Raw genomic sequence first — 57,671 nt, forward strand, 5'->3', positions numbered from 1 at the left:
AAACCTTTCGCACGATAAAGCAGGGTCTCATCGCGCATCCATGCGCTCACTTCCTCATGCTGCGAAACTTTGTTTCGGTCATTCGTCACCCTTACGCAAAAAGAGGACTCTCACTTCGTTCTGCACCTATCTTGCGCAAAAATAGCGCACTCACTTTGTTCGCTGTCGCTAGCCTTTTGCACTTAATTCACCCCTGAAGCTGAGTCCCATCGCGCATCCATGCGCTCATCTCAATGAACTGCGAAGCATTTCTTCGGTTTCATTTCGTCCATGTGAAAGTTGGGTGAAGGCGGTAGTTAGGAAAGTAAGTGGTTTCACTTCCCCAACAACAGAACGTTAGGCTTTTGATTAGCGACGCGAAAGAGCAGAGGTTATAGTATGAGGTGTTACTGCAAGGGTTAATTATATCCTTTTTTAAAAGCCAATCATTCACTATGTTAGGGTTTTAACCGCTTGGGAGATGCCTTCGAGTGTGAGTGGGTACATCCGTTTTTCCATCAATCTGTCAATTTGTTCTATCGACTGGTAATAATGCCAATACTCTTTCGGCTGTGGATTTAGCCAAGCAACTTTGTCAAAGTGCTCGGTAAGGCGTTGCAACCATGCGCTACCCGGCTCTTGATTCCAATGTTCAACACTACCACTAGGGTAGGTAATTTCATAAGGCCCCATGGTTGCATCACCGACAAATATTAATCGATAATCTTTACCAAATTTATTGATGAGTTGATAGGTATCGAGCATAGAATCGTTTAATCGTTCATTGTCTTGCCAGACATGCTCATACACACAATTATGAAAATAGTAGAACTCTAAGTGTTTAAACTCTGAATGGGCAGCACTGAAAAGCTGTTCGCAAATTTGGATATGGTCGTCCATTGAACCACCGATATCAAATAACATCAGTACACTGATGGCGTTATGTCGCTGCGGTGCCATTTTAACGTCTAGCAACCCCCCCTGTTTAGCAGTCGCTTCAATGGTGTTGTTTAAATCAAGTTCTTCGCTTTCATGACTGCGAGCAAATTTCCTCAGCTGCTTGATAGCTAGCTTCATATTTCGGCTGCTAAGGTCAGCATCTTTGTCTAGATTCTTATATTGCCTCTTATCCCATACTTTCACAGCCTTTCGATGGCGGCTCTCATGCTGACCTATTCGAACCCCTTCCGGGTTGTAACCATATGCGCCAAAGGGCGATGTGCCGCCTGTGCCTATCCATTTATTACCACCAGCATGCCTTTTTTGTTGTTCCTCCAGGCGCCTTTTTAGCGTCTCCATGAGTTTATCTAGGCCCCCTAAGGCTTTGAGCTTAGCCTTTTCAGCTTCACTAAGGTGCTTCTCGAATTCTTTTCTCAACCAGTCTGAAGGTAAAGCTTGTTGTTGCAGAGCGTTTGCTAAGTCAATTTGTTCAACGCCCTGGAAATAGTCGGCAAACGCTCGGTCAAACTTATCAAATAAAGTCTCATCTTTGACAAATATCACTTTGCTGAGCGTATAAAAGTCTTCGAGGCTGCCAAAGCAAAGTCCCTTTTCTAGCGCCGTTAGACAATCTAGCAATTCTCTTAGGCTTGCTTTGATCCCATGTCGCCTTAAAGTAAACAGAAACTCAATGAGCATTATCTTTTACTCATAAAAGCGAGTTTTTCTATCAGAGTGACATCTTGCTCATTTTTTAATAACGCGCCAAACAGTGGCATAAGGCCACCTTGATGGGATTTGTCGTGCAATGTTTTTGTGTCAATTTCTTCAGCAAGTAATAACTTTAACCAATCTAATAATTCACTGGTACTAGGCTTCTTCTTCAGGCCGCGAGTGTCTCGTAAATTAAAAAACACTTCTAGAGCTTCTGTGAGTAACTGTGATTTTATGTTTGGAAAATGAACATCGACAATTGCTTTCATCTCCAATGGAGAAGGGAAATCTATATAGTGGAAAAAGCATCTACGCAAAAATGCATCAGGTAATTCCTTCTCATTGTTTGAGGTGATGATGACAATGGGCCTAATATCGGCTTTGACTTGTTGTTGTGTTTCATAAACATGAAACTCCATTTTATCCAGTTCAAGTAACAAATCGTTTGGAAACTCGATATCGGCTTTATCTATTTCGTCGATCAATAAAACCGGGCGCTTATCCGCACAAAATGCCTGCCACAACTTGCCTTTAATGATGTAGTTGTTTACGTCATGAACTCGCTCATCACCTAGCTGGCTATCTCGCAATCGAGAAACTGCATCATATTCATAGAGTCCTTGCTGGGCTTTGGTCGTAGACTTTATGTGCCATTGAATTAATTCGGTATCCAAACTTTGTGCAAGCTCTTCTGCTAACAGCGTTTTTCCTGTTCCGGGCTCCCCCTTTATTAGCAATGGTTTTTCTAAGAGAATGGCAGCATTAACCGCCTGTTGCAGTGCTTTTGTTGCTATATATTTATCGGTGCCTTTGAACATTTTTTATTGTGGTCTGATGTGATAATGCTACCAGTTTGCCACATTTTTAATTTTACTATCAAATATCATTCTTCTCGTAGATATTGAAATCTAGGTTGGGTTTTACCATCAACAATGACTTCTTCGACAAACATGTTGAGCGGTCTTGCCCAATGTCCAAAGTCTCCGTATAGGGTTTGATATATAACAAGTGCTTCTTCGCTTTCACTGTGGGTTGCTACAAATAGCACCCTATATTCTTTTCCTTTGTAATGACGGTAGATCCCTTTTTTAAGTTCGTTAGGCATTGTTGTGTCCTCATGTGACTGGGTATAATTGATTTATTCAAAAACGAGTCAGTATGCTCGTTTATCTATGAGATAAGGTTTTAATACATGAATTATATTGCGCTAAGCGATTTCAAGAAAGCATGGGTTTTTCGCCACAAAGATTTGCCTATTGCAGAGTCTGACTTGGATCAGATTAAACCTATGACAGCCCAACGCGCAGCAGTACTATGGAGCACCATGGTTAGTCGAGAGCAAGATCATCCAGACTTTTTTACGCCAAATGATTGGGCTGGAAAAGAAGATAACTGGGAAGAAGTAGTTGATTGGGAGCAAGCGTGGGAAGAGGGTGTCGAGCAGTTACCTGAACCAATCTGTGAGTATCTTAATTGGGAGGACAATACCACTGTCTATTTTTGCCTCTCGCGTGACCACGTAATAGAAACTCAATTTGGTGTCTTCAAACGTTGTTGGCAAAATTTTATGTTTTTAGTGGATGGTAGCCTTTTATTGGGTAAAAAGCGCGATGCAGCAGTACAGTTTTTAGAGTCTGGTGAGGCTAAGTTGGGTCAACGCCCTAAAGGAAATTAGCGCTGAAATTGCTTTGTAATTTTGTCAGATTGGCTGTATTTAGTTGCCATGGCGTGTTATAAAATCTTCTCTAAGGAGGAGCTTTGGAAGAATACCAATCAAGCAGGCAGCAAACAACGATCTGGCAAGATGAAGCTTCTAGGCTTATCTTTGCAGAGCTTGTTAATGTATTTTACACCAGAGAAATAAACAACTTGGTGAGCGAGCCGGATCCCGAGCGCTTGAAGCGTATCTTAAAAAGCTTGCCTTTTTATGTTGAAAGAGCCGCTACGCATATTGTACTCGGTGAAGTGCCACTCGAGTTAGACAGCCATAACGGGTGCTGGGTTGCTGCCCAAAAAAGGAAACCTTTGCAAGATCCTGCGGTCATACACAAATATTACCATACAAGTGCAACCGTTGGCCTGGTCGTTCCCATTTTGCTAGAAGAACAGCATGAGTCGGGTATATATATTGATATGATCGATCAAGTGAAGTCACAAAAAGTACATTGCAATGAGTTTGGTTGGTTTGACTTCTCTGGGTTAAGTCAAGACTCCGAGCGCTCTATGCTTTTGAAGCCAAATAAAGCTTTAATGACAGCTGCCTGTTGTGGACACCGTTGGCATTATCATAAAATAACAACACCAAGATTGCTTGGGTTAAGGGAAATGCTTTTAGCAAGTAGTATTAACTGGCCCAATGTGACGAAAAAGAAAATAGTGTCAGGTTTATAATCGCATTTAGGCGACATGACTACACAGTCCATACTCTAGGATATTGAATTATGCGTTTATTCCAACTTGCGCTGTTTTGTCTGTGTGTCTACATTCAATACAAACTCTGGTTTGGTCATAATGGCTTGCAAGATTATCGGCGACTAACTGAAACCGTTAGCAAGCACCAAGAAATGAATGCAGAACTGCTCAAAAGAAATAAATTACTAAAGGCAGATATTGAAGATCTAAAGCTAGGTTTAGAAGGCGTCGAAGAGCGAGCCAGACATGAACTTGGTATGATCAAACCTAACGAAACCTTCATTCGTGTATTACCAAAGAAACAAAATGAATAAATCTATTTCAATCGCAGCAGTGGTTCCGGCGGCTGGTGTTGGTGCAAGAATGGGGCTGAACCACCCCAAACAGTACTTAAAAATTAATGATAAAACGATACTTGAGCACACGCTTGAAAAGCTTGCAGGTGTGAAACAAATTGATCATACATTTGTGGCAATAAGCAAAGACGATGCTTACTTCCCTGAGCTAGACATTGAACATTTAGGGTTGTCTCGTGTTGATGGGGGGAAGGAGCGTGCTGACTCGGTATTGAATGCACTCAAAGCCATGTCCGCCAATCCACCTAAGTGGGTTCTTGTACACGATGCTGCAAGACCCCTTGTTGAACCCAAAGATATCGAGAAATTAATAGCACATTGTTTATCTGCAGGAGAAGGTGGAATTCTTGCGAGTAAAGTAAAAGATACCATAAAAAGAGGTGGGCAATATAGTGAAGAGACGGTACCTCGTGATCAGCTTTGGCAAGCGTTGACACCACAACTTTTTATCTTTGAAGAACTTTTACATGCGCTAGATACCGCTTTGAAATCAGGCGCCATAATCACCGATGAGGCCTCAGCTATAGAGCTTCAAGGTAAGCCGGTGAGGTTGGTGGAGGGGCGCTCTGATAATATTAAAATTACTACACCAGAAGATCATGCTTTGGCATGCTTTCTGATGAGCCAGCAACAGAAGAGTAGTTAATATGTTTAGAATTGGTCATGGTTTTGACGTACATAAATTTGGCGGTCAAGGGCCTTTGGTAATTTGTGGCGAAAAAATAGAGTATCAGCAAGGTTTTATCGCTCATTCGGACGGTGATGTAGCAGTACATGCTCTGTGCGATGCATTATTAGGCGCTTTGGCTCTGGGAGATATTGGTAAGCATTTTCCCGACACGGACAATGAATTTGAGAATATTGATAGCCGTATTTTGTTACGTCGCGTTATGACTCAGGTTAACGAGCTAGGCTACCGAGTTGGTAATCTTGATGTAACGATAGTGGCACAAGCCCCTAAAATGCGTCCTCATATTGATGCTATGCGCGCGAATTTAGCAGCAGATTGTGAAGTCGAGCTTGGCCAAGTCAATGTGAAAGCGACAACCACTGAAAAGCTTGGCTTTGAGGGACGTAAAGAAGGGATCTCTAGCCACGCCGTTGTTTTACTGTTCAAGGTGTAGTGTGTGATTGAAGCAATCTCTTCTTTAAACTATCTATATGGTAAGCCACTTTCTGACGGTGACTTTAAGCGCTCCCCTGAAGACTTTGTCGTCGATGAAGTCTTAGATATCGACTTTACCGGTGAAGGTGAGCACGTTTGTTTGCAGATTATTAAACGTGGTGAAAACACCGCATTTGTTGCAAAAAAAATTGCCCAGTTGGCTGGGGTTTCTCCAAGGGATGTTAGTTATGCGGGCTTAAAGGACCGCCATGGAGTGTGTACTCAATGGTTTAGTGTGCCAGTACCAATTAAAACGCAAGTGGAGTTTTCTAAGCTGAACAGCGACTCTATTGTGGTAATTAAACAAATTAGACACAACCGCAAGCTTAGAACTGGATGCCATCGAGGTAACCGCTTTATTATCACTTTGCGCAATGTGACTGAGCCTTTAGATGTTTTGTCACGTATTAACGCTGTGCGTCAAGGAGTTCCTAACTACTTCGCTGAGCAGCGGTTTGGGCATGATGGTCATAACCTTGTCATGGCACAGCGGATGTTTGATGGTGAGTTTATTCGCGATAAAAAGTTGCGAGGTATCATTATTTCGGCAGCTCGCTCTCATCTGTTTAATCAAATAGTATCTAGGCGAGTAAAAGAACATGGGCTAGCAAAAACTTGGCACAGAGAAGTATTTCTACTGGCAGGGAGCAATGCCTTTTTTGAAGATGATTTAAACGATGATATTGTCGAGCGCTTAAATCGAGAAGATATCTTGCTATCAGCACCATTGGTTGGCAAAGGAGAAAAGGGGCTCACCAATGTTGAGCGAGAGTGGTTGAGAGAGTTTGACAGTTGGCATCAAGGGTTAGCTGGTTTAGGATTGAAAAATGAGCGGCGTAGCTTACGCGTTATCCCTAAAGAACTAAAGTTAGAATCAATGCAGGATAATGTGATTAAGTTAACTTTTGAATTACCAAAGGGCTGTTATGCGACTTCTGTACTCAGAGAGCTAATTAATCACAAAGACGTGAGTTTGGCGGATAAACACAATACCGGAGATGTGGACGAGTGAAAATCTTATTGAGTAATGATGATGGTGTGAATGCAAAGGGAATTGAAGTTTTATACAGAGCTTTAAGTGAATTTGCTGAAGTAACTGTGGTTGCTCCAGATCGAAATTGCAGCGGCGCAAGTAACTCTTTGACGCTTCTAAACCCGCTGCGAACAACTGAATTAGACAATGGTTTTATATCAATCAATGGAACGCCTACAGATTGTGTACATCTGGGTGTTAATCAATTAATGGACTGTGCGCCTGATTTAGTTGTTGCTGGTATTAATAATGGTGCGAACCTTGGAGATGATACCTTATATTCAGGCACTGTTGCTGCGGCGACTGAGGGGCGCCATTTAGGGTTACCAGCTATTGCAGTATCCCTTTGCTCAAAAAAAGAAGCGCATTACGAAACGGCTGCTGCGGTTACTGTCAAAATTATCAAAGCTCTTGGTAGCCATCCGTTACCGAAAGACCAAATCATTAATATTAATGTGCCAGATATTCCGCTGCCTGAATTAAAAGGTATGAAGGTTACGCGGCTTGGGGCGCGTCATAAAGCAGATACAATGACAAAGCAAAGAGACCCCTGGAATCGAGATATATTTTGGTATGGCTCTCTTGGCTCCGAGAGTGACGCCGGTGAAGGAACTGACTTTTTTGCTGTTAACCAAGGTTATGCATCAATCACTCCATTGACAGTAGATATGACGGCGCACGATAGCATTGATAGCCTAGCTACATGGCTTTCTGAGCAGGAGTAAAGCGCATTGCTCAATAATTATCAACGCAGTGCAGATAAGCTCGCTGCAAACTTAAAAGCAGCAGGAATACAGGATGAGTCTGTATTGCAAAGTATTGCTCAAATACCACGCCACTTGTTTGTAGACGATATATTGCAACATAAGTCCTATGAGAATACGGCTTTACCAATTGGTCAAGGACAAACTATTTCTCAGCCTTACATTGTCGCTAAAATGACAGAAGTGTTAAGGGAGTTGGGCGTTACGAGCAATGTCCTAGAAGTTGGTACTGGTTCAGGGTATCAAACTGCGGTGCTTGCCAAGCTATTTGACAATGTGTTCAGCATAGAGCGAATTAAAACGTTGCAGTGGCAAGCCAAAAGGCGTCTACATCAATTGGATCTGTATAATGTCTCCATGAAGCACGGGGACGGTTGGCAAGGCTGGCAATCAAAAGCGCCATTTGATGGTATTATTGTAACTGCAGCTGCGTCAGTTGTTCCTGAAGCATTGCTTGCTCAACTGGCTGATGGTGGTGCCATGGTGATCCCGCTTGGTGTAGAAGAGCAAACGCTTACCTTGTTTGTGAACCATCAAGGTACTATCACTCAAAAGGCCTTAGCACCGGTGCGGTTTGTCCCTTTAGTGGCTGGGCCAATTACTTAAAATAAATGAAGAAAAATATTATTAACCCTGATAAATTTGACTTTTCTTAGTTATTTATAAAGCTAGTAACAAACTCGACTATGGATTTTGGTGGTGTAAGGGTGAGACAAATAAACAGCATTACGATAGGCTTACTCTGTCTTACTTTAGGTGCTTGTACCTCGGTTCATAAACCTGCTCCGGTAGTTAACTTGAGCAAAGGTAAGACAACTTCGTCAAAAAAAATTCATATTAAAAATAATCGCTATAAGGTCAAAAAGGGTGACACATTGTTTGCCATTGCATTCAGTGCAAGTAAAGATGTGCGCACAGTTGCCAAAATCAATAATATTAAGCCTCCCTATACGATTTATCCAGGTCAGACAATATTATTGACCTATCCTAAAAAAGCAAATAAATCGAACAAAGTTTCATCATCTAAAATCAAAAACAATACAAATAATAAACCTTTAAATAACAAGTTGTCGAAAAAAGAGCTTGATCCCCCTTCGCAACGAGAGTATGTTCAAAAGCAAGCCAATAAAAAAACCAATGACACCAGTACTTTGTTGAATAAAAAGGTACGTTGGAATTGGCCCGCAGTAGGTAAAGTTACAAGACGCTTTTCTATAAAAGAAAATGGCTACAAGGGAATACAGATCACTAACAAAACAGGGACATCGATAAAAGCTGCGGCAAACGGCATTGTTGTTTATGCAGGGAGTGCATTAAGAGGCTATGGCAATTTAATCATTTTAAAGCATACAGATGATTATCTTAGCGCATATGCCCACAATTCCAAATTGCTAGTAAGAGAGCAGCAGCAGGTTAAAGTGGGGCAGAAGATTGCCGAAATGGGGAATTCGGACTCGAGCTCGGTTGCGTTGCGTTTTGAAGTAAGATATCGAGGAAAGTCAGTAGACCCAATGAGGTATCTGCCCAGAAAATAGCGTATCGACGTATTGATGGAACACTATCACTTATTCGCTTGGGAGGATGCTTATGGCTCAAACAGCAAAACAGAAAAGTAAAGTGAACCCGGAATTAGACGATAAATTTAGCGGTGTTGATTCTGAGGACGGTCCTAATGAGGAGCTTCTTGAAGATATTGATAACGAAGAAGAGCTCTTTGCGAAAGACGATTCAGTAAAAAATTTAGACGCAACTCAGTTATACCTCGGCGAGATTGGTTTCTCTCCTTTACTTAGTGCAGAAGAAGAAGTTTATTTTGCGCGTAAAGCCCTACAGGGGTGTGAAGCTTCACGTAAGAGGATGATTGAAAGTAACTTGCGTTTAGTTGTTAAAATTGCACGCCGTTACAACAATCGTGGGCTCGCACTGCTCGATCTTATCGAAGAAGGTAACTTAGGTTTGATAAGGGCAGTTGAAAAATTTGACCCTGAACGAGGTTTTAGATTCTCGACTTATGCAACGTGGTGGATTCGACAAACCATCGAGCGGGCGATAATGAATCAAACTAGAACAATTCGTTTACCCATACATGTTGTGAAAGAGCTAAACGTATATCTCAGAACTGCAAGAGAACTTACGCAAAAGCTTGATCATGAACCTACAGCCGAAGAAATTGCAGAGTGTCTCGACAAACCTGTTGAAGATGTCAGCAAGATGCTTCGTCTTAATGAAAAAATCACTTCTGTTGACACGCCTATCGGTGGTGACAACGATAAAGCTCTTCTCGATATCATTGCAGATGAACGCGGTTATGAGCCTGAAAGTGAAGTACAAAATAAAGATATTAATCGCCACATAGTTGATTGGTTAGGGGAACTTAATCCTAAGCAGAGAGAAGTACTCGCACGTAGGTTTGGTTTACTCGGCTACGAGCCTTCCACGCTAGAAGATGTCGGTCGAGAGATTGGTTTGACACGCGAGCGTGTGCGACAAATTCAAGTTGAAGCGTTGCGCCGCCTTAAAGATATTTTACAACATGAAGGCTTAAGTACTGACAGCTTATTTGAGCAACTATAGTTATCAGACTTAAAATTTATATATTCATAATAAAGTGCTTTATCAAGCACTGAGAGCACTTTTTCCCTAGGTGTAGAAAGCTTTATCTAGGGGAAAAGTTGATTCATCCCTCAACTATTTGTAATTCCCTCTCTCTAGACTTTAAACAACTAGGTACCCTAAATTTCTGCGCCAAACTTTAAGACTTCTGGAATACAAATAAAAAACCACGGCCAATGACCGTGGTTTATAGTGTTTAGTTTCTAGATTCGATTAAAGAGATTCAATCTTCGCTTTTTGCTCAAGTAGCTTAGCTTTCGCATCACTGAACTCAGCTAATTTTTCTTTCTCTTTTTCTAGTACGGCAGCTGGAGCGTTGTTCACAAACTTCTCGTTCGCTAACTTTTTCTCAACCTGCGCTAATCCCTTTTCGGCTTTTTCTAGCTGCTTGGCGATACGCGCAAGTTCCGCATCAACATCGATGAGGCCCGCCATAGGGATCATGATCTCTAAGTCACCAATAAAGGCTGTTGCAGACGCCGGTGCATCATCTTTATTTGCTAGAACCGTGAACTCTTCAAGCTTAGCCAAAGAGCTCAAGAAAGCTTTGTTGTCATCCAGTCTTCGTTGGTCTTGTTCGCTTACGTTGGCTAGTAATACACCCAGTGGTTTATTCGGACTGATATCCATTTCACCACGAATGTTACGTATAGCTAGAATGAATTGTTTTACCCATTCTAAATCGGCCATAGCTTGCTCATCGACAAATGAAGCATCGAACTGAGGGAAAGCTTGCAACATAATAGTATTTGCTTCAATCCCTGCAAGTGGTGCTACACGTTTCCAAATGGTTTCAGTGATGTATGGCATCAGCGGGTGCATTAGACGAAGCAAGCCTTCCAATACTGTGATCAGTGTATGACGTGTACCACGTTGCTGTATCTCGTCACCTTTGAATAATACTGGTTTGGTTAATTCTAGGTACCAGTCACAGAATTGATTCCATGTAAATTCGTAAATCGTATTCGCTGCTAAGTCAAAGCGGTAATTATCCAAGTGCTCTGTGAATGTATTTACTGTGTTTTGGAATTGGCCCAAGATCCAGCGGTCTGCAAGCGAGTACTGTTTAGGAGCATCATTGAAGCCACAATCTTGGTCTTCTGTATTCATAAGTACATAACGGCTTGCGTTCCATAGCTTATTACAGAAGTTACGGTAACCTTCAAGTCGGTTCATATCCCAATTGATATCTCGACCTGTAGACGCCATAGCTGCAAGTGTAAACCTTAATGCATCAGTACCGTGGGCTTCAATACCATCAGCGAATGTCTTACGCGTGTTTTTCTCAATTTTCTTAGCCAATTGAGGCTGCATCATGTTACCGGTGCGTTTTGTCACAAGGCTTTCTAGATCAATACCATCAATCATATCAAGCGGATCTAGTACGTTACCCTTAGACTTAGACATCTTATCGCCATTTTCATCGCGGATAAGGCCAGTCACATAGACCGTTTTGAATGGTACCTGTGGAGTGCCATCGTCATTTTTAACGAAGTGCATGGTCATCATGATCATGCGGGCAACCCAGAAGAAGATGATGTCAAACCCGGTAACAAGTACGTCAGATGGGTGGAAAACTTTTAAGTCTTCTGTGTTTTCAGGCCAACCTTGTGTTGAGAATGTCCACAGTGCAGAAGAAAACCAAGTATCCAATACATCGTCGTCTTGTGTAAGTGAAACGTCATCACTTAAGTTATTGTCTTTACGTACTTCAGCTTCGTCACGACCCACATATACATTGCCTTCAGCGTCATACCAAGCCGGGATACGGTGTCCCCACCAAAGTTGGCGTGAAATACACCAATCTTGAATGTCGCGCATCCAAGAGAAATACATGTTTTCGTACTGCTTTGGTACAAATTGAATGTCACCGTCTTCAACAGCCTTGATAGCCGGCTCAGCCAGAGGTGCAACTCTTACATACCATTGATCTGTTAAAAGCGGTTCGATTACAACACCTGAACGGTCACCATAAGGTACAGTTAAACTATGGTCATCGATTTTCTCTAGAAGACCCGCTTGTTCAAACTCTTCAATGATTAGTTTGCGTGCATCAAAGCGATCTAAGCCGTGGAAGCGCTCTGGAATTGGTGCATCTAAAGATAGCTCTTTACCGTCAAAGGTGTAACTTTCACCTTGTGCCAGCACAGCGGCATCTTTATTGAATACATTGATCATAGGTAGCTGGTGGCGCTTACCTACTTCGTTATCGTTAAAGTCATGAGCAGGCGTAATTTTTACACAGCCAGTGCCCTTTTCCATGTCTGCATGTTCATCAGCAACGATCGGAATACGGCGGTTAACGATAGGCAGTAAAATCTCTTTGCCGATCAGATCTTGGTAGCGCTCATCATCTGGGTTAACTGCAACACCAGTGTCACCAAGCATGGTTTCCGGGCGCGTGGTCGCCACAATGATGTAATCTTTACCATCTTTTGTTTTTACGCCATCAGCTAGAGGATAGCGCAAGTTCCACATATGGCCTTGCTTATCTTTGTTTTCTACTTCCAGATCTGAGATAGCTGTGTGAAGCTTTGGATCCCAGTTTACCAGGCGCTTACCTCGATAAATTAAATCTTCTTTGTACAGGCGAACAAATACTTCTTTTACGGCTTCAGATAAGCCTTCGTCCATTGTGAAGCGTTCACGATCCCAATCTACAGATGCACCTAGACGGCGCAATTGTTTAGTGATTGTGCCACCAGACTCATTTTTCCATTGCCAAATACGGTCGATAAAATCATCACGGCCTAAGTCATGCCTTGTTTTACCTTCTTCAGCAGCAAGTTTACGCTCAACAACCATTTGTGTTGCAATACCCGCATGGTCAGTACCGACTTGCCATAAAGTATTTTTACCTTTCATACGCTGGTAGCGCGTTAGCGTATCCATGATGGTATCTTGGAACGCGTGGCCCATGTGCAGGCTACCTGTGACGTTTGGTGGCGGTATCATGATTGAGTAAGCGTCGCCTTGTCCAGAAGGCTTAAAGTAGCCATTTTCTTCCCAGTCTTGATATAGTGACTGTTCAATATCTTGTGGATTATAGGTTTTATCCATTACACAGAACCTTTAAAAATACTTTAATTATCAATTTCTTTTGTTGAAATATTAGCGCCTATAGCGCGAAGTTGTTTGAACCTTTCCCGTGCAGCCTGTTTGGCGTGTGACTCCACTGGAACAAAGTCATAAACCTGCTCAAATCGTCGGACAAAATCCGGGATATGTGTGGCGAGGTTGATCAGTGTCGTGCGCCTTCCTACTGGTGGCATTTGTCCAATTTCCACAGGTGCTCCACCTTTTGGGCCCTCACCTTGTAAATTGTGCGGTACGAAGCTTTCTGCATCGAACTGCCACAAATATTCGTCAATGGCATGGGCATCTTCAACGTTGTCTACGTAAATAAACACGCGTTGCCCAGCACGGTACAGTTTAGCAGCACTGCGTGCCGCAAGATCAAAATGAGCCGAGACTTGCTGATTGGGCTCATGGTCATGCTTTAACACAAAAAAGCGTGCATTGATTGACATGGCATGTGACTTATATTCAGTCTTGAATTGTCGGCTCTACGTGTTTTGCTTTGCCTTAATTCAGCGTTCAAAATAAAGCCGCATTCTGACACAGAATACGGCTATCATCAATCTAGAGTCGCACTTGAGCTAAGTTAATTAGCACTTGGACTCAATATTGCTCTTTTTTATTAATCTTGCATACCTTCAGTGATATTTGCACGGTTTAGCAAATACTGCATCAGCATTGGCACTGGCCTACCTGTTGCGCCTTTATTTGCACCGCTTCGCCAGGCTGTTCCAGCAACATCAATGTGTGCCCAATTGTACTTTTTAGTAAATTTCGATAGGAAGCAGGCCGCAGTAATAGTTCCAGCAGCTTTACCACCGAGATTAGTGAAGTCAGCAAAAGGACTCTTTAATTGCTCTTGGTAGTCATCCCATAATGGCAACTGCCATGCTCGATCACCACTTTGTTCAGAAGCTTTAAGTAAGTCGTGTGCTAGAGGGTTGTGGTTAGACAGCAAGCCTGAGGCATGGTGGCCCAATGCAACGATACATGCCCCCGTTAAAGTTGCCACATCTACAACCGTATCTGGTTCAAAGGCTTCTACGTATGTAAGAGCATCACATAGTACCAAACGACCTTCTGCATCTGTGTTTAATACCTCAACAGTTTGGCCTGACATAGTCGTTAAAATATCACCTGGGCGGTATGCGCGACTACTTGGCATATTTTCACATCCAGCCAAAACTCCAATCACATTAAGTGGCAATTGCATTTGTACAACCGCACGCATCAAGCCTAAAACACCCGCTGCGCCACCCATATCATATTTCATTTCGTCCATGCCTTCGCCTGGTTTTAATGAAATACCACCTGAATCGAAAGTGAGGCCTTTACCAACGAAAACAATAGGGGCTTGTTTATCAGATGCGCCATTATAATGGATCACTGACATAACAGATTCATTCTCGCTACCTCGGCCAACAGCCAAGTATGAATGCATACCAAGCTCTTCCATTTCTTTTTCGCCAACTAGGTTTACGGTGACGTTATCAAATTCTTTAGTTAGTAGCTCTGCTTGCTCACCTAAGTAACGAGGGTTACAAATATTAGGTGGCATATTCGCGACGTCTTTACAGAGTTTTGCACCAGCAGCGATAGCGAGGCCATGCTCAATGGCACTTTCGCCAATTGTCAGTTCTCTGCGAGTTGGTACATTGAAGACGATTTTACGTAGTGGGCGTCTCGCTTCACTTTTTTTGCTCTTCAACTGGTTAAACGTATACAAGCAGTCTTGCGTTGTTTCTACAGCTTGACGAACTTTCCAGTAAGTGTCTCTGCCTTTTACGTGTTGCTCTGTTAAAAAGCAAACGGCTTCCATAGAGCCTGTTTCATTAAGTGTATTAATGGTTTTTGAAATGATTTGCTTGTATTGCTTGTCATCAAGCTCTCTTTCTTTACCACAGCCAACCAATAAAACACGTTCACTTAAAACGTTTGGCACATGATGAAGTAATAAAACTTGTCCTGGTTTACCTTCTAGGTCACCACGACGTAATAAATTGGAAATATAGCCTTCGCTTATTTTATCCAGCTGCTCACCAACCGGCGATAAACGACGTGGCTCATACACCCCAACAACAATACACGCGCTGCGTTGCTTCTCTGGACTACCACTTTTAACGCTGAATTCCATTACGACTCCTGAGTCTAAGTTATGCCATTTTCAACTTTAAATGCCAAATTACATCAAGTTAACTAAGTTACTTTAGTGCACCCGCACTAGTAGGATATTTGATTTTGATGGCATATAATAAAGTGACTAAAATAACCAGTTTACTCAAAATTTCCTACTATTCCAGTGAAATGAGACGTTTTATAGGGGCGAACATTGCTAATTTTTCGATATTTAACTGCTGAAGTTTTAAAATCGCAGGTCGCCGTTTTCCTTACCTTGATGACAATTTTTCTCTCGCAAAAATTTGTTAAAATACTAGCAGAGGCTTCGGGCGGCGGAATTCCAGGAAAACTTGTATTGTCCTTTTTGGCGCTGAACCTGCCAAAGCTGGCTGTATATATACTGCCGTTAAGTGTTTTTTTGGGCATAATTTTGGCGTATAGCCGGATCTATGCTGACAGTGAAATGACCGTGTTGAAAGCGTGTGGTGTGAGTGAGTGGTATGTGGTTAGAGTCACACTTGCTTCTAGCTTGGCGATGGCCTTGTTTGCGGCTTTTATCAGTTTATATGCAGCTCCTTGGGCTGGTGAAAAGCAAAATCAGTTACGTGAACAAGCAAATGCTGAGTCCGGTTTAACTCAGTTACGAGCTGGTCGCTTCCAACAAACTGGCAATGAAAAGGCGGTGGTATTTATCCATAATACCAGTGACCAAGGCACTGTACTTAATAAAGTGTTCGTTGCTCAATTACCTGAAAAAGAATCCAATCATGCGGCACGTATTGTTTATGCTCAGCAGGGCGAAGTAGTGGATGGTGACTCTGGAGAGCAGCAGCTTGTTCTCAAAGACGGCAAACGATACGAAACCGACGGTTTTAGCCAAGCTTTAAATAAGACCGAATTTGGTAGCTATCAGGTACAAATTCAAGAACAAGAGATTGAGCGCAGGCGAAGAGAGCTTGAAGACTTGCCTTCATCTCGTTTACTAGAGCTGGATACACCAGAAGCAGCCGCACAGTTGCAGCTACGTATTGCAACGCCGATTTCAATTATTTTACTAACGTTGTTGGCTGTACCATTAAGTGTTGTAAACCCTAGACAGGGCAAATTCGCAAAACTTGTTCCGGCAATTGGTATATATCTAGGCTATTTTATTCTTTTGAATGCAGGTAAATACCTCGTAGCGGAGAGTAAAATACCTCCTTCTATTGGTTTGTGGTGGATCCATTTAAGCGTGCTGTTTATTGGTGCTTACCTAATTGTAAAAGGCCGCCCTTTTGGTGTTTGGCTCAGGTCGATTCTGAAAAGAAGGGAGGTCACGGCATGATGAAAACACTTGATTGGTATTTAGGGCGAAGCATTTTACAAACCACAAGCTTTGCACTGTTAGTATTTGTTGGTATCAATACACTAATTAAATTTATTGAACAGCTTCGCTCTGTAGGGCGCGGAACTTATGAAGTAACTGATGCCCTACTATTCACTCTGTACAGTGTCCCAAGTGACATTGTGGTATTTTTTCCAATGGCTGCTTTAATTGGCGGACTGACAGGGTTGGGGGCATTGGCATCGAGCAGTGAGTTGGTTGTAATGCAAGCTGCTGGTATGTCTCGACTGCAGATCATCGGCTCTGTAATGAAAACGGCGATAGTGCTGGCGATTTCCATGATGGCTTTAGGTGAGTGGGGTGCACCAGAAGCAGAGCGCACTGCTAAACAGCTTCGAAATCAGGCAATTTACGGCGGAGATGTTTATGATGCGCAGAAAGGGGTCTGGGCAAAGGATGGCAATAACTTCATCAATATTGCAAATGTGGAAAAATCTGGCGAGTTAACTGATGTCAATATCTACCACTTTGATGATGATTTAAGCCTACAACATATAACCCGAGCTCAGTCAGCTATTCCTTCTAATGAAGGATGGCAATTAAAAGCAGTGGAAGAAGTACAAATTTCAGATCAGCAAGTCAGTACTTTGTACGCGCAGTCTCGCGTATATGAGTCACAGTTGACGATAGATAGGCTCGGTGTTGCATCTTATGAACCGGAGTCTATGTCTTTCAGTGGGTTGCTTTCATATTTAAATTACCTTGAGCAGAATGAGCAAGACACCAGTAATTATGAGTTGGCGCTTTGGCGAAAGGTGATGCAGCCGATCACGATAGCGGTGATGTTGTTGGTTGCTTTATCATTTATATTTGGGCCACTGCGCTCGGTGAGTATGGGGGCTAGAATTATTATGGGTGTAGTAACGGGGTTGATATTCCACCTCAGTAATGAAGTATTTGGTCCAATTGTAATGGTTTATCAGATACCACCATTTGTTGGAGCCATTATGCCAAGCATCATTTTTACAATGCTGGCAATGTACTTCTTACAACGCAGACAATAAAAAAGGCGCCTAGGCGCCTTTTTTATTGTGACAATATATTAGTCGTCTAGGCTATCGTAGACCTTTTTATTTTCTTCTTTACTTAGCAAGACGACCTCGGTTTTGCATATCAAATCTTGTAATGCTCGCTTATTTTTTCTATCAAGAATGACTGTAAGGTTCCCCAGTCCGAGCAGGGCGGTTAAACTTCTTGCAACAGCTTGTGGCCAGTTGAGTAACTTTCCATCGTTACGCTGCACTTTTAAACGCCATGCTCTCATACCGATTGTTTGACCGCTCTTAGTCCAAAAGTAGGCGAAGAATACGACCGATACAGTGATAAGGAGTAATGAGCGTAAAAAGTATAGTGCGGGAGTCGCTTGGATCAATGCTGTAACATCTTCATGTCCATTAAGTGAAAACCAACCAATTGATATCATGCCTTGAACCAAGGCCAGATAAACTATGGTCGTTAACATTGCAAAAGCGATCACTACAAGGGCATCATAAATTAATGATGCGAGTCTGCGTATAAATCCTGCACGAGGAAAAGGTGTCATAGGGGAACTCAATAAAAACTATATGGCCAATATTTTACACAATATCTCTGAGTTTCTTTATTAAAGCATATATATTTTATGATTTTGGTCAAATACCCAACACTTAAACACTTTTATCAAAAAAACTGCTTGCGAGCCTGTCACATATTTGTATAATGCAGGGCATAGAGACGAGGGCAAATAAAAAAAGCCTAAGCTCAAAGTGGTTTTTCTTTATCTTCTCTAAGCTAGAAGATTAAAGAAAAATGATGCCAGTGTGATGGAATTGGTAGACATGACGGATTCAAAATCCGTTGCCTTCGGGCGTGGCGGTTCAAGTCCGCCCACTGGTACCACTTTTTATAGCCTCAGAATTATTTCTGAGGCTTTTTTATTTCTACTATCTCCTACTAAACAAATACTTAGTTTTTCTATTACTTCCAGATATCTAATTGGCTTCCTGACTAAAACTCTATGTCGGTATTTGCTTTTATAGCTATAAGTTGGTTTATAGTTTAACTTCTTGTTTTTGAATACTGATTAAATAATCTTTTTCTTTTGGAGACAAATTTAAGCCTTCAAGAGTTTCAATATCTATCTTTACTGGTTCATTGTATTTCATCATGTAAATAATAGAGTCTGCGAGTCTGACCTTATGGCGTGTGGATATAAATATAAATGTTGTATAGATTACTGAGAGCACAATCAGTAGTAATAACACAATTATAGTCACTAAGATTTCCATCACTTTCCCCATCAATATTTCGCCATATGATGATGGCAAGTGTAACTATAAAATTGTTCATAAAACATACACAATGCATAACTTTCACTATGCATATGTCTATATTAGAGTTTGCCTCGATATTTCCCGTATTCTTTTGTCCCAATTATTTACGCTAGATTGATAATTCTCTACTAAACTTGACTAGGGGCGAGAGACAATTTGGGTTATTTTTGTGCAATTAAAACAATCACTTTTATTTTTTAAAACGGCTGCCGTCGGTTCTGCTTTAGTTATCATGATAGTCAGCTGGGTTATGTATGTTCAATTGCAGCAAACTCGGGAGCTAAACGACCGTCTTTTTACGTTACAGACACAAATACAGCGTTTGCTAGATCAGGAAGAGCGCTTTCTTATTGAACGTCAGCGGGAGAGCTTAAAGTCAATTGAAGAGCATCGGTTTGCGTATAAAGACAGCTTTAGCCAGTTGTTAAACATGTTGGTTTCGCAACAAAGGAACCTTGATCTGCTATTCAAGCTGGACGAAGAGGTAAAACGCTTTACCCTTAAGTATGAACAGCTCGCATCAATGCAGGCGCTGTTGGGCTACGATAAAAGTGAAGGAGTATACGGTAATTTTCGTCGCCAAGCTCATGCACTTCAGGATATTGCTAAAATAGCCAATCATCCAGATCTAGAGATTTTGATCCTAGAGCTTAGACGCAGAGAAAAAGACTTTTTACTTCGGCTAGACCCAAATTATTTGTTAATGCACAGCGAGCTACTCAATAAGACTAGGGCGCTGATTTCGGTGCAGTTTCCTGATAAGTCTACACAGTTGTTATCTACGTTAAACCAATATGAGCAGGGCTTTAATACTTATATTAACGTCTTAAAACGTCAAGGGTTGGATCATAGCCAAGGTGTCAGGGCTGAACTACATCAATTAAAATTGTCTATCCGAGATCATTTTGAGGTTGTGTCAAAACAGTTGTTTAATCAGTCGCTAGAAAAAAAACAGCAATTAGTGTTGGCTTGTTTGGCTATCATTGTATTTATTAGCTGCTGTAGTTTGCTCCTTTTATTTGTGCTCAATGGCCGTATTTCTGATCATATTATTTCGATTAGCCGTGTTCTAAAAAAAGTTGCTCAGTATGAAGACTTTTCATTGCGAGTGGATCTAAAAGGGGAAGATGAGATTGCGCAGATAGCCCATTATCTGGATGACCTACTGGCATTTATAGAGACTCTACTGGATAGGTTAACTGCTGCACAACAAAGGTTAATAGAAGAAGCAAAGATGGCGAGTTTGGGAAATATGGTGAGTGGGTTTGCTCATGAACTTAACACGCCTTTGGGCGTTGCTATTACCAGTCAGTCGTTATTGAAAGAGCAAGTAGAAACCTTGAAGAAAGACCTGGAGTCAGGGCAATTACAAAAGCATACGCTGACTAACCTAATTAGCGAAGCTGAAACAGCACTGTACTTATTGGAGAATAATTTACACAGAACTGCCTCCTTAATAAATGATTTTAAAAAGGTCTCTGTTCAACAAGAGTATGACGACATTCAAGAGTTCAACTTAAAAACTCTAGTTGAGGGCGTATTTGATTGTTATCAGCATGAGCTACAAGCGCCAAACTATCATGTTGAATTAGAGATCCCCGAAGGGTTAATGCTGAGTAGTTACCCGAATGTATTCGTTCAAATACTGACATATAGCCTGAACAACAGCATTCAGCATGGCAAATGTGAAGACAAACCCTTAAATATTGTCGTTTCTGCTTTGGTAGTGAATGACTATATTCACGTGTATATCAAAGACGATGGCAATGGCATTGATAAAGAGCTACTGCCAGTTATCTTTGAACCCTTTATTACAACGCAAAGAAACCAAGGCGGGATCGGGCTTGGGCTCAGTATTATTTATAATTTAGTGACGCAAAAGCTTAAAGGGGAAGTCAAAATACAAAGCCCCGCACATGGCGGGGCTTGCTTACATATTATTTTGGCGAATACGCCATTTAAGCTTGAGGAGCACTAGCCTTGTTTGCTTGCAACCCACTCATCCACGAATTGCTCTAGTACATTTAGTGGTACCGGACCGTTCTTTAGCACGACGTCATGGAATTCGCGAATATCGAACTTGTTTCCAAGTTCTTTCTTCGCGTCTTCACGTAGCTCAATGATCTTGTTCATACCAATCTTATACGCTGTCGCTTGACTTGGCATTACGATATGGCGCTCAACCATTTTAACTGCGTCAGACTTCGCATTAGGCGTGTTGTTTACATAGTAATCAATACCTTCTTGGCGAGTCCATTTCATCGCATGAATACCTGTGTCTACAACCAGACGACAAGCACGCCATAGTTCCATTGCTAAGCGACCAAAATCAGAATAAGGGTCTTCATACAAGCCCATTTCTTTTGGCACTAATTCTGAATATAGCCCCCAACCTTCTACATAGGCAGTGTAACGACCAAACTTACGGAATTTAGGCATGTTTTCTAGCTCTTGCGCAATCGCAATTTGCATGTGGTGACCAGGAATACCTTCATGGTAAGCAAGTGCTTCCATTTGGTATGTTGGCATTGCTTCCATGTCATATAAGTTTGCGTAATAAACACCTGGACGAGAACCATCTGGAGAAGGTTGTTGATAGAAAGCTTTACCAGCAGCTTTCTCTCGGAATGCTTCAACACGTTTAACAATCATGTCTGCTTTTGGCTTTACAATAAATAGCTCGTCAAGGCGAGACTTCATATTGTCTATCATCGCTGTTGCATCAGCTAAGTATTTTGCTTTGCCTTCTTCTGTATTTGGCAAATAAAATTGCTTGTCGTCACGCATGAACTGCATAAAGGCTTTTAGATCACCCTTGAAGCCTACTTTCTCTTTGATTTCACGCATTTCGTCATGAATACGCGCGACTTCTTGAAGACCAATTTTATGAATTTCTTGCGCAGTTAAATCAGTAGTCGTAGTGCGTTTCAGTGCGTTGTTAAAGAACTTGTCGCCGTCTTTGAACTTCCATACGCCATCTCTGCTGTCTGCGCGCTTCTCTAGCTTGTGCAAATAGTTGATCAGCTTGCTATAAGCTGGCTTTACAGCTGATGTTAGAGAGGAAGTAACTTCGCTGATAAGCGCGTCTTTCTCATTTTGCGCGATCTCTAGTTTATTAACTTTGCGTTTGAAGTCTGCAAGAATCGCTGAATCATCACCAGCAACGAATGGTGCACCTTTGATGATATTTTTGCTTGATTCAATCACGTGAGGGAATACAAATTTAGGTGCGATTATGCCCTTATCAGCGCGAGTTTCTAACCCTTCAATTAGCTGATCAAATAGTTTAGGTACACCGTTTAAGCGTGAAATGTATGCTTTTGCATCTTTTACATCAGTGATCTGGTGTTGGTTGATAAGAAATGCAGGTACCATAGAGTGTGTACCATACATTTGATTTACAGGGTAAGAATAGTGACGCCACTGGAAATCAGCAATGGTGTTTTCAAGGCTTTGCTTGAATAGGTCGTAGCTTACTTGCGTGTTGGCATCTAGCTTGCTGCGGTCAATTGCATTGATAGCTACTAAATCTTTTTTAGTTAGGGCAAGGTCTTCCAACTCTCTTTCTTCAGATTGGTCATCCCATTTGTCATAGTCAGTCTTAATACCAAGGTAAGTTTGATAAATTGGACTGCGCATCACGCTTCTGTTGAATGATTCTTCAAACAGAGCATTGGCTTTTTCTACTTCACTTTGAACAACTTGCTGAACCGCTGAAACTGGTTTTGGTTGTTCAGCTGTTTGTTGACAGCCTGCAAGCAATATTGCAGATATTGCTGTAGCGACAATGGTAAGTTTACGCATGGTTTACCCTTTTTATTTTCTGTATTAAGAGGTTATCTTTTATTAATATTGAGACTCATGTGCTCAGTGTAGGCCATTATATGAGATGCGACGAATCATCAACATGATTGTGAGACCAATAAAAAACTGATTATTGTATAAATCGCTTTAATGTACCTTAAATTAAACGAACAATTCTAGCAGGTCATTTAAATATCTATGCCCTTTATTTGTTACAAACCATGAATCACCCTGATCTTCTATTAACCCTGACTCAATGGCTTTGTGAAGTTGGTTTTCTATTTCCTTCAATGTAAGTCCTGTATAGTCCACAAATGCTTGCTTAGAAGTCGCTTCCAACAGTCTAAATGTATTCATAAAGAACTCAAAAGGTCTATCTTGTGGCTCAACATGCCAACTATCGTAGAGGTAAGGCTTGGTTAAATCCATATAGCCTCTGGGATGTTTAACTTTGACGGTACGCAATATTTTATTTTGTGTTGGCAATGTGATTTTGCCATGTGCACCACAACCAATACCTAGATAGTCACCAAAACGCCAGTAATTAAGATTGTGTTTACATTGATAGTTGGTCTTTGCATAACCAGAAATTTCATATTGGAAATATCCATGTTCTTTCAATAATGCTTGCCCAGCTTCTTGAATGGCCCAGAGAGTTTCATCTTCTGGTAACTTAGGTGGCTTGGAAGCAAATTGTGTATTGGGCTCTATCGTCAATTGGTACCATGAAAGATGAGGTGGGTTGAGCTCTATAACACGCTTTAAATCACTCATCGCATCATCTAATGACTGATTGGGCAAACCGTGCATTAAATCCATATTGAAGCTGTTTAAGCCAGCATCATGTGCTTCTGCTGCTGCATTAATGGCCTCTTTTTCACCATGGATACGCCCTAATGCCTTAAGCTTGTCGGTTTGCAAGCTTTGTACGCCAATTGAAATTCGATTTATACCAGCAGCGACGTAATGTTTGAAGCGATCGCTTTCTACGGTTCCTGGGTTCGCTTCTAGAGTTATCTCTATATCATCTTCAAACCCAATTAAAGCTTCGATTTGCTGTAAAAGGTAAATATAAGCGTCACCAGAGAGCAAGCTTGGTGTGCCTCCTCCGACAAAAATACTACGCAGTTTTCGCCCTTGTACCAAATGTAAATCTGCTTTGAGATCGTCCAATAAGTGCTGAATATATTCTTGCTCTGGGATTGTGCCTTTTTGGCTGTGGCTATTGAAATCACAATATGGACATTTTTGCACGCACCATGGTACGTGCACATATAAACTTAAAGGAGGGAGGTTCACGGTTTGCTCTTAAAGTGGGTCAATAATTGTTGCAAAGCTTGCCCTCTATGGCTAATCGCATTCTTTTCCTGTTTGGTTAGCTCTGCGGCCATGCGCTTGAGTGATTTGACCCAAAATACAGGATCATAGCCGAAGCCTTGCTCACCATGTTGCTCTCGCGCAATTTCCCCTTCCCAGCTTGCCTGACAAATAATAGGAGTTGGGTCATTAGCATGTCGCATATATACGAGTACACACCAAAAACGAGCGCTACGTAAATCACTGTCACCTAAGTCGGCAAGTAATTTATTTATATTGTCTTGATCTGACGCGTTGGCACCTGCATAGCGTGCTGAATAAACACCGGGTGCACCTTGCAAGCCGTCCACTTCTAAACCTGAATCATCAGCGATAGCTGGGAGTCCGGTTACTTTGGCTGCATGGCGCGCTTTGATTATCGCGTTTTCTACGAAAGTAGTACCAGTTTCATCTACATCAGAGACATTAAATTGGCTTTGAGGCAGTACTTCAATATTAAGCGACTCGAGCATAGAGCCTAGCTCTTTGACCTTGCCTTGATTGCCGGTGGCAAGCACGATTTGATTTGTCATATTACTTAATCTATATAAAACTTTTGTTGAAACTGTAAAACTTGCAGTTTATCGCCTTGTTTTATTTGTATATCAAAGCGGTAAACATCTTCATTGTAATAGTTGAGTTGTGCGAGGTAATAAACAGCATCACCTTCAACTACTTGTTTGAATTTTAAGTCTTGCTTATTGCCAAGCAAATTCTTGGCTACACCTGTTATCTGCACTTGTTGTGCTGTTTTGACAGTGTCCTTGGCTAACACAGAAATATTTATCAGTGCTTTATTATCTTCTCGAACAACACCATAGGCTTTTGCCACCGTTGGTTGGATAAATGTGGAAGGAAATGCAATATAATGCACTTCCCAATTACCCAGCACTTTAAATTGCCCGCCAGACTCTGTATTGGCGCTAGCCAAGCTAGTAAACAGCGTTAAAATCATGATTAAAAGTAATCTCATGGTTTATACTCCCATCAAATTAGTGCAAGAAGTCCATGACGAGTCTTTGTAAAAACATCATGCCAATCAGTACCACCATTATAGACAAGTCTAGTCCACCAAGTGGTGGAATCACTTTGCGGATTGGTCTTAGAAGAGGTTCTGTTAATTGCTCGAATACGGCTGCAACAGGGTTATACCCTTGTACGACCCAGCTCAGCAATGCACGTATAACTAAGATCCAAAATACTAAGCTAAACGCTTCTTTAAGTGCGGTTAATAAGCCTCCCAATGCAACACCCGCTGCGTCCCAGTAGCCTCCAAACGCCATCATTAGAACTGAAACCTTGGCACAAGCGACAATATATGCAAGCACCAAAGAAGCCATATCAAATCCACCAAACCCAGGGACGATTTTACGAAGTGGATTAATTGCAAAAGAGGTCGCTTTGACAATTGCTTGGCTAAGCGGGTTGTAAAAGTCGACTCGTGCCCACTGCATCCAAAAACGCAAGAGGACGACCATCAAAAATAAATTGAATAGTGTTTCAATTAAAAAATGCATTGCACTCATGACAGTTCCTTAAATTTGTTTTTCCATTTCCTGTGCGCGGGCGATACATGCGTCCATCGCACCGGCAATTGTTTCAGGCAATTGGTTACTTTTCATAAATTCGATGGCAGCATGTGTTGTGCCGCCCTTAGAAGTGACATTAGCACGCAACAGTTCGAGACTAATTTCACTTTGAGATACGGCCATTTGAGCGGCACCTAATGCGGTTTGTTGGACCAATTGTCTGGCTGTTTGCTCGTCAAATCCCAATGCTTTTGCCTTTTCTTCAATGGATTGCATGAATAAGAAAAAGTACGCTGGAGAGGAGCCTGTTACCGCTATAATATCGTTAATTTGAGACTCTTCACTTAGCCAAGTTGTTACTCCTGTGGCACTGAAAACCTTATCGATAAACGTTTGCTCGTCAATATTTATATCTTGGCTAAATAGTCCCGACACACCCAGCCCGACGAGTGATGGTGTATTTGGCATACACCTCACTACTTTCGTCTCGTTGTTAAGCATTTCTTTAAGTCGAGAAACGGTAATACCAGCCGCTACGGATACGATAACTTTGTTGCTCAGATCTAGTTTGTGTTGTTCAAAAGTTGCACATAAATCTGCCATCATTTGTGGCTTGACCGACAAAACGATGATATCAGCTGCGTCAATGGCGCTGATATTATCACTCGTAGTTTTAACACCAAAGTCAGCACTTACTTTGGCTAGCTTTTCAGGGTTGCGGTTAGTGGCAATGATATCCTGTGCCGCAAATCCATTTTTCAACATGCCACCGATAATGGCATAACTCATATTACCGGTGCCGATAAATGCAATTGTTTTATTAGACATGTGTTATTGGTGCCTTTTATTGTCTTTGACCAAAAATATCCGTACCAATGCGGACCATAGTGGCGCCAGCCGCAATTGCGGGCTCTAAGTCACCACTCATCCCCATTGAAAGAGTATCTATCTGAGGATATTGGGCCTGTAGTTTATCAAAGCAATCTTTCATTTGCTGAAAATATTCTAGTTGTTGTTGAGGGTCATCTGTCTTAGCAGTTATAGTCATTAGGCCTCGTAAATTTAATTGCCTTGATTCTTGAATAAATTCAGCGAGTTCTTCTAGCTCTGAAGGCAGGCAACCCGATTTGTTGTCATCTCCACTGATATTTACCTGGATCAAGATATTGAGCGGCTTTAAATTGGTTGGCCTTTGTTCATTGAGCCTTCTCGCAATTTTGAGTCTATCAACACTTTGCACCCAACTAAAATGCTCAGCGATATGGCGTGATTTATTGGACTGGATAGGGCCAATAAAATGCCACTCAATGTCTTGATGTTGTTTAAAATGAGAGACTTTATCTACCGCCTCTTGAACATAAGATTCACCAAATAAGCGCTGACCTGCATCATAAGCTTGTTGAACAAGCTCGATTGGTTTGGTCTTTGAAACCGCAAGAAGTTGAACAGGGTCAGTTTTATGACTATTTTGTTCAGCTTTTGCGATGCGATCATAGGCGTTATTTAGCCGTTCTGCTATTGTAACCATATTATTATTTGCTCGTTGTGGAGTCATAGATGGATATTACTGAATTATTAGCCTTTAGTGTGCAACATAAAGCGTCGGATTTACACCTGTCTTCGGAGGTTTCACCAATGATCCGTGTAGACGGAGACGTTCGCCGCATAAACATTCCCGCTTTGGAAGCGAAGGATGTAAATAGCTTAATATACGATATTATGAATGATAACCAGCGCAAGGACTATGAGCAAAACCTTGAGGTGGATTTTTCTTTTGAAGTGCCAAATTTAGCTAGATTCCGTGTCAACGCTTTCAATACTAGTAGAGGACCTGCTGCGGTATTTCGTACTATCCCAAGCCAAGTGTTAACCCTCGAAGAGCTGGGAGCACCTGATATTTTTAAGCAAATTGCAGAAAACCCGCGAGGCTTAGTGCTGGTAACCGGCCCAACAGGCCCTGGTAAGTCTACCACATTAGCTGCGATGGTAGATTACATCAATAGTACCAAGCACCATCATGTTTTGACTATTGAAGACCCAATAGAGTTTGTGCATCAAAATCAATTGAGTTTAGTGAATCAGCGTGAAGTACATAGAGATACTCACAGCTTCAGTGCAGCACTTCGTAGTGCGTTACGTGAAGATCCGGATGTGATCCTAGTGGGTGAATTGCGTGACCTAGAAACGATTCGATTAGCGATGACAGCAGCGGAAACCGGTCACCTTGTTTTTGGTACTTTGCATACGACCTCCGCACCAAAGACCATCGACCGTATTATTGATGTCTTCCCTGGAGAAGAAAAAGATATGGTGCGCTCTATGTTATCAGAGTCATTACAAGCCGTTATTTCACAAACCTTGGTTAAGAAGGTTGGAGGTGGCCGAGTGGCTGCACATGAAATTATGCTCGGGATCCCGGCGATTCGTAACTTAATCCGTGAAGACAAAATCGCACAAATGTATTCAGCTATTCAAACGGGCGCGCTGCACGGTATGCAAACGATGGATCAGTGCCTAATGAATTTAGTTAATCACGGGCTTATCACGACGCAAGACGCATATCAAAAAGCGCATGACAAAAACCAGTTTGGTAGTGGGTATTAATTATGGCATTACGAGATTACATGCAGCTTATGGTGGATAAGGAAGCCTCTGATTTATTTGTTTCCTCAGGTCTTGCCGTAAGTGCGAAAGTGGATGGCGAGCTGCGTGCTTTGGATGACGAAGTACTCGACAAAGAAGCTTCTTTGGCGATGGTTGAGTCGGCAATGACTGACGCTCAGAAGCAGCAATTCCACCAAGAAAAAGAGTGTAACTTTGCGGTCGCAAATGATGTAGGGCGTTTTCGTGTTTCTGCTTTTTGGCAACGGGACTGCGCTGGCATGGTTATTCGCCGTATTGTTACCGATATCCCCGACGTAACACAATTAGGCCTGCCTTCCGTTTTAACTGATGTGATTATGTCCAAGCGCGGTCTGGTGCTGTTTGTTGGTGGAACTGGCACCGGTAAATCAACTTCACTTGCAGCATTACTTGGCTATCGCAATCGTAATCAACGTGGGCATATTTTAACGATTGAAGATCCCATCGAATTCGTGCATGAACACCGTAAGAGCATTATTACTCAACGTGAAGTAGGCCTAGACACTGAGAGCTTTGAAGCCGCGTTAAAAAGTTCATTGAGGCAAGCGCCTGATGTTATTTTAATCGGTGAGATCAGATCTCAAGAAACAATGGAATATGCGCTGAGCTTTGCTGAAACAGGACACCTTTGTGTCGCAACGCTACATGCGAACAATGCCAACCAAGCCATTGACCGCATTATGCATTTAGTGCCTAAAGAGAAGCATGACAAACTTAAGTATGATTTAGCACTAAATTTACGTGCTATCGTGGCGCAGCAACTGGTGCCAAATTCTAAAGGGGAGGGCAGGGTTGCAGCGATAGAAATTCTGTTGAATTCTCCGATGGTAGCGGAATTGATTAAAAAGGGGGACATAGGCTCTATTAAGGAAACTATGGCGAAGTCCAAAGAAATGGGGATGCAGACATTCGATCAAGCGCTATTTGAATTATATAAGAATCAGCGAATTAACTACGCAGATGCGCTACATCATGCCGACTCACCTAACGATCTGCGGTTAATGATTAAGCTGCAAAACAATGAGCAAAAAGGAGCTGGCTTTTTACAAGGGGTCACCATTGATGGATTGGAAGGCAAGAAAAACTAAGTTTCGTCACTTTATTGCTTTCTGTATTTTGGGCTTAGCGAGTGAAAGCAAAGCCCAGACTCAGTATGTTGATATTTACATTAGAGATGATGTGTATGTTAACTACAGTTCTTTATTGAAAGGTCGTTCACCTCTAGAGGTGAATGACTTTCGATCCCAATTTGTGCGCCGCGATGTAGTTGATATGGTGCTACTACAAAAAGCGCTTTTGTTAGGTGGATTTGAGAAGCCTTTTAAGTACCGTCCGGGTAATGTCAATTTCAGAAACTCAAATTTACTTGAACAGGGAAAGCAACTTTTGAGTTTTGATACCTACTGGCTCGAAGAAGCCCAAAGCAAAGAAGATAAGCTATTTATCAGCGAACCAGTGGTTAGAAAAGGGGAGTTTTTCGCTGGGTTGTATTATGCAAAGGGTAACAGACGCGCGCGAAGCCTATCCTCCTTAGAGGAATTGAAAAAATTAACGGCGGTGTCTTCCAGTCGTTGGGTAGTCGATTGGCGAACCTTAAGTGATATGCCTTTAAAAGAGCTAGTGAATGAACCAAACTGGGCTGCTCAGGCTCAAATGGTGAATAAGCAATGGGCAGATTTTATGCTGATCCATTTAATGCCCAAAGCAGGTAATGATTTTAAGTTAGAAGGCATTAATTTAGAGGCCCACCCAGAGTGGGTTGTATTATTGGACAGCAGCCGTCACTTCGTAGTATCAAAGCTACACCCCGACGGCGAACGCGCTTTTGCTGCACTACAGCGGGGATTGAAAAAACTTAGGTTGCAGGGAAAAATCGTTGATGCTTATCGACAAGCTGGACTTATCCCTGATATGAATAAATATAAGCAGTTAAACGTGCAGTTTAAATAAGCCTGTATTTGACTATTCGTCCCACATCTGCTCAAAAAAACTTTCAAGAATAATGACCGCAGACATTCCATCGACATTGTCTTTGGCAAGAGAGCGATAGCCTCCTTGATCAAATAGCCTTGCCTTGGCGTCTGTTGTGGTTAAACGCTCATCTTGTGTTTCAACGGGTAAGCGATAGTTGTTGTGCAATCGGTTTGCAAATTTCTTAGCTGAAAATGTGACTTGCTGATTTGTACCGTCCATATTGAGTGGTAATCCAACGACCATTAAGTCAGGTTGCCATTCGTTGACATGCACTTCAATGTCTGACCAATTAGGAATGCCGTCTCGCGCTTTTACTGCGCCTAAACTGGTTGCGGTACCCGTTACTTCTTGGCCGATAGCCATACCAATACTTTTGGTGCCAAAATCAAACCCCATCACGGTGCGTTGACCTTTTGGGATTTTTTCTTTTTTACTACTCATTCTAATTACGCATGTCCTGCTTGGTTGCTGAGCTGTGCTATATCAATACCGAGCATACTGACTGCTTTTTCCCAGCGTTTCTCTGGTGGTGTGCTAAAAATAATTTCTGGATCTGCTTGAATTATGAGCCAAGAGTTTTCCAAAATCTCTTTCTCTAATTGGCCCTTTTCCCACCCTGAATAGCCAAGCGTGATAATAAACGCTTCGGGGCTATCATGGTAAGTAAGGGACGCCAGCACATCTTTAGAAGTTGTGATCATGATATCTGAGCTAAGCTCTTTACTTGAAGCGTACCCAATCTTAGGAGTATGCAATACAAAGCCTCTATCAGTATGTACAGGGCCACCGGCAAACACTGTTTGTTCAGCAGCACTACTAGACTTGTCGTTATCAATTTCGATTTGGTCTAGTAACTCACCAACGGTTACATCAATCGGGTGATTAACGATAAGACCCATGGCGCCTTCTTCATTATGTTCGCATATATAAGTAACCGAATGCTTAAATAGCGGGTCCTGCAAGTTAGGCATCGCGATAAGAAAGTGATTTGCTAATGATTGCATGCGTGACCCCTCTATGATTTAACTTTCAGTATGGTTGAGTTTTGCTTCAATCGCATCAAAAAACTTGTCCATAATAGATATATCGTATGCAGCTTCAATTTCCTTAACGCATGTAGGTGCAGTTACATTTATTTCAGTTAGCTTATCGCCAATAATATCCAGCCCCACAAATATTAGACCCTTTTCTTTAAGCGTTGGTGCCACAGCTTCAGCAATTTTTCTATCGCTGTCACTAATTGGCCTTGCTTCACCACGGCCTCCTGCGGCAAGGTTGCCTCGTGTTTCACCACCTTGCGGGATCCGAGCTAGGCAGTATGGTATTACTTCACCATCCACAACTAAAACGCGCTTATCGCCTTCTTTAATTTCTGGAATATAATTTTGTGCCATAGCAAAGCGTTGGCCGTGTTCTGTAAGGGTTTCACAGATCACACCAATATTCGGGTCATTGTGTTGTACTCTAAATATCGAAGCGCCACCCATTCCATCTAATGGTTTAAGAATGATATCTTGGTGTTTGTCTAAAAATGCTCTAATTTGTGACGCATTTCGAGTTACCAAAGTATCTGGCGTGTGCTCACTAAACCAAGCCGTAAACAACTTTTCATTTGCATCGCGCAAGCTCTGTGGTTTATTAACGACAAGTGTTCCTTCCAGTTCAGCACGTTCTAAGATATAAGTTGCGTAGATGTATTCGGTGTCAAAAGGTGGATCCTTGCGCATTAAAATAACATCTAAGTCGCTAAGTGCGATGTCTTGTTTTTCTTCCAACTCGTACCAATGCTGTTGATCATCAAACACAGTGGCCTTTGCAGCTGTCGCTCGGCCAGCACCCTGATATAGATACAAGTCATTCAGTTCCATGTAATACAGCTCGTAATCTCTATGTTGTGCTGCCATCATCATGGCAAAACCAGTATCTTTTTTGATGTTAAAACCACTGATTGGATCTGAAATTATCCCGAGTTTGACTGCCATTGCATTTACCTTATGAGTTGCTGTTGGAATATCGTTTGGTGCGGCAAAAATTCAGCCGCTATCTACAAGTTATATGAGGCCTTATTTGGTAATTTAAAGAGCTAAATCACCAAACTGGAGTTGCAGGGCGCTTAAAACCGTCAGAGCTGCGGTTTCAGTACGTAGTACACGAGGGCCAATTTTGATATCGACAAAGCCTTGATCAGAGGTATTTTGCATTTCTTCGTCTGTAAACCCTCCTTCTGGCCCTACTAAAAATCTAACGCCATGTTGTGGTTGGGGTAGTGTTTTGATTGAGTGTGCTGCGCGAGGGTGCAAAGTCAGTTTTAGCTCTTCACTTTGCTGGTTAAGCCATTGTTCTAACGAAATTGGTGTATGGATTTTAGTTATATAGTTTCTGCCAGACTGTTCAGCGGCAGAAATTGCAATTTTTTGCCATTGCTGGTGTTTCTTGGCTAGCCTATCACCACTCAACTTAACACCACAACGAGTTGTGAATAAAGGGGTTATTTCACTAACACCGAGCTCAACGGACTTCTGAATTGTGAAATCCATTTTATCACCCCTAGAAATGCCTTGGCCCAAATGTACATTCAATGGAGATTCGACACATTTGTCTAAGTACTCTGTTGGGATAACCGTTACTGCTTTTTTTGATACAGACTCAATGGTTGCCAGATACTCGCCACCTTGACCATTAAAAAGGCTTACTTGTTCGCCTTCTGTCATTCGCAGTACGCGAGCAACGTGACCTGCCGCATCATCACCTAAGGCAACAGATTGGTTAAGTACTAAATCAGAAGGTTGGTAAATATGAGGAATTCGCATTGCTTGTACGTTCAAAATTTTTAATGCGCTCATGTTAAGGCTTTCAGCGCAGGGAGTCTAGCATCCAGCAGGCTTAGTTTTATGCGTTTTAAGGCGCTAATCAGTGGTGTCAGTTTTGAGAACTATAAACTCGCTGAATGTATCTTCTTTGGTGGCTGCAAGGCTGGAGTTACAGGTCAAATGGTTGTTATTAAATGGTTCTGCAACTTTGTGATAATCATAGCCATTAGGAAGCTGCTCAATTGTATAGCGCTCAGCATGTAATGAATTAAAGATAAAGCGCTGCTTTTCATCGGCAAGATGGTAGTCTAAGGCGTATATTAAAACGCCTTTGACTTGATGATGCTCGTGTAAGTAGGTGGCGAGTTCCGATACGCTAATTTCGTTGTCGAAGTCGCAATAGCTATAGTCCTTGATTTGGTCCTTAAACATCATTTTAAGCATCTGTTTGGTATTATCACCAGCAATAATAAGCTGGCTAGGAGTGTCAGGAGTCAGTTTTTTTACAAACTCAACAAACTCTTGGCTAAACTCCCAGTTGCTATCTACGAGTAAAAAATTATCTAAGTTCAAAGACATAAATCTCCAGAAGCACTCTCTCCGATATTTAGTTATGCAGTTAAATTGAAAACATGTTTATTAGTAAATAGCCCATGGTACAAAAAACAGCAAATTCTAAACACGCAATACCAATATTATCTTGATGGTCAACTTCAAGGCCAATGTTCACTTTTGGCAACACTATTTTGATGAGTAACCGACTACAGAGGTATAATAATAACCACATAAATGTGGAGTGAATAAGTACAGTGAGTACACTGTCGACTATTTGCCCTTCATAGTTAGGTGCGCTGTGTAGCCCTGCGTAGATGGCCAATGCCAATCCGATGGTTTTTCCTGCGTATCGAATCCCTATGGAAGTATTTGCGAGATTAAAGTTATCTTGTAATGACGCGCCTTGATTGGATTTTGCAAACCGAGATTCCCTGAGTTTGCTATCTATTGCGAAAAGAAATTGCAAAATAACAAAACAGACACTGGCGATGAATAGGGAATTCAAGTCGGTTGGTGTAAACCAGTGGTACAGGCCAAGAACCAGAATGCAGTTGCCTACCAGCATGCCAGAGTCAACCAATGCGGCACACACATTTTGCTTCAAAATGGCCTGTGTCTCATTAAATTGATACAGAATCCATTTACGGTGGATGTATTGACCCATATATATGTAGGTCCAAATTAACCCTATCGGCAATAAAACTTGTACGTGTATGGTATTGATATCAAAAGTTGCTAAGTGACCAAAAAAGTAGCTGATACTGCCGCATAATACAGCAACTTTGGCGGCGTAGTTAATCCCGAGTGCAAAATTGTCACGCTGTGCAAGCTCTTTTTGGAGGAGTTTCTTAGCGTGCATTTGTACGATTAGACGCAAGCTAGTCAGAGCCAAACAAATGAGCACCATACTGCTCCCAATGACGAAAAAATTGCTGTTTTCTAAAGACAAATAACTCATGCTCGGTGTAAGGTTGGTGTTATTTAGCGTTACTATAACACTGCTTAACAAATGAGCCACTGCTCACTGGAGATTTTTGTATGGATCAAAGCCGCATGACGAGTGATTTATTGAAGCTAGGACAGTTGCGATTTAAAGAATTATTTCCCGAGAAGGAAACTAATGAGCAGATCCTTCGGTTTTTAGCTCTCAGTGACTTTGCATATCGAATATTGTCGCAGCATCCTCAGTGGGTAGATTGGCTTCTAAATGAAGAGGCAATGCAGTGTCGAGACTGCGATGAAGTATTTCCTAATGAAGTGAGTGATATTTCAGAGCAAGAAGCTTTTCAATTCTTAAGAGTATTTCGAAAGCGTTATTGGTTGAAAATCATGTGGCTAGACTTGGTGCTTGGCAATGACATCTCGGATAGCATCTTGTATCAATCTCAACTCAGTGAGCACCTTATAGCTAATGCGAATAAGTGGGCTTTTGCTCAGGTAGCAGCGAGTAATGGAATGCCATTGGACGAACATGGTGAGCCAATTCCTATGTTGGTGCTTGGAATGGGCAAACTTGGCGGTCAGGAGCTAAATTTTTCTTCTGATATTGACCTGATTTTTACCTATCCTAAAACGCTTAAAACGCAAGGAGGTAGACGCAGTATAGAAGCGCAAGTGTTTTACACTAAAGTTGCTCAAAAGCTGATTGCTGCTTTAGATCAACGTACTGCGGATGGTCAGGTTTTTCGTGTTGATATGCGATTGAGACCTTTTGGCGATAGTGGGCCATTGGTAATGAGCTTCTCTGCAATGGAAGATTATTACCAAGATCAAGGGCGTGAGTGGGAGCGCTACGCGATGTTAAAAGCACGCTCATTGGGAGAGAAGGACCGCTATTGGGAGGAGTTTAGCGCATTAATTAGGCCATTTGTATTTCGTCGTTATATTGACTTTTCAGTCATTGAGTCCTTGAGAAAAATGAAACATATGATCGCACAGGAAGTGAGGCGAAAAGGGCTGAAAAACAATATTAAGCTCGGGGCTGGTGGCATTAGAGAGGTAGAGTTTATTGTTCAGGCTTTACAAATGATCAGGGGAGGTCGAGAGCCAGACCTACAAGTGCCCTCGTTATTAACGGCACTAAATGTCATGTCGAAGCTTGATGTCATTCCCGTAGAAGTGGCCACAGACTTGCGAGAGCAGTATTTATTTTTACGCCGAGCGGAGCAATATTTGCAGGCTTTCAATGACGAACAAACTCAAACATTGCCTGAGGATGCGCTCAACTTACAAAGGCTATGTGTGTTGTTGGAAGTGGAACAGTCCAGCGCGCTATTCAATTTGTTTGATAAGGTTCAATCCCAAATTCGATATGAGTTTGCTCAGGTAATTGGCGAAGAGGCGCATGACTGTGAAGAGTTGGATCCTAGCTATACATCAGCATGGGAACATAGAGATATTAGCTATTTAGATATCGGGCTGTGTGACGATGAGTGTGCCAAATGGCAAGCAGTATTAAATACTTTTTATACCGGCATTACTAAGAAGCAAATTGGTGTTCGAGGCCGAGATGTTTTAGATCGTTTAATGCCATTAGTACTCAGGGAAATGAGTGCCATCAAGTCATCTGAAACGTTACAAAGTGTCTTGGATATCATTGCTAAAATCGCTTCACGTACAGCTTATTTGGAACTGCTATATGAGAACTTAGGAGCGCTGCAGCAACTCATCAAGCTGTGTGCCCATAGTCTCTGGATAGCTCAGCAAATTGCACGGTACCCAATATTACTTGATGAGTTAATCGATCCGGCTGTGCTGTATCGCCCTTTGCCTGTTAATGCCTACTACAATGAAATCCAGCAGTACTTTTTGAGAATTGATGAAGATGATCTGGAACTGCAAATGGAAGCGCTAAGGCAGTTTAAGCAAACACAACAATTACGTATCGCAGCCGCGGATGCAACCGGTGTGTTGGACATCATGAAGGTGAGTGATCATTTGACTGCATTAGCTGAGTCCATTGTTGCAAAAGCAGTTGATATTGCTTGGGCGCAGATGGTCGCTCGTTATGGCCAGCCAGAAGGCACCAGTGTGGAAGCAAAAGGGTTTGCAGTCATTGCTTACGGAAAAGCGGGTGGCTTTGAATTAGGGTATGATTCTGATTTAGATCTTGTCTTTGTTCACAATTGTGATGGCAGTAGTAAGACCTCAGGGGACAAATCAATTTCCTCAAGACAGTTTTACTTAAAACTTGCTCAGAGGCTAATGCATTTATTCAATACAAGAACGCCCTCTGGTATTCTCTATGAACTAGATACACGCCTAAGGCCAGAAGGCAATTCAGGTCTCTTAGCGATTAACATTGAGAGTTACTACCAGTATCAACAAGAGCAAGCATGGACTTGGGAACATCAAGCATTGGTTAGAGCGAGAATGATCGTCGGTGAGCAATCTTTAGCGAAAAGATTCCATACGATACGCCATGATATTTTGTGCCAATCTCGCATTTTGGGCGACTTACAGGATGATATTGTCAGTATGAGGGCGAAAATGCGTGCTCATTTATCAAAAGACAGCGAACAGGAGTTTGATCTTAAGCAAGGAGGTGGAGGCATGACGGACATTGAATTTTTAGCACAGTATGTGGTGCTAGCGTTCTCGCATGATTACCCCGCATTGACTAGATATTCTGATAACATTCGAATTCTTGAATTAGCGAGCCAGGAAACCGTGATCAGTGACAATGAACAAGCCATACTCACTCGGGCGTACTGTCAGCTGAGAGAATGCTATCATTTGAATAGCTTAAACGGAAAAGGCAAAACCATTGAAGCTCAGAAGTTGCAAGAGCAAAGCGACATGGTTAAACAAATTTGGCTGGCCTACCTTAAATAGGCCTGCTGCTTAATTTGTTAATCGGCGGCAGTTTTCCCTCACAAATATAGAGGGGTTTTCAGTAATAACTGCCGCACGCTGTCTATGGCAAAAGAATGTGTATACTTCAAACTCGAAGTCATCGTTGATTGCTCTACCTACTTGATAAAGCGCGCTGACGAAATCAGAGTCAACTCTGAAGTTTTGCTTTACAACATAATCCTTACTGAGGTACCAAAAAAGTTCAATGTCTTCTTGTTTGGCATAATTGGTCAGTACACTTTTGAGAGTATTACCCATTTTAAAGCGTCGAGGTTGAGATTCGCCGGTCCACCTTTGATTGGTGGGTTTAACCACCAGCTCGCGTTGCGCTAACGCGTCGTCTAATGGGAATGTTGGCTTACCAATTTCTACAACAAATTTCTCTCGCTCCGTATCTCTTTCATTCATCCGATCACGGAAATTGGCGTAAAACTGTGACAGACCTTGTGCTGCGGCATTGGTTGTTTCTTTAAATTCCATTTTGGGAATATTTCCGTACAAGAAATAATAAGCTGCCCAAACCAAGATTGCACCCAAAGAAAGGTGCTTGGCCCAAAACCACATTGCGGATAAACGTTTTTTATTTTTTTTCTTAGCCATTTTACGCGACGCCAGTTAATCGGAGTTTATGAGTAGTGCGAGGGGGCATCCTCATCAGGTCGTGTTTTAAAACGCCTGTGGAGCCACATGTATTGTTCAGGAGCTTGCATAATTGATTGCTCCATTCTTTTGTTAACGCGTGTGACATCATGGTTTTCATCTTCACTCGGAAAGTCAGCCATCGCAGGGTGTATTGTGATGTGGTATTTACCTTGCTCATCACGAACACCCGTTAGACTTAATGTCTCACACTTTTTACTTGATGAAAATAATAAAGTTCCTGTGGTTGTTGCGGCATCCGGAACTGCAAAAAATGGTGCAAATTCACAACGCTTTCTACCGTAATCTTGGTCTGGTAAGTAGTAGCACACTTTTTTATTATGCAGTGCTTTCAATAGGCCTTTCACATCTCGCTTGCCAATTAAAAATTCATTGGAGCGCAATCGCCCTTTGGTCATGAAATATTCCATCAAAGGGTTATTGTGGGGGCGGTAAAAACCGATCCCTTGAGTGTCTGTTCCAAGCACTCTGCCCAACATTTCTAAATGCAACATATGAGGTACTAATAACAGCACGCCCTTGCCGCTATCTTGGGCCGCTTTAAAATGTTCTAAACCTTGAATTGAACCAATAGCTCGTTTAATTCGCCAGTCTGGCCACCACCAAGCCATGCCAGTTTCAAATGTTGCAATGCCTGTATTTTCCATATTTTTTAATACCATGGCACTGCGTGTTTGCTCATCCATATCAGGAAAACAAAGCTTTAAATTTACTTCTGCTATTTTGCGACGTTTTTTGACGAAACGGTGGACTAATCTACCAAGTAATCTTCCGAGTGAAAATTGTACGCCTTGAGGTAGCCAAGAAAGGCTATAAAGGATCACCACACCAAGCCAGGTAAGCCAAAATTTGGGTGCCAGAAATTGTAATTTAAAGGTAGGGTTATGGACCAAGGTGGTGTTCTCGTACAAGCATAAAAGGGAGTAGTTTATCTATAACTCTCACATTGCTCAAGAGATCTTGAATCGAAGCTGGGATCATTAGGCCAGTTTTCACTGGCCTAAAATTAAGGCTGGATTACTTTTGTGCAACCAAACCTTTATTAATCGCTTCTAAATCAGCACGTGTTAAATCACCAGATGCTTGTTTTAGCTGCAGTGTAGATAAGATGTACTGGTAACGTAAGTTAGCAAGATTTCGCTTCGCACTGTATAAGTTACGTGTACTTACAAGTACGTCAACAATCGTACGAGTACCTACTTCAAAACCTGCTTCTGTTGCTTGCAATGCACTTTCGGCAGAAACTACGGCTTGCTCAAGTGCGCGGTAGGTTGCTACATCAGACATAACCTGGTTGTAAGATGTAATAACTGAACGCGTGATATTGCGCATTGAAGCTTCTAGGTCTTCACTGGCTGCAACATATAACGCTCTCGCTTGGTCTGTCGCCGCTACTGTTCTACCACCAGAGTAAATTGGTACATTTAATGTTAGACCGATAGCAGTTTCATCACTACGAGGTGCTAATTCTCTGCCAGGAGTATTGGTCAGTGAATCGCCATGTGAAGCTTGCAAAGAAAGAGTCGGATAGTGTCCAGCTTGGGCTTGGTCTATTTGATCTTGTGCAATTTCTAACGATGACTTAGCTACTTGAAGAGACAGGTTCTTATCTTTTGCGATATTGATGAAGTCATCCGCTTTTTTGTTTGGCTTTACAGTTGAAAACTTTTCAGTGTTTAACTTGTCAAGCTTTGCATGGTACTTACCAGTAATTGTACGAAGTGTTTCACGAGCAGTTTCGACTTCGTTTTGTGCAACAATTTCATTTGCAACAGATTGGTCATATTGAGCTTGTGCTTCGTGTACATCAGTAATTGCTGTTAAACCAACTTCGTAACGCTGCTTTGTTTGCTCAAGTTGGCGTTCGATTGCACGTTTCTCTGCTTGAACGAATTCTAACCCATCCAATGCACCTAATACATCAAAGTAGCCTTGTGCGATTCGTACAATTAGGTTTTGTTTTTCTTGTTCGTACTGGGTTAAAGACTGCATCGCGCGCTTTTCAGCAATAGACAGGCCTTCCCAAATGCTTAGATCAAAAATAGTTTGATTTAAAGTAAGTGTACGAGAAAATGAGTCTCTGTAGCTGTCTTGTAACTGATATCCCGTTGCATCATTTTGCGTTGCAGGAGCACCAGTTGAGTCAGTGTCTGAGTAGCCGATACTTAGGCCTAAAGTCGGCAATAAGGCGCCCAATGCACTGTCTTGTGCATACTTTTGTGCATCTGCATTAGCCTTTGCGCGCAAAACAGTTGGATCGTTAGCTGTCGCAATGTCATAAACTTGGAGTAAGTCTTCTGCGTATGAGTTGTTGCTTGATAGTGCACAGGTCAAGCCAACCAACATAGATAAAATGGTTTTTTTCATTATTTGTGCAGTCCTTAGACAATTTTATTGTCAGCATGTTACCTTGTTTTTATGCAAATTCCCAAGTGCTATTCTGGGATAAAAACAAAACAAGTGTAACAGAATATAATACATTATCGGTTCTGGCTTTTAGGGCCTTTTTCATTGCTTACAGCAATATGGGGATAAAATAGCCGATATTAAACCCTGTTTTATGAATCTAGGATTAAAAATGAAAGAAATTAGCCAGTACAATCGTAACCATGTTGCGTTTAAATCATCCTCACATGATGTTTTGTACGATGGTTTTTTTAAAATTGAAGAGTATGTATTTGAACATGCGTTGTTTGATGGTGGTGTATCTGAGCCAATCCGCAGGGAAATTTTAGAGCGAGGCCATGCAGTTGCAGTATTGCCTTATGATCCAAATAGAGATGAAGTACTGTTAATTGAGCAAATACGCATAGGTGCATTGGCAACCAGAGAGTCACCTTGGTTATTGGAGTGTATTGCAGGTATGGCTGAAGGCAGCACAGATCTAGAAGCGGTAGTAAGAAAAGAAGCTGAAGAAGAAGCCGGGTTGACTCTAAACAAGCTGCACTATATGCGCTCTTATCTTTCTAGTCCTGGAGGCTCTACAGAGCGTTTGTATTTGTATCTAGCTCAAGTTGATCTGCAAGAATACCAAGGCGGCACATTTGGTCTTGAAAGTGAGGGTGAGGATATTAAAGCACACGTTTTGTCATTTGATGATGCAATGGCACGACTCGAAAGTGAGGAAATAGATAACGCTGCCACCGTGATTAGTCTACAATGGTTAGCGCTAAATAAGTCTAAACTAGCAACAATGCTGTGAAACGGGAGTCATTTTGTCTGATTTGATGCATGATTATGGTTTAAAAGGTAGCACGGTTAAACGTGGCTATGTACAGTCTCTACCAAAGTACATTACCTTGTGTGAGCGTAATTATTTACGTGCACTTAAGGTTATGCCTGAAGAAGAGGTGGGCAACCAGCGTCAAATAAAGATGGGCTCTATGGACTTTTTCATTGAAATAGATGCCGTCGCGAAATACACAACGGATATTTCTATTCGTCAAAAGCATGGTCTTAGCAACCACATTGGAGAGTTTGAGTTAGCTGTTCGTTTATATCACGATGCACAAGTCGCTGAAGTAATACAGCATAACTATCATCAAAGAGTAAAACCCTCCTATCGTTATCCCAATCCAAATATGCATCACAAAGATGAAAAGTATCAATTGAATGCTTTTTTAGCTGACTGGCTGTTAGCCTGTATTGAAAGCGGCAGGGTCCCCTTAAATTGGGATGTTAATAATGGCTTGGTTTGAAAAAAAATACGAGTTTAATCAAGCACAGCTAAAACTTGCTCATATAACAGATACGCATTTATTTGCAGATAGAAATGGCGAATACTTTGGTGTTAACACTGCCAAACATTACAGCTCAGTTTTGACTGAGCTCGCAATGCAAGACATCGATGCGGTGATATTTGGTGGGGACCTAACTCAAGATCATTCATTTAAATCTTACGAGTTGTTTGCTCAACTGTTAGTTGAGTCTAGTCTCGACTGTCCAGTTTTTTGGGTACCCGGTAATCATGATGATATCGAGCTATTGTCTAAAATAAGTGTAGGGCAGATCCAATCTGCTAAACGGCTGACTTTTGAACTTGGGCAAGTTTTGCTAATTAATAGTAAAGGGCCTACGCCAGCAGGTTGGGTAGAAAAAACGCATCTCCAAGAGATTGAACAGTTTGCGGACGTGGTAAGTATTGCATTTTGTCATCATAACCCGTTACCTATAAATGGCTATCTAGATAAACACATGCTAGAGAATGGGCCGCAACTGCTGAATAGTTTAGTGAATACTGAACACGTACTACATTTATTTCATGGTCATGTACACCATGAATATGACTTCACGTTCAGAACCCTAAAAGTAAACGCAACTCCTGCGACTTCTATTCAATTTACGCGGGAGACTGAGCAGTGGCAACAGGAAAACTTAGGGGCTGCATACCGACTCGTGAGTTGGACACGCCAAGGCATACACACAGAGGTTAAATGGCTCGAAAAGTAATTTATATCCATGGCTTTAATAGTTCCGAAAAGTCATTTAAGGCCCAGCAATTTGGAGAGTTCTGTCGCTCACGTTGTGAATACATCGTCCCTCGATTACATTATGATCCGCGTATTGCCATGTTGCAGCTTGAAAATTTGATTGATGAGGACTGCGCACTGTTAGGGAGTTCTTTGGGTGGGTTTTATGCAACACATTTGTCCGAACGCTTCAGTTTGAAGGCGGCTGTAGTTAACCCTGCTGTAAGGCCTGATAAATTGTTATGGGATTACCTTGGAACTCAGTATAATCCCTATCAAGATATACACTATGAGCTTACTGAAGAGCACGTATTCGCGCTACAACAGATGTATGTAGAACAGCTTACTACTCCAAGCAATATATTGTTGTTGCAGCAAACTGGTGACGAAGTGTTACCCTATCAAGAAGCGGTGGAGTATTACTGTGACTGCCCATCCAAAATAGAATTTGGTGGAGATCACAGTTTCATGAATTTTGAAAGGCACTTTAATCGCCTCGCCAATTTTCTTAAAATTAACTAAAACAGAAAGAAATAACTTAGTCAGTAGCATTTATGAGTGAGCAAAATTATAACGCAGAAGCCATTGAGGTGTTAAACGGCTTAGAGCCAGTTAAACGCCGCCCTGGCATGTATACGGACACCACTCGACCTAACCATTTAGGTCAGGAAGTTATCGATAACAGTGTTGACGAAGCATTGGCAGGTCATGCGAGTAAAATTGATGTAATTTTGCATGAAGATAACTCACTTCAGGTCATCGATGATGGTCGTGGTATGCCTGTGGATATTCATCCCGAAGAAGGGATCCCCGGTGTTGAGCTGATTTTAACCAAGCTACATGCTGGTGGTAAGTTCTCCAACAAAAACTATCAGTTTTCGGGTGGTTTGCACGGGGTTGGTATTTCAGTCGTAAATGCATTGTCAACGCGTGTAGAAGTGACGGTTAAACGCGACGCTCAACAATTTGAAATTGCATTTGAGAATGGTGATAAGGTGCAAGACTTGGAAGTTACGGGTAGCGTGGGTAAGCGCAATACTGGTACTTCAGTACAGTTTTGGCCTGATGCAAGTTACTTTGACTCTGCTAACTTCTCATTGACTAAACTTAACCACTTGCTCAAAGCAAAGGCGGTGCTGTGTCCGGGTCTGCGCATTCGGTTCATTAATAAGCAAACAAAAGAAACTCAAGAGTGGCACTATGAGTCTGGGTTGCAGGACTATTTAACTGACAGTGCAAAAGACTTAGAAGTTTTACCTAAATCGCCATTTACGGGTAGCTTTAGTGGCTCAACTGAAGGGGTTGATTGGGCATTACATTGGTTGCCTGAGGGGGGCGAGTCTATAGCAGAAAGCTATGTTAACCTGATACCAACGGCACAAGGTGGTACCCATGTAAACGGTCTGAGACAAGGTCTTTTGGAAGCCATGCGTGAGTTTTGTGAATTTCGTAACTTACTGCCGCGTGGCGTGAAACTAACACCGGATGATGTGTGGGATAAGTGTAGCTACGTGCTCTCGGTTAAGATGCAAGACCCACAATTTGCGGGTCAAACGAAAGAAAAGCTTTCTTCTCGTTCATGTGCAACATTTGTATCAGGTATTGTGAAAGATGCATTTAGTCTTTGGCTGAATGAACACACGGATACGGCTGAATTGCTTGCTGAATTGTGTATTAGCAATGCGCAGAAACGTTTGCGTGCAGCAAAAAAAGTTGTACGTAAAAAGGTTACTAGTGGCCCAGCTTTGCCTGGTAAACTAACCGATTGTTCGGGTAGTGAAACCGAACGCTCAGAGCTATTTCTGGTGGAAGGTGACTCAGCTGGCGGATCGGCAAAACAGGCCAGAGATCGAGAGTTTCAGGCGATTATGCCCCTGCGTGGTAAAATTCTAAATACGTGGGAAGTCGACTCTGGTCAGATTTTAGCATCTCAGGAAGTTCACGATATTTCAGTTGCACTTGGCATAGACCCTGATTCAACAGATTTGTCAGCCCTACGTTATGGCAAAGTTTGTATCCTTGCGGATGCGGACTCGGATGGATTGCACATCGCGACCTTGTTGTGTGCGTTATTCGTTAAGCACTTCCCGACATTAGTTGAAGCTGGCCATGTATATGTAGCAATGCCGCCTTTGTTCCGTATAGATGTAGGTAAAGAAGTATATTACGCACTGGATGAAGATGAAAAACGTGGCATCTTGGACCGCATAGAAGCTGAGAAAAAGCGTGGCAAAGTAAACGTACAGCGATTTAAAGGGTTGGGTGAGATGAACCCGATGCAATTGCGTGAGACCACGATGGACCCCAACACCCGCCGTTTGGTTCAACTCACTTTAGATGAGCAGGAGCAGACAATGGAAATGATGGATATGCTGTTGGCGAAGAAGCGCTCCGGTGACCGCAAAGCTTGGTTAGAGCAACATGGCGACAAAGCCGAGGTATAACAAGAAGTAAGGTGTGTCATGACTGATCCACAAGCCCTGTCATTGCAGGGCATAGAACAATTACCAATGGGGCGTTTTACCGAAGACGCCTACTTGAATTATTCCATGTATGTGATCATGGATAGGGCATTACCGCATATTGGTGATGGCTTAAAGCCCGTGCAGCGTCGTATTGTTTATGCGATGAGTGAGTTAGGCTTATCTGCTGCGGCAAAATATAAAAAGTCGGCACGTACGGTTGGTGACGTGTTGGGTAAATATCACCCCCACGGTGACAGCGCATGTTATGAAGCTATGGTGTTAATGGCACAGCCCTTTTCCTATCGCTACCCGTTGGTAGATGGACAAGGTAACTGGGGTGCAGCTGATGACCCCAAATCATTTGCTGCCATGCGTTATACTGAAGCGCGTTTATCAAAGTTTTCTGAAGTGCTGCTCAAGGAGCTTGGCCAAGGTACCGTAGATTGGGTACCAAACTTTGATGGCACAATGAAAGAGCCGCAGGTTTTGCCGGCACGGTTACCTCACATTTTATTAAATGGCGTAACGGGCATTGCGGTTGGTATGGCGACCGATATTCCTCCGCATAATGTCAATGAGTTGGCAACGGCATGCTGTATGTTATTGGACAAGCCAAAAACGACACTGGAAGAGCTGCTAGAAGTTGTACAAGCGCCTGATTACCCAACGGAAGCAGAGATCATCACGCCAAAAGATGACATTCGTAAGATTTATACCACAGGGCGTGGTTCAATCAAAATGCGCGCAGTGTATCACGAAGAGCAGGGTGAAATTGTAATCACAGCACTGCCACATCAAACCTCTGGTGCAAAAGTACTTGAGCAAATTGCCGCTCAAATGACTGCTAAAAAGCTGCCTATGGTTGCAGACTTACGTGATGAATCTGATCATGAAAACCCAACACGAATTGTTGTTGTACCTCGCTCTAACCGTGTAAAAGCAGAGCCACTGATGGCGCATTTGTTTGCGACAACAGATCTTGAGAAAAACTACCGTGTAAACCTCAATATGATTGGTCTTGATGGCCGTCCTCAGGTTAAAGATTTACAACAGATCCTATCTGAGTGGTTGATATTCCGTCGTGAAACGGTACGCAGAAGATTGCAATATCGCTTAGATAAAGTGCTGGCTCGTTTACACATTTTAGAAGGTTTGATGGTTGCCTTCTTAAATATTGATGAAGTGATTGAGATCATTCGTAATGAAGAAGATCCAAAAGCTGAGTTGATGTCTCGTTTTGATTTGTCCGAGACGCAAGCTGAAGCCATTCTTGACTTAAAACTGCGTCACCTCGCAAAACTTGAAGAGATAAAGATCCGCGGTGAGCAAGATGAGCTTAGCAAAGAGCGAGACAAGTTAGAATTAACGCTTGGCTCTGAACGTCGTATGTCGACGTTGATGAAAAAAGAAATTCAAGAAGCTGCTGAGTTGTATGGTGATGAGCGACGTTCGCCAGTGATTGAAAGGCAAGAGGCCAAAGCGCTAAGTGAAAAAGACCTCATCCCATCAGAAGCGGTCACAGTCGTGCTTTCTGAAAAAGGGTGGGCGCGTTTTGCTAAAGGCCATGAGATTGACGCCGAAGGATTAAATTACCGTTCTGGCGATAGTTATAAAGCATCAGCCAAAGGTAAGAGCAATCAACCCGCAGTATTTTTAGATAGTTCAGGTAGGGCTTTTGCGACAGACGCACATAGCTTGCCATCAGCGAGAAGTCAAGGTGAACCAATGACTGGTCGCTTTAATTTGGCTGCAGGAGTCAATTTCGAACATGTTGTCATGGGCGAAGAGCAAGAGCTGTATCTTATGGCCACAGATGGTGGTTATGGATTTATCGCGGAGTTTTCTGATTTAGTCAGCAAAAATAAAAATGGTAAAGCCCTTGTGAGTATTCCTAAGGGAGCTGAATTGATGGCTCCAATCGCGGTGAATGATGTCGCTACCGACCGCTGTATGGCAATTTCTAACGAGGGAAGAATGTTATTGTTCCCGCTTAGAGATTTGCCGAAGTTAGCCAAGGGTAAAGGCAATAAGATTATTTCTATTCCGAGTGCCAAAGTACAAGCAAGAGAAGAGTTTGTTAAGGTCTTGGCTGTTGTCCCTGAAGGGCGAGCTGTTACACTTTATGCGGGTAAGCGTAAGTTGACGTTGAAAAACTCAGATCTTGAACACTATTTTGGTGAACGAGGACGTCGAGGTAATAAGCTGCCTCGAGGCTTGCAGCGTGTAGACAACTTTGAAATTGAGTTTTTAGAAACTGAAGACACCCACACTGAAGATGGTGATACAGAAGCATAAAAACAAATACTGAAGCGGGCCAATTGGCCCGCTTCTGCTTTACTTGACCTCAGAAATGGTGGTGAACAAATTGTCATCATTTTCACGCCATTCTGTCATTATGCAGTAAAAACCCTGATGTATGACAAGCAATTTCTATCTGACTCGGCTAGAATACACGGTTATAAGTTATTCTTGTTCAGAGTGACACTTAAATCTAGGTGAAGCTCGCACTGACAATACGGGGTTTTTATGTCTGAGAAGTGCTACATTACAGCGCAACAATTACTAGAGGATTCTTTCCGCCTAGCAGCTCAAGTTTATGAAGATGGGTTCCGTCCTGATTTTATCATTGGTATTTGGCGAGGGGGCGCACCTATTGGGATCGCTGTGCAAGAGTATTATGACTACAAAGGCATCGAAACCGACCACATCGCAGTTCGTACTTCGTCATATTATGGCATAGGCCAGCAATCTAAAGAGATCAAAGTACACGGTTTGCATTACATCATAGAAAATGCCAACGCAGATGATTCCTTATTGATTGTTGATGATGTATTTGATTCTGGTAGAAGCATTTATGCGCTTCGCGAAAAGCTAGGAGAGCTAATGCGTTTAAATTTACCCAAAGATATTCGTGTTGCTTGTCCGTACTATAAACCGACCAATAAAAAAGTGCCTATGACGCCAGACTATTATATCCACGAGTCTGACGAGTGGTTGGTATTTCCACATGAGCTTTCAGGGCTTACTCCTGATGAATTAATAGCTGGTAAGTCAGACCTTGTGAACATCAAAGAGCTATTTGCTAAGTGATGTAAAGAAACAAGAAAAAAGCCGCTGAAAACTCGCGATTTCAGCGGCTTTTTTATGGCTGCTAATAAATGCATTTGTTACACTCCAGCCATTGTGACTTTTGCATTTTTGGTATGACAGATTATCAATCAATATTAGAGCGCACCGTTTCGCATGTGCAGCCATTCTTATCTCAGGGGCAAGTAGCCGATTACATTCCTGCTTTGGCTGAGCAGCACTTGGGACAGTTTGCAATAGCAATACAAACCCAAGCTGGTGAGACTTTTTGCGCAGGGGCATGTGATGCCAAATTTACGGTGCAGTCAGTGTCAAAAGTAATGACTCTGACGTTGGCTTTGCAGCGATATGGTGATGAGTTATGGCAAAGAGTAGGAAAAGAGCCGTCAGGTACTGCATTCAACTCGCTCACTCAGCTTGAATTTGAAAATGGCATTCCACGAAACCCCTTTATTAATGCTGGGGCGATTGTGACATGTGATGCATTATACTCGCGTTTGAGTGCGCCTATTCACACCATGCTTGAAAGTTATCGAATGCAAACTGGTAATCCGAAGTTATCTATTAATAAAGTGGTTGCTCAGTCCGAATATGAACATCGATACCGCAATGCTGCGATGGCGTACTTAATGAAGTCATTTGGCAATTTTAATAATGAAGTTGAAGAAGTGTTGTGGTCATACTTTAACTTTTGTGCCATTGAATTGAATGTTGCGGAGTTGGCAAAGTGCTTCTCGTATTTGTCTAATAGCGGCGTTTGTACCCAGACAAAACAGCAAATATTACCAGCTAAACAGGTGAAACAATTGAATTCTTTGCTGTTCACCAGCGGCCTTTATGATGCAGCAGGTGACTTTGGTTACCGTGTGGGTATGCCTGGAAAGTCAGGTGTTTCAGGGGCGATAATCGCTGTTGTACCAGGACGGTTTACTATTGCCGTATGGTCACCAGGGCTTGATAAAGTAGGGAATTCTGTTGCGGGTATTGCGGCGTTAGAGTTTCTTGCTGAGGAGCTCGGCACAGCAATTTTCTAACGCCGATAATAGCGCGATATTTATCGCGCTATTTAGGTTTATTGGTCCCAGTAAGATTGCTCTAAAGAGTCTTCTCTTTCTGGCAGACCGCGAGATAATCTTGGTGAGTGCTGCACCAGCACTTCAAAGCTTGCGCGGTTGGCATACTTACTAATTTGCGCTAGCGAAGAGTAAGTGATAGCGGACTGCTCATGCTTAGCTGAGTTGGGTACGTTTAAACGGTGATAAACATTTGCCGACAAGTCGTGTAATACTGCCGCTAATGCACAATCTCCAGCGCCATTGGTGTTTTTAATTGTGTCAGGTCCGCCCATATAAGGTGCGGTATGGCTGTAAACACGAACAGGCTTCTCACAGCGAGATTTACGCATTGCACGTGAAAACTCATAGCGGTTGAACTCTGGAATAGCACCCGGTAAAAGGGGATACTCCGTTTCGCGCTTCATGTCTTCCTCCACATAACCTGCCATATAAAGACCAGTAGGGCCTGCTGTGCAAATGACAAGGTCAACCCAGTCAAGGGCTTTATCGGCAGCCATTAGCGGATCGTCAAACCCGGTGATAGCTTCGCCTTCTTCTTCATTCATAGCAAGAATATCAACGTGCTTTTCGACGAACTCAGCCCACCATTGAGGGTCCTGCTCGATCAAAAACTTCGTGCCAAGAGTCAGTACTACAGGGACACCAGCTTGGTTAGCGTACTCTACCGCTTGCATGGTTGCCTGGGTCATCGTTTCGTCCCCTTTGGTTCGCATTAAGTATGCGCTGATCACCAAAGCAGAGGCATTTTCGATCAATGACTGGCTAATAGACTCTGGTTTTAAGTAGTTCATTAAACCAGCACTAATAGCAAATGTTCTTTCACCACTATCATCAATTAAAGTGAAGCAGCGACCAATTGGGCCTGCAACCGGCTGTAAGTGATCTAAGTCGACGCGGCTAGACGTGTTACACAAAAACTTATACGCATAGCTACCAATTTCAATACTTTCACTCATTACGCCCAGCAAAACTGAGCGGTCATCTGCTAGAACTGAGTAGTTGTGCATGGTGTTGCCAATGGTGCCGCCAGCAAATTCGTAGTCAATCATGTCATCACGCTTCAAACGCTCGTAGAGCGCATTGGTGACATCATTGTCTATGACTTGTGACATACCACGTTGAAGATGAAACTCATCTAAAAACGCTTGATCGACTTTGGCTTCAATATCAACAACGATTTGATCAATGCCGCAAATATAGTTGCGCTTTAAGCGATCTTCAGCATTTAAGTGGTTAATAAGTGGGTCTTTATCTTCCACTGGAAAATAATGTTTATGCCTACGGTGTCCCGGAAATTTCATGTTTTACCCGTGTGTTGTGAGCTCATTAAATAAAAAAAGCGGCGAATTATAGCCTAATTTTATATTGGTGAGCCATGGTAATTTGGTAATTTTAGCAATAATTCTGTAACCGAGCGGTTTCTCAACGGGAAGCTGGTATACTAAAGTCCAAATTTACATTGCAATTTTAAGTATGACTATCCAAGAGCAAGACGAGTACTGGATGCGCCAAGCGCTGAGCTATGCAGATAAAGCCGAAGCAGAAAATGAAATTCCCGTTGGGGCTGTGGTTGTGCAAAACGGTGAACTTGTTGGGGCTGGGTGGAATCGCTCGATTGGGCATCATGACCCATCTGCACATGCCGAAATGATGGCTATTCGAGAAGCTGGAAAGAAGATTCAAAACTATCGGCTTATTGATTGCACTTTATACGTCACTTTAGAACCTTGCCCAATGTGTGCAGGAATGCTGGTTCACGGGCGTGTCAAGCGAGTGGTTTATGGTGCGAGCGATGCGAAAACAGGCGCAGCAGGCTCGGTGATGAACTTGTTGCAAGAGTCGCAATTAAATCACCAACCTGAAGTCACCTCAGGTGTACTTGCTAAAGAATGTGGCGAGAAGTTATCAAACTTCTTTAAACGTAGACGAAAAGAGCATAAAGCAGCGAAAAAAGCGCGCCAAGCTCAGCAAACTCATACGGCTCAGGATTGAGCCGTTTTGGTGTCTGCCGCCAGTTGAAGTAGTGAATATATACGGCGGCGTAATAAGATTTTTTTGTGGATGTTTTTAAGCATTACGCGGCGACGATTCGGGTTTGTATTGCGAGTATTGCGTTTAAATTGATGAGTTCGACGTCTTCTAAGCATCAGAACCTCCTTTGTGAGAGAGAAAAAACTTACGCGTGACAAGAAATACCTGCTTAATGTGACAGGCTTATGACAACGATGCTGGGATGCAATTTATTCGCCAGAGCTGAAAGGAAGCGCCCCATTTTCGTCTAACCAGACTAGAGCGTCAAAGTAGCGACGTATGTTATCAACGTAATGTACAGCAACATCGCCACGCGCATATCCATATCTTGTGCTTCGATAGTAGCGCTTTTTTGTCAGCAGTGGTAGTCGTTTTTTAACATCCGCCCAGCTGTTTGGATCGCCCCCTTGCTGTGCGGTTAATTTCAGTGCGTCACGCACATGCCCCATACCCACGTTATACGCGGCAAGTGCCAACCAAGTTTTGTCTGGGTTGCTCACGTCTTCCGGAACGCGCGAAATTAAATTTGCGAGATAGCGGGCACCACCTCGAATATTTTGTTCTGGTTTTAATCGATGCTTAACGCCGACACTTTTAGCGGTATTTTGCGTGAGCATCATGATGCCACGCACACCGGTTGGAGACTTGGCTCTGGGGTTCCACATTGACTCCTGGTAGCTAAGTGCCGCTAATAGTCGCCAATCTAGTTCATACTGCTTGGCGTATGTTTTAAACCAATCAACATACTTAGGTAAAGTTTGTTTACTGGCCTCTACAAAAGCGACTGTATTGACATAATTGAAGCGAGTTACATGGCCAAAGTACTTCTCTTCCAACATCGCCAATTGACCATTGCTTTGCATTTTTGCGAAAAAAGGCATGAGAAGGGCGTAAAGAGAGTCATCCGCTCTGCGTTTCATAACCCAAGCGATTGGATCTGATTGCGTAACCGAAAAAGCAATACTCAGATTAGGGTGATAGCGTCGAAATAACGCCAATGAATGTGAATCGACGATGGTATAATCAATTTCATTGTTGAGGATACCGAGTAGCAACTCCTCTTGGTCGAGTAATGTGGTTGTCTGCCATTGAAGCTCGGGAAATTGTGTCTTAGCTTCTTGTAACGATAATACATGATGGCTGTTGGCAAGTACGGTAACGGGGGCTTCAAGTTGACCAAAGTGCCTAGGCCTTTTTTTTCCCTGTTTATATACTAACTTTTGGCTTATCTGACGATAATATGGGCCAAAGCGAAAAGTTTCTGCGCGGCTCGGATGGAAGCTGATCCCGGATGCCACAATATCTAATTGGCCCCGCTCTAGACTCAAAAAAAGCTTCTCTAAGTTGAAAAAGGGAATGACTTCTAATTTAACATCGAGCTCCTGTGCAAAAGCACCAGCCAACTCGAATTCAAACCCTTCAGCTTCAGTGTGGCCCTGATAATAAGTTGCAGGACCGACTAAGGTACCTACTTTTAGCGTGTTATTCGCCTTAATTTGCTGCAATTGGTTGGGCGGTGTTTTATCACAACCTATGAGAAATATGCTCAGTAAACAAATTGAAACGAAGCTAAACAACCTAAAAATTACCATACCCATCCTGATTCGGTTTATTTCTTAGTCTTGAAATACCCTTGTAAATTATCTCGTTAGAAGTAGAAAGACAAAGGTTAAAGCGCAAAACATATCCGCTAAATTGTATGCTCGCAGTTATGTGTAAATTTGTGAAGAGGGTTTTTTTCGATAAATGACAATTTTGAGTTAAATCTGTGCGTCAATTCGACTATAATAGCGGCCCAAAATATCGTTCAATCCTTAACCCCGGATGAAATATCTATGTTAATCCTACGTGGTGCACCTGCACTTTCTGATTTTAAAGTCCAAAAGATACTTAAAAGCTGCGCGGATGCAGAATTACCTGTTACTGGTGTTTATGCTGAGTTCATGCATTTTGCTGACTTAACTGCTGAACTTACAGAAGCAGAGTTAGATAAACTGAGCAAGCTATTAACGTATGGACCAACTGCCGTTGAGCATACGCCAGAGGGCACACTGGTATTAGTGACTCCTCGCATTGGTACTATTTCACCATGGGCATCAAAAGCGACTGATATCGCCAATAACTGTGGCCTTGATAAGGTTCACCGTGTTGAGCGTGGTATTGCGTACTATGTTGAAGGCGAGCTAAACACCGCGCAACTAACTGAAGTTTCTAAGCTGCTTCATGACCGCATGACTGAGTCAGTGCACAGCCAGTTAGAAGATGCGGGCCAGCTATTCCGTGTTGAAGAGCCGCGTCCAATGTCATCAGTCGACATTCTAGGCGGTGGCCGTGAAGCGCTTGTTACTGCAAACGTAGAGCAAGGTTTTGCATTAGCGGATGACGAAATTGATTACTTAGTTGAAAACTTCACTAAACTAGGTCGTAACCCGAACGACATCGAGCTATTCATGTTCGCACAGGCGAACTCTGAGCACTGTCGTCACAAAATATTCAACGCCGATTGGACTATCGACGGTGAGCAGCAGCCTAAGTCGCTGTTCAAAATGATCAAAAACACATTCGAAACACACCCAGAAAACGTACTGTCTGCTTATAAAGATAACGCAGCGGTAATGAAGGGTTCTAAAGCGGGCCGTTTCTTCCCTAATAAAGAAGGTGAGTACAGCTACAATCAAGAAAACATTGAAATCTTGATGAAGGTTGAAACCCACAACCACCCAACTGCGATTGCACCATTCTCTGGTGCATCAACGGGTTCTGGTGGTGAGATTCGTGATGAAGGTGCAACTGGCCGTGGTTCTAAGCCAAAAGCCGGTCTTGTTGGTTTTACCGTATCTAACCTTCGCATTCCAGGCTTTGAACAGCCTTGGGAAACTAACTTCGGTAAGCCTGGTCGTATCGTTGATGCACTAGACATCATGATCGACGGTCCACTAGGCGGCGCGGCGTTCAACAACGAATTTGGTCGTCCTAACCTACTTGGTTACTTCCGTACTTACGAAGAAAAAGTTAACAGCCACAATGGTGAAGAAGTACGTGGTTATCACAAGCCAATTATGCTTGCAGGTGGTCTTGGTAACATCCGTACTGAGCATGTTCAAAAAGGTGAAATCCCAGTCGGCGCTAAGCTAGTAGCCCTTGGTGGTCCTGCGATGAACATCGGTCTTGGTGGTGGTGCTGCATCATCAATGGCTTCTGGTCAGTCAAACGAGGATTTGGACTTTGCTTCTGTACAACGTGAAAACCCAGAAATGGAGCGTCGTTGTCAGGAAGTTATCGACAAGTGTTGGCAGCTAGGCGACGAAAACCCAATTGCGTTTATCCACGATGTGGGCGCGGGTGGTCTTTCAAATGCATTCCCTGAGCTAGTAGACGACGGTGGCCGTGGTGGTAAATTCCAACTACGTAACATCCCTAATGATGAGCCGGGCATGGCACCACACGAGATCTGGTGTAATGAATCACAAGAACGTTACGTACTTGCAGTAGCGGCAGAAGACTTCGCTCGTTTCGAAGAAATCTGTAAGCGTGAGCGTGCACAATACGCGGTAATCGGTGAAGCAACTGAAGAACGTCACCTAACCGTTGCAGACAGCCACTTCGATAACAACCCAGTCGATCTTCCGCTTGAAGTACTACTTGGCAAAGCACCTAAGATGCACCGTGACGTTGAGTCAAAGCAAGTATCTGGTGAAGCACTTAAAACAGACAGCATCGACGTACTCGATGCCGCTAAGCGTTTACTTCGTCTACCGACAATTGCTGAGAAAACATTCCTTATCACAATTGGTGACCGTACGGTGACAGGTTTAGTAGCTCGTGACCAGATGGTTGGCCCTTGGCAGGTACCAGTTGCTAACTGTGCGGTAACAGCAGCAGCGTTTGACACTTACCACGGTGAAGCGATGTCAATGGGTGAGCGTACCCCAGCGGCACTTCTAAACTATGGTGCATCTGCACGTTTAGCAGTCGCAGAAGCGTTAACGAACATTGCAGGCGCAAACATTGGTGGTCTTGAGAACATTAAGCTATCTGCAAACTGGATGGCAGCAGCGGGTCACCCAGGTGAAGATGCTGGTCTTTACGAAGCAGTAAAAGCGGTAGGTGAAGAGTTATGTCCTGCACTTGGCCTAACGATTCCTGTTGGTAAAGATTCAATGTCGATGAAGACCACATGGCAAGACGACGGTGAAGACAAAGCGGTTACAGCGCCACTTTCTCTTGTTATCACTGCATTTGGCCGTGTAGAAGACATTCGTAAAACAGTAACACCTCAGCTTCGTACTGATAAAGGTGATTCAAGCCTGATCCTTGTTGATTTAGGTGCAGGTCAAAACCGTATGGGTGCATCAAGCCTTGCACAGGTTTACAAGCAGCTTGGTGACAAGACGCCTGACGTTGATAGCCCAGAGCTATTAAAAGGCTTCTACAACGCGATGCAAGCACTTGTCGCTGACGAGAAGCTACTTGCTTACCACGACCGTTCAGATGGTGGCTTATTCACAACCGTTGCTGAAATGGCATTCGCAGGCCGTACAGGTGTAACTGTAAACCTTGATAGCCTAACAGGTTCTGACATCGAAGCGCTTTACAACGAAGAGCTAGGTGCAGTAATTCAGGTTCGCAACTCTGACCTTGCTGCAGTTGAAGCTGTGTTAGCTGATAACGGCATTGCAGCAATCAGCCACACTATCGGTACACTAAACACCGAAGACAAAGTTATCTTCAACCGTGGTGGGGAAGCAGTACTTGCCAATACACGTACAGAACTTCGTACTATTTGGGCTGAAACGACTTACAAAATGCAAGCACTTCGTGATAACCCTGAGTGTGCTAAGCAAGAATTTGATGCTAAGTTTGACGAGAAAGATCTAGGTCTTAACGTAAACTTGAGCTTCGACTTAAATGAAGACGTCGCTGCACCTTACATTGCAACGGGTGCTAAGCCTAAGATGGCAATCCTTCGCGAGCAAGGTGTTAACTCACACGTTGAAATGGCAGCCGCGTTTAACCGTGCAGGCTTTGCAGCCGTTGACGTACACATGAGTGACATCCTTGAAGGTCGCCTAACGCTAGAAGAATTTAAAGGCCTTGTCGCATGTGGTGGTTTCTCTTACGGTGACGTACTAGGTGCCGGTGAAGGCTGGGCTAAGTCAATTCTATTCAATGATATGGCACGCGATCAGTTCCAAACATTCTTTGAGCGTCAAGACACGTTCAGCTTAGGTGTGTGTAACGGTTGTCAGATGCTATCAACATTGAAAGAGCTGATCCCTGGTACTGAACACTGGCCACGTTTTGTAACCAACAAGTCAGAGCGTTTTGAAGCGCGTTTCAGCCTTGTTGAAGTACAAGAAAGCCCGTCAGTATTCTTCCAAGGCATGGCAGGCTCTCGCATGCCAATCGCAGTATCTCACGGTGAAGGTCATGCTGAGTTTGCAAACGACGCAGCAGTTAAGGCGGCACTTGAGTCTGGCACAGTAGCAGTTCAGTACGTTGATAACTTTGGTCAGCCAACGACACAGTATCCGAATAACCCGAATGGTTCACCTGAAGGTATTACTGGTATCACCTCAACAGATGGCCGCGCAACAGTGATGATGCCACACCCAGAGCGTGTATTCCGTGCAGTCGCTAACTCTTGGCACCCAGATGAGTGGAAAGAAGATAGCCCATGGATGCGCATGTTCCGCAACGCTAGAAAAAATATAGGCTAATCATTTAGTTTGATGAAAAAAGGTCACTTCGGTGGCCTTTTTTTATTAAGAGTGGAGCGATGAGAGTCCTCGGGTGAGCGTGTTCCGCTATGCACAGGTGAAAGTTGGATTAGGCTACATTCCCACACTTAACAACGTTCCCTTACTCCAAAAGTGGTTGAGTAAGGCAATTTCAAATGCACCTCTCCAATCACAGTTTATAGAGCAAGGGTTACTCGGCTAGATTTACTTGCTCAGACATAGTCATTCGTCTTCTTATATTTTCTTTTTATAGGTCTTCAGCCACTCTTTTTCCACAAACCAGCCTGCTCCATAGGTTTCTATTTGCCTAATAACTTCTTCGTAAGTCATACTCTTCATCTATTTGCATGGTGTGGCCATGCTTCAAAGCAACATTGAATTCGGGCTTGTCGAAAAGTCCAAATTTTTATTGCCTCCTTTGTGTCTATTTTACAACTTCTTACTTAGTTCTACATTACATTGTTTCAGTGATGGCTTACACTAACAGCCTTAAGTCGCTAATTTATCTAGGAACAAATGCGCCGCAATGTTTTAGTCACAGTGATGGCTTTGCTACTGACACTAATCATACTTTATTTCTGTCGTGTGCCACTGAGTTTGGTAGTTGCCAAGTATGCTCTGCCGCAAGGGCAGATAACATGTTTGGATTGGGCCTTTGCTGGCTTAACAGAGGTTGAAATAAGCGAAGTTTGTTTTGAGAATGATGATTTCAAGGCGAAGGGGGAAAACATTACAGCAACCCCTGAGCA

54 protein-coding genes and 1 tRNA gene (1 of these 55 running past the window's edge) are annotated in these 57,671 nt (G+C 42.6%); 29 read left to right on the plus strand and 26 right to left on the minus strand.

The window, feature by feature from the left end:
• Positions 1 to 432: 432 nt before the first annotated feature.
• From N475_RS01250 to N475_RS01260, 3 genes are all read right to left on the minus strand, one after another.
• Positions 433 to 1,617 (minus strand): vWA domain-containing protein, encoded by a 1,185-nt coding sequence (locus N475_RS01250; protein ID WP_063364557.1) that lies wholly within the window; start codon positions 1,615 to 1,617, stop codon positions 433 to 435.
• The gene (locus tag N475_RS01255; RefSeq protein WP_063359455.1) at positions 1,617 to 2,450 is read right to left on the minus strand and encodes an AAA family ATPase; all 834 of its coding nucleotides are present in this window, start codon (positions 2,448 to 2,450) and stop codon (positions 1,617 to 1,619) included. Before N475_RS01255 ends, N475_RS01250 begins: the two co-directional genes overlap by 1 nt.
• Before the next feature lie 65 nt (positions 2,451 to 2,515).
• A complete protein-coding gene (locus N475_RS01260) occupies positions 2,516 to 2,737 on the minus strand; it encodes a DUF1653 domain-containing protein (RefSeq protein WP_063359454.1) in 222 nt (73 codons plus the stop codon).
• Between the two features lie 87 nt (positions 2,738 to 2,824).
• Between N475_RS01260 and N475_RS01265 the strand changes: the two genes are divergently transcribed.
• The 10 genes from N475_RS01265 to rpoS all read left to right on the plus strand — a co-directional run bounded on the left by N475_RS01265 (position 2,825) and on the right by rpoS (position 9,936).
• Complete coding sequence (locus N475_RS01265) at positions 2,825 to 3,307, plus strand: DUF2947 domain-containing protein (RefSeq protein WP_063364558.1); 483 nt, start codon at positions 2,825 to 2,827, stop codon at positions 3,305 to 3,307.
• Positions 3,308 to 3,390: 83 nt separating this feature from the next.
• Positions 3,391 to 4,023, plus strand: a complete 633-nt coding sequence (locus N475_RS01270) for a hypothetical protein (RefSeq protein WP_063359452.1) — start codon at positions 3,391 to 3,393, stop codon at positions 4,021 to 4,023.
• A 50-nt stretch (positions 4,024 to 4,073) separates the two neighbouring features.
• Positions 4,074 to 4,358 carry a cell division protein FtsB gene (gene ftsB / locus N475_RS01275; protein WP_063359451.1) on the plus strand — a complete coding sequence of 95 codons (285 nt, stop codon included), beginning with the start codon at positions 4,074 to 4,076 and terminating at the stop codon, positions 4,356 to 4,358.
• Complete coding sequence (ispD, locus tag N475_RS01280) at positions 4,351 to 5,046, plus strand: 2-C-methyl-D-erythritol 4-phosphate cytidylyltransferase (protein ID WP_063359450.1); 696 nt, start codon at positions 4,351 to 4,353, stop codon at positions 5,044 to 5,046. Before ftsB ends, ispD begins: the two co-directional genes overlap by 8 nt.
• 1 nt (position 5,047) lies before the next feature.
• Positions 5,048 to 5,524, plus strand: a complete 477-nt coding sequence (ispF, locus tag N475_RS01285) for a 2-C-methyl-D-erythritol 2,4-cyclodiphosphate synthase (RefSeq protein WP_063359449.1) — start codon at positions 5,048 to 5,050, stop codon at positions 5,522 to 5,524.
• Between the two features lie 15 nt (positions 5,525 to 5,539).
• Positions 5,540 to 6,577: a tRNA pseudouridine(13) synthase TruD gene (truD, locus tag N475_RS01290; protein WP_063359468.1), complete on the plus strand. Its 1,038-nt coding sequence runs from the start codon at positions 5,540 to 5,542 to the stop codon at positions 6,575 to 6,577.
• Positions 6,574 to 7,323, plus strand: a complete 750-nt coding sequence (gene surE / locus N475_RS01295; protein ID WP_063359448.1) for a 5'/3'-nucleotidase SurE — start codon at positions 6,574 to 6,576, stop codon at positions 7,321 to 7,323. Before truD ends, surE begins: the two co-directional genes overlap by 4 nt.
• 6 nt (positions 7,324 to 7,329) lie before the next feature.
• Positions 7,330 to 7,968 carry a protein-L-isoaspartate(D-aspartate) O-methyltransferase gene (locus tag N475_RS01300; protein WP_063359447.1) on the plus strand — a complete coding sequence of 213 codons (639 nt, stop codon included), beginning with the start codon at positions 7,330 to 7,332 and terminating at the stop codon, positions 7,966 to 7,968.
• Positions 7,969 to 8,048: 80 nt separating this feature from the next.
• A complete protein-coding gene (locus N475_RS01305; protein ID WP_081216108.1) occupies positions 8,049 to 8,897 on the plus strand; it encodes a peptidoglycan DD-metalloendopeptidase family protein in 849 nt (282 codons plus the stop codon).
• 52 nt (positions 8,898 to 8,949) lie between these two features.
• Positions 8,950 to 9,936 carry an RNA polymerase sigma factor RpoS gene (gene rpoS, locus N475_RS01310; RefSeq protein WP_063364559.1) on the plus strand — a complete coding sequence of 329 codons (987 nt, stop codon included), beginning with the start codon at positions 8,950 to 8,952 and terminating at the stop codon, positions 9,934 to 9,936.
• 252 nt (positions 9,937 to 10,188) lie between these two features.
• Here rpoS and N475_RS01315 read toward each other — a convergent pair whose 3' ends face one another.
• From N475_RS01315 to pepA, 3 genes are all read right to left on the minus strand, one after another.
• Positions 10,189 to 13,035 carry a valine--tRNA ligase gene (locus N475_RS01315; RefSeq protein WP_063359446.1) on the minus strand — a complete coding sequence of 949 codons (2,847 nt, stop codon included), beginning with the start codon at positions 13,033 to 13,035 and terminating at the stop codon, positions 10,189 to 10,191.
• Positions 13,036 to 13,058: 23 nt separating this feature from the next.
• Positions 13,059 to 13,505: a DNA polymerase III subunit chi gene (locus tag N475_RS01320; RefSeq protein ID WP_063359445.1), complete on the minus strand. Its 447-nt coding sequence runs from the start codon at positions 13,503 to 13,505 to the stop codon at positions 13,059 to 13,061.
• A gap of 170 nt (positions 13,506 to 13,675) precedes the next feature.
• Positions 13,676 to 15,187, minus strand: a complete 1,512-nt coding sequence (gene pepA / locus N475_RS01325) for a leucyl aminopeptidase (protein ID WP_063359444.1) — start codon at positions 15,185 to 15,187, stop codon at positions 13,676 to 13,678.
• A 195-nt stretch (positions 15,188 to 15,382) separates the two neighbouring features.
• On the opposite strand from pepA, the gene lptF reads away from it, so the two are divergent.
• On the plus strand, positions 15,383 to 16,495 hold the full coding sequence (gene lptF, locus N475_RS01330; protein ID WP_063359443.1) for an LPS export ABC transporter permease LptF: 1,113 nt from the start codon (positions 15,383 to 15,385) through the stop codon (positions 16,493 to 16,495).
• Positions 16,492 to 17,559 (plus strand): LPS export ABC transporter permease LptG, encoded by a 1,068-nt coding sequence (gene lptG / locus N475_RS01335; RefSeq protein ID WP_063359442.1) that lies wholly within the window; start codon positions 16,492 to 16,494, stop codon positions 17,557 to 17,559. Before lptF ends, lptG begins: the two co-directional genes overlap by 4 nt.
• A 38-nt stretch (positions 17,560 to 17,597) precedes the next feature.
• Here the strand turns inward: lptG and N475_RS01340 are convergent, their stop codons facing one another.
• Entirely contained in the window at positions 17,598 to 18,098 is a 501-nt protein-coding gene (locus tag N475_RS01340) for an RDD family protein (protein ID WP_063359441.1), read from the minus strand.
• Positions 18,099 to 18,348: 250 nt separating this feature from the next.
• Here N475_RS01340 and N475_RS01345 point away from each other — a divergent pair.
• Positions 18,349 to 18,433, plus strand: a tRNA-Leu gene (locus N475_RS01345).
• Positions 18,434 to 19,036: 603 nt separating this feature from the next.
• The gene (locus tag N475_RS01355) at positions 19,037 to 20,845 is read left to right on the plus strand and encodes a sensor histidine kinase (RefSeq protein WP_063359439.1); all 1,809 of its coding nucleotides are present in this window, start codon (positions 19,037 to 19,039) and stop codon (positions 20,843 to 20,845) included.
• Here the strand turns inward: N475_RS01355 and N475_RS01360 are convergent.
• The 7 genes from N475_RS01360 to N475_RS01390 all read right to left on the minus strand — a co-directional run bounded on the left by N475_RS01360 (position 20,842) and on the right by N475_RS01390 (position 27,111).
• A complete protein-coding gene (locus tag N475_RS01360) occupies positions 20,842 to 22,671 on the minus strand; it encodes a DUF885 domain-containing protein (protein WP_063359438.1) in 1,830 nt (609 codons plus the stop codon). The genes N475_RS01355 and N475_RS01360 overlap by 4 nt on opposite strands.
• A 162-nt stretch (positions 22,672 to 22,833) precedes the next feature.
• Positions 22,834 to 23,970 carry a radical SAM family heme chaperone HemW gene (gene hemW, locus N475_RS01365; RefSeq protein ID WP_063364560.1) on the minus strand — a complete coding sequence of 379 codons (1,137 nt, stop codon included), beginning with the start codon at positions 23,968 to 23,970 and terminating at the stop codon, positions 22,834 to 22,836.
• Positions 23,967 to 24,560 (minus strand): XTP/dITP diphosphatase, encoded by a 594-nt coding sequence (locus N475_RS01370; RefSeq protein ID WP_063359436.1) that lies wholly within the window; start codon positions 24,558 to 24,560, stop codon positions 23,967 to 23,969. The genes hemW and N475_RS01370 overlap by 4 nt, the downstream gene beginning before the upstream one ends.
• A gap of 5 nt (positions 24,561 to 24,565) precedes the next feature.
• Positions 24,566 to 25,000, minus strand: a complete 435-nt coding sequence (locus N475_RS01375) for a DUF4426 domain-containing protein (protein ID WP_063359435.1) — start codon at positions 24,998 to 25,000, stop codon at positions 24,566 to 24,568.
• 19 nt (positions 25,001 to 25,019) lie between these two features.
• Positions 25,020 to 25,553 carry a YggT family protein gene (locus N475_RS01380; protein ID WP_063364561.1) on the minus strand — a complete coding sequence of 178 codons (534 nt, stop codon included), beginning with the start codon at positions 25,551 to 25,553 and terminating at the stop codon, positions 25,020 to 25,022.
• A 9-nt stretch (positions 25,554 to 25,562) separates the two neighbouring features.
• Entirely contained in the window at positions 25,563 to 26,384 is an 822-nt protein-coding gene (gene proC / locus N475_RS01385; protein ID WP_063364562.1) for a pyrroline-5-carboxylate reductase, read from the minus strand.
• 16 nt (positions 26,385 to 26,400) lie between these two features.
• On the minus strand, positions 26,401 to 27,111 hold the full coding sequence (locus N475_RS01390) for a YggS family pyridoxal phosphate-dependent enzyme (RefSeq protein WP_063359432.1): 711 nt from the start codon (positions 27,109 to 27,111) through the stop codon (positions 26,401 to 26,403).
• A gap of 2 nt (positions 27,112 to 27,113) precedes the next feature.
• Here N475_RS01390 and N475_RS01395 point away from each other — a divergent pair, with 2 nt between their 5' ends.
• The 3 genes from N475_RS01395 to N475_RS01405 are packed head-to-tail and all read left to right on the plus strand — an operon-like array spanning position 27,114 to position 30,149.
• Entirely contained in the window at positions 27,114 to 28,160 is a 1,047-nt protein-coding gene (locus N475_RS01395) for a type IV pilus twitching motility protein PilT (RefSeq protein WP_063364563.1), read from the plus strand.
• Positions 28,161 to 28,162: 2 nt separating this feature from the next.
• Positions 28,163 to 29,287, plus strand: a complete 1,125-nt coding sequence (locus N475_RS01400) for a PilT/PilU family type 4a pilus ATPase (protein ID WP_063364564.1) — start codon at positions 28,163 to 28,165, stop codon at positions 29,285 to 29,287.
• The gene (locus N475_RS01405; protein ID WP_063359429.1) at positions 29,262 to 30,149 is read left to right on the plus strand and encodes a hypothetical protein; all 888 of its coding nucleotides are present in this window, start codon (positions 29,262 to 29,264) and stop codon (positions 30,147 to 30,149) included. The genes N475_RS01400 and N475_RS01405 overlap by 26 nt, the downstream gene beginning before the upstream one ends.
• A 12-nt stretch (positions 30,150 to 30,161) precedes the next feature.
• Here the strand turns inward: N475_RS01405 and ruvX are convergent, their stop codons facing one another.
• From ruvX to N475_RS01435, 6 genes are all read right to left on the minus strand, one after another.
• Entirely contained in the window at positions 30,162 to 30,614 is a 453-nt protein-coding gene (ruvX, locus tag N475_RS01410) for a Holliday junction resolvase RuvX (protein ID WP_063359428.1), read from the minus strand.
• 5 nt (positions 30,615 to 30,619) lie between these two features.
• Entirely contained in the window at positions 30,620 to 31,177 is a 558-nt protein-coding gene (locus N475_RS01415) for a YqgE/AlgH family protein (RefSeq protein WP_063359427.1), read from the minus strand.
• 18 nt (positions 31,178 to 31,195) lie between these two features.
• Positions 31,196 to 32,155, minus strand: coding sequence for a glutathione synthase (gshB, locus tag N475_RS01420; protein WP_063359426.1), 960 nt, complete (start codon positions 32,153 to 32,155; stop codon positions 31,196 to 31,198).
• Positions 32,156 to 32,248: 93 nt separating this feature from the next.
• Positions 32,249 to 32,983, minus strand: coding sequence for a 16S rRNA (uracil(1498)-N(3))-methyltransferase (gene rsmE, locus N475_RS01425; RefSeq protein ID WP_063359465.1), 735 nt, complete (start codon positions 32,981 to 32,983; stop codon positions 32,249 to 32,251).
• 96 nt (positions 32,984 to 33,079) lie between these two features.
• Positions 33,080 to 33,562, minus strand: coding sequence for a hypothetical protein (locus N475_RS01430; protein WP_063359425.1), 483 nt, complete (start codon positions 33,560 to 33,562; stop codon positions 33,080 to 33,082).
• Positions 33,563 to 33,602: 40 nt separating this feature from the next.
• Entirely contained in the window at positions 33,603 to 34,496 is an 894-nt protein-coding gene (locus N475_RS01435; RefSeq protein WP_063359424.1) for a DUF350 domain-containing protein, read from the minus strand.
• Positions 34,497 to 34,576: 80 nt separating this feature from the next.
• Here N475_RS01435 and glnE point away from each other — a divergent pair, with 80 nt between their 5' ends.
• Positions 34,577 to 37,372: a bifunctional [glutamate--ammonia ligase]-adenylyl-L-tyrosine phosphorylase/[glutamate--ammonia-ligase] adenylyltransferase gene (glnE, locus tag N475_RS01440; RefSeq protein WP_063359423.1), complete on the plus strand. Its 2,796-nt coding sequence runs from the start codon at positions 34,577 to 34,579 to the stop codon at positions 37,370 to 37,372.
• A gap of 9 nt (positions 37,373 to 37,381) precedes the next feature.
• On the opposite strand, the gene N475_RS01445 is transcribed toward glnE, so the two are convergent.
• From N475_RS01445 to tolC, 3 genes are all read right to left on the minus strand, one after another.
• Positions 37,382 to 37,993: a TcpQ domain-containing protein gene (locus N475_RS01445; RefSeq protein ID WP_063359422.1), complete on the minus strand. Its 612-nt coding sequence runs from the start codon at positions 37,991 to 37,993 to the stop codon at positions 37,382 to 37,384.
• 26 nt (positions 37,994 to 38,019) lie between these two features.
• Positions 38,020 to 38,946 (minus strand): LpxL/LpxP family Kdo(2)-lipid IV(A) lauroyl/palmitoleoyl acyltransferase, encoded by a 927-nt coding sequence (lpxL, locus tag N475_RS01450; protein ID WP_063359421.1) that lies wholly within the window; start codon positions 38,944 to 38,946, stop codon positions 38,020 to 38,022.
• Between the two features lie 124 nt (positions 38,947 to 39,070).
• Complete coding sequence (gene tolC, locus N475_RS01455) at positions 39,071 to 40,420, minus strand: outer membrane channel protein TolC (RefSeq protein WP_063359420.1); 1,350 nt, start codon at positions 40,418 to 40,420, stop codon at positions 39,071 to 39,073.
• A 211-nt stretch (positions 40,421 to 40,631) separates the two neighbouring features.
• Here tolC and N475_RS01460 point away from each other — a divergent pair, with 211 nt between their 5' ends.
• The 8 genes from N475_RS01460 (at position 40,632) to glsB (ending at position 49,108) form a co-directional block, all read left to right on the plus strand.
• On the plus strand, positions 40,632 to 41,255 hold the full coding sequence (locus N475_RS01460; RefSeq protein WP_063359419.1) for an NUDIX domain-containing protein: 624 nt from the start codon (positions 40,632 to 40,634) through the stop codon (positions 41,253 to 41,255).
• 25 nt (positions 41,256 to 41,280) lie between these two features.
• A complete protein-coding gene (locus N475_RS01465) occupies positions 41,281 to 41,751 on the plus strand; it encodes a DUF1249 domain-containing protein (RefSeq protein ID WP_063359464.1) in 471 nt (156 codons plus the stop codon).
• The gene (locus tag N475_RS01470) at positions 41,738 to 42,502 is read left to right on the plus strand and encodes a metallophosphoesterase (protein ID WP_063359418.1); all 765 of its coding nucleotides are present in this window, start codon (positions 41,738 to 41,740) and stop codon (positions 42,500 to 42,502) included. The genes N475_RS01465 and N475_RS01470 overlap by 14 nt, the downstream gene beginning before the upstream one ends.
• Positions 42,487 to 43,044, plus strand: a complete 558-nt coding sequence (locus N475_RS01475) for a YqiA/YcfP family alpha/beta fold hydrolase (RefSeq protein WP_063359417.1) — start codon at positions 42,487 to 42,489, stop codon at positions 43,042 to 43,044. Before N475_RS01470 ends, N475_RS01475 begins: the two co-directional genes overlap by 16 nt.
• A 32-nt stretch (positions 43,045 to 43,076) precedes the next feature.
• Entirely contained in the window at positions 43,077 to 44,966 is a 1,890-nt protein-coding gene (gene parE / locus N475_RS01480) for a DNA topoisomerase IV subunit B (RefSeq protein ID WP_063359416.1), read from the plus strand.
• 18 nt (positions 44,967 to 44,984) lie between these two features.
• On the plus strand, positions 44,985 to 47,282 hold the full coding sequence (parC, locus tag N475_RS01485; RefSeq protein WP_063359415.1) for a DNA topoisomerase IV subunit A: 2,298 nt from the start codon (positions 44,985 to 44,987) through the stop codon (positions 47,280 to 47,282).
• Positions 47,283 to 47,513: 231 nt separating this feature from the next.
• The gene (locus N475_RS01490) at positions 47,514 to 48,077 is read left to right on the plus strand and encodes a phosphoribosyltransferase (RefSeq protein WP_063364565.1); all 564 of its coding nucleotides are present in this window, start codon (positions 47,514 to 47,516) and stop codon (positions 48,075 to 48,077) included.
• Positions 48,078 to 48,190: 113 nt separating this feature from the next.
• Positions 48,191 to 49,108, plus strand: coding sequence for a glutaminase B (glsB, locus tag N475_RS01495; RefSeq protein ID WP_063359463.1), 918 nt, complete (start codon positions 48,191 to 48,193; stop codon positions 49,106 to 49,108).
• A 38-nt stretch (positions 49,109 to 49,146) separates the two neighbouring features.
• On the opposite strand, the gene N475_RS01500 is transcribed toward glsB, so the two are convergent.
• A complete protein-coding gene (locus tag N475_RS01500; RefSeq protein WP_063359413.1) occupies positions 49,147 to 50,451 on the minus strand; it encodes an inosine/guanosine kinase in 1,305 nt (434 codons plus the stop codon).
• Between the two features lie 172 nt (positions 50,452 to 50,623).
• Between N475_RS01500 and tadA the strand changes: the two genes are divergently transcribed.
• The gene (gene tadA, locus N475_RS01505) at positions 50,624 to 51,142 is read left to right on the plus strand and encodes a tRNA adenosine(34) deaminase TadA (RefSeq protein ID WP_063359412.1); all 519 of its coding nucleotides are present in this window, start codon (positions 50,624 to 50,626) and stop codon (positions 51,140 to 51,142) included.
• Here the strand turns inward: tadA and N475_RS25810 are convergent.
• Both N475_RS25810 and mltF read right to left on the minus strand, forming a co-directional pair.
• Positions 51,133 to 51,297 (minus strand): hypothetical protein, encoded by a 165-nt coding sequence (locus N475_RS25810; protein WP_169809456.1) that lies wholly within the window; start codon positions 51,295 to 51,297, stop codon positions 51,133 to 51,135. The genes tadA and N475_RS25810 overlap by 10 nt on opposite strands.
• A 93-nt stretch (positions 51,298 to 51,390) precedes the next feature.
• Entirely contained in the window at positions 51,391 to 52,773 is a 1,383-nt protein-coding gene (mltF, locus tag N475_RS01510; protein ID WP_063359462.1) for a membrane-bound lytic murein transglycosylase MltF, read from the minus strand.
• A gap of 243 nt (positions 52,774 to 53,016) precedes the next feature.
• Here mltF and purL point away from each other — a divergent pair, with 243 nt between their 5' ends.
• Both purL and N475_RS01520 read left to right on the plus strand, forming a co-directional pair.
• Positions 53,017 to 56,901: a phosphoribosylformylglycinamidine synthase gene (gene purL / locus N475_RS01515; protein WP_063364566.1), complete on the plus strand. Its 3,885-nt coding sequence runs from the start codon at positions 53,017 to 53,019 to the stop codon at positions 56,899 to 56,901.
• 537 nt (positions 56,902 to 57,438) lie between these two features.
• Positions 57,439 to 57,671, plus strand: partial view of an intermembrane phospholipid transport YdbH family protein gene (locus tag N475_RS01520; RefSeq protein ID WP_063364567.1) — the 5' portion only. 2,320 nt of this gene lie beyond the right edge of the window; the window shows 233 of its 2,553 coding nt (coding positions 1–233); the start codon lies at positions 57,439 to 57,441; the stop codon falls past the right edge of the window.

It is taken from the genome of Pseudoalteromonas luteoviolacea DSM 6061 (assembly GCF_001625655.1).
GTDB lineage: Bacteria > Pseudomonadota > Gammaproteobacteria > Enterobacterales > Alteromonadaceae > Pseudoalteromonas > Pseudoalteromonas luteoviolacea.

What these genes read in the sequence shown, in the direction of transcription:
- N475_RS01250 (WP_063364557.1), bottom strand. Translation starts at nt 1,617, where the DNA reads ATGCTCATTGAGTTTCTGTTTACTTTAAGGCGACATGGGATCAAAGCA.
- N475_RS01255 (WP_063359455.1), bottom strand. Translation starts at nt 2,450, where the DNA reads ATGTTCAAAGGCACCGATAAATATATAGCAACAAAAGCACTGCAACAG.
- N475_RS01260 (WP_063359454.1), bottom strand. Translation starts at nt 2,737, where the DNA reads ATGCCTAACGAACTTAAAAAAGGGATCTACCGTCATTACAAAGGAAAA.
- N475_RS01265 (WP_063364558.1), top strand. Translation starts at nt 2,825, where the DNA reads ATGAATTATATTGCGCTAAGCGATTTCAAGAAAGCATGGGTTTTTCGC.
- ftsB (WP_063359451.1), top strand. Translation starts at nt 4,074, where the DNA reads ATGCGTTTATTCCAACTTGCGCTGTTTTGTCTGTGTGTCTACATTCAA.
- ispD (WP_063359450.1), top strand. Translation starts at nt 4,351, where the DNA reads ATGAATAAATCTATTTCAATCGCAGCAGTGGTTCCGGCGGCTGGTGTT.
- ispF (WP_063359449.1), top strand. Translation starts at nt 5,048, where the DNA reads ATGTTTAGAATTGGTCATGGTTTTGACGTACATAAATTTGGCGGTCAA.
- N475_RS01305 (WP_081216108.1), top strand. Translation starts at nt 8,049, where the DNA reads ATGGATTTTGGTGGTGTAAGGGTGAGACAAATAAACAGCATTACGATA.
- rpoS (WP_063364559.1), top strand. Translation starts at nt 8,950, where the DNA reads ATGGCTCAAACAGCAAAACAGAAAAGTAAAGTGAACCCGGAATTAGAC.
- N475_RS01315 (WP_063359446.1), bottom strand. Translation starts at nt 13,035, where the DNA reads ATGGATAAAACCTATAATCCACAAGATATTGAACAGTCACTATATCAA.
- N475_RS01320 (WP_063359445.1), bottom strand. Translation starts at nt 13,505, where the DNA reads ATGTCAATCAATGCACGCTTTTTTGTGTTAAAGCATGACCATGAGCCC.
- pepA (WP_063359444.1), bottom strand. Translation starts at nt 15,187, where the DNA reads ATGGAATTCAGCGTTAAAAGTGGTAGTCCAGAGAAGCAACGCAGCGCG.
- lptG (WP_063359442.1), top strand. Translation starts at nt 16,492, where the DNA reads ATGATGAAAACACTTGATTGGTATTTAGGGCGAAGCATTTTACAAACC.
- N475_RS01340 (WP_063359441.1), bottom strand. Translation starts at nt 18,098, where the DNA reads ATGACACCTTTTCCTCGTGCAGGATTTATACGCAGACTCGCATCATTA.
- N475_RS01360 (WP_063359438.1), bottom strand. Translation starts at nt 22,671, where the DNA reads ATGCGTAAACTTACCATTGTCGCTACAGCAATATCTGCAATATTGCTT.
- N475_RS01370 (WP_063359436.1), bottom strand. Translation starts at nt 24,560, where the DNA reads ATGACAAATCAAATCGTGCTTGCCACCGGCAATCAAGGCAAGGTCAAA.
- N475_RS01375 (WP_063359435.1), bottom strand. Translation starts at nt 25,000, where the DNA reads ATGAGATTACTTTTAATCATGATTTTAACGCTGTTTACTAGCTTGGCT.
- N475_RS01380 (WP_063364561.1), bottom strand. Translation starts at nt 25,553, where the DNA reads ATGAGTGCAATGCATTTTTTAATTGAAACACTATTCAATTTATTTTTG.
- proC (WP_063364562.1), bottom strand. Translation starts at nt 26,384, where the DNA reads ATGTCTAATAAAACAATTGCATTTATCGGCACCGGTAATATGAGTTAT.
- N475_RS01390 (WP_063359432.1), bottom strand. Translation starts at nt 27,111, where the DNA reads ATGACTCCACAACGAGCAAATAATAATATGGTTACAATAGCAGAACGG.
- N475_RS01395 (WP_063364563.1), top strand. Translation starts at nt 27,114, where the DNA reads ATGGATATTACTGAATTATTAGCCTTTAGTGTGCAACATAAAGCGTCG.
- N475_RS01400 (WP_063364564.1), top strand. Translation starts at nt 28,163, where the DNA reads ATGGCATTACGAGATTACATGCAGCTTATGGTGGATAAGGAAGCCTCT.
- N475_RS01405 (WP_063359429.1), top strand. Translation starts at nt 29,262, where the DNA reads ATGGATTGGAAGGCAAGAAAAACTAAGTTTCGTCACTTTATTGCTTTC.
- ruvX (WP_063359428.1), bottom strand. Translation starts at nt 30,614, where the DNA reads ATGAGTAGTAAAAAAGAAAAAATCCCAAAAGGTCAACGCACCGTGATG.
- N475_RS01415 (WP_063359427.1), bottom strand. Translation starts at nt 31,177, where the DNA reads ATGCAATCATTAGCAAATCACTTTCTTATCGCGATGCCTAACTTGCAG.
- gshB (WP_063359426.1), bottom strand. Translation starts at nt 32,155, where the DNA reads ATGGCAGTCAAACTCGGGATAATTTCAGATCCAATCAGTGGTTTTAAC.
- rsmE (WP_063359465.1), bottom strand. Translation starts at nt 32,983, where the DNA reads ATGCGAATTCCTCATATTTACCAACCTTCTGATTTAGTACTTAACCAA.
- N475_RS01430 (WP_063359425.1), bottom strand. Translation starts at nt 33,562, where the DNA reads ATGTCTTTGAACTTAGATAATTTTTTACTCGTAGATAGCAACTGGGAG.
- N475_RS01435 (WP_063359424.1), bottom strand. Translation starts at nt 34,496, where the DNA reads ATGAGTTATTTGTCTTTAGAAAACAGCAATTTTTTCGTCATTGGGAGC.
- glnE (WP_063359423.1), top strand. Translation starts at nt 34,577, where the DNA reads ATGGATCAAAGCCGCATGACGAGTGATTTATTGAAGCTAGGACAGTTG.
- N475_RS01445 (WP_063359422.1), bottom strand. Translation starts at nt 37,993, where the DNA reads ATGGCTAAGAAAAAAAATAAAAAACGTTTATCCGCAATGTGGTTTTGG.
- tolC (WP_063359420.1), bottom strand. Translation starts at nt 40,420, where the DNA reads ATGAAAAAAACCATTTTATCTATGTTGGTTGGCTTGACCTGTGCACTA.
- N475_RS01460 (WP_063359419.1), top strand. Translation starts at nt 40,632, where the DNA reads ATGAAAGAAATTAGCCAGTACAATCGTAACCATGTTGCGTTTAAATCA.
- N475_RS01465 (WP_063359464.1), top strand. Translation starts at nt 41,281, where the DNA reads ATGCATGATTATGGTTTAAAAGGTAGCACGGTTAAACGTGGCTATGTA.
- N475_RS01470 (WP_063359418.1), top strand. Translation starts at nt 41,738, where the DNA reads ATGGCTTGGTTTGAAAAAAAATACGAGTTTAATCAAGCACAGCTAAAA.
- N475_RS01475 (WP_063359417.1), top strand. Translation starts at nt 42,487, where the DNA reads ATGGCTCGAAAAGTAATTTATATCCATGGCTTTAATAGTTCCGAAAAG.
- parE (WP_063359416.1), top strand. Translation starts at nt 43,077, where the DNA reads ATGAGTGAGCAAAATTATAACGCAGAAGCCATTGAGGTGTTAAACGGC.
- parC (WP_063359415.1), top strand. Translation starts at nt 44,985, where the DNA reads ATGACTGATCCACAAGCCCTGTCATTGCAGGGCATAGAACAATTACCA.
- N475_RS01490 (WP_063364565.1), top strand. Translation starts at nt 47,514, where the DNA reads ATGTCTGAGAAGTGCTACATTACAGCGCAACAATTACTAGAGGATTCT.
- glsB (WP_063359463.1), top strand. Translation starts at nt 48,191, where the DNA reads ATGACAGATTATCAATCAATATTAGAGCGCACCGTTTCGCATGTGCAG.
- N475_RS01500 (WP_063359413.1), bottom strand. Translation starts at nt 50,451, where the DNA reads ATGAAATTTCCGGGACACCGTAGGCATAAACATTATTTTCCAGTGGAA.
- tadA (WP_063359412.1), top strand. Translation starts at nt 50,624, where the DNA reads ATGACTATCCAAGAGCAAGACGAGTACTGGATGCGCCAAGCGCTGAGC.
- N475_RS25810 (WP_169809456.1), bottom strand. Translation starts at nt 51,297, where the DNA reads ATGCTTAGAAGACGTCGAACTCATCAATTTAAACGCAATACTCGCAAT.
- mltF (WP_063359462.1), bottom strand. Translation starts at nt 52,773, where the DNA reads ATGGTAATTTTTAGGTTGTTTAGCTTCGTTTCAATTTGTTTACTGAGC.
- purL (WP_063364566.1), top strand. Translation starts at nt 53,017, where the DNA reads ATGTTAATCCTACGTGGTGCACCTGCACTTTCTGATTTTAAAGTCCAA.